This window comes from Cellulomonas sp. P4_H12 (assembly GCF_056400905.1).
Window position 1 is genome coordinate 1 of sequence record NZ_JBFUKJ010000026.1, and the last position, 57,671, is coordinate 57,671.

46 protein-coding genes, 1 tRNA gene and 2 pseudogenes (1 of these 49 running past the window's edge) are annotated in these 57,671 nt (G+C 71.4%); 13 read left to right on the forward strand and 36 right to left on the reverse strand.

The features are described from left to right. The 3 genes from AC1DQC_RS15145 to AC1DQC_RS15155 form a co-directional block, all read left to right on the forward strand. The coding region (locus AC1DQC_RS15145; protein WP_477052075.1) for a hypothetical protein at positions 1–628 on the forward strand (628 nt) is incomplete at its 5' end. Between the two features lie 6 nt (positions 629–634). Continuing rightward, a complete protein-coding gene (locus tag AC1DQC_RS15150; protein WP_477052076.1) occupies positions 635–1,996 on the forward strand; it encodes an MFS transporter in 1,362 nt (453 codons plus the stop codon). Positions 1,997–2,001: 5 nt separating this feature from the next. Further along, positions 2,002–3,018 carry a TolB-like translocation protein gene (locus AC1DQC_RS15155; protein ID WP_477052077.1) on the forward strand — a complete coding sequence of 339 codons (1,017 nt, stop codon included), beginning with the start codon at positions 2,002–2,004 and terminating at the stop codon, positions 3,016–3,018. Positions 3,019–3,096: 78 nt separating this feature from the next. On the opposite strand, the gene AC1DQC_RS15160 is transcribed toward AC1DQC_RS15155, so the two are convergent. Continuing rightward, on the reverse strand, positions 3,097–4,449 hold the full coding sequence (locus tag AC1DQC_RS15160) for a right-handed parallel beta-helix repeat-containing protein (RefSeq protein WP_477052078.1): 1,353 nt from the start codon (positions 4,447–4,449) through the stop codon (positions 3,097–3,099). A gap of 850 nt (positions 4,450–5,299) precedes the next feature. After that, positions 5,300–6,598, reverse strand: coding sequence for a glycosyltransferase family 4 protein (locus tag AC1DQC_RS15165; RefSeq protein ID WP_477052079.1), 1,299 nt, complete (start codon positions 6,596–6,598; stop codon positions 5,300–5,302). A gap of 156 nt (positions 6,599–6,754) precedes the next feature. Between AC1DQC_RS15165 and AC1DQC_RS15170 the strand changes: the two genes are divergently transcribed. Then, positions 6,755–8,809: a glycosyltransferase gene (locus AC1DQC_RS15170; protein WP_477052080.1), complete on the forward strand. Its 2,055-nt coding sequence runs from the start codon at positions 6,755–6,757 to the stop codon at positions 8,807–8,809. After that, entirely contained in the window at positions 8,809–10,671 is a 1,863-nt protein-coding gene (asnB, locus tag AC1DQC_RS15175; protein WP_477052081.1) for an asparagine synthase (glutamine-hydrolyzing), read from the forward strand. Before AC1DQC_RS15170 ends, asnB begins: the two co-directional genes overlap by 1 nt. A gap of 30 nt (positions 10,672–10,701) precedes the next feature. Here asnB and AC1DQC_RS15180 read toward each other — a convergent pair whose 3' ends face one another. The 5 genes from AC1DQC_RS15180 to AC1DQC_RS15200 form a co-directional block, all read right to left on the reverse strand. Next, a complete protein-coding gene (locus tag AC1DQC_RS15180) occupies positions 10,702–11,907 on the reverse strand; it encodes an acyltransferase family protein (protein WP_477052082.1) in 1,206 nt (401 codons plus the stop codon). Continuing rightward, entirely contained in the window at positions 11,904–13,025 is a 1,122-nt protein-coding gene (locus tag AC1DQC_RS15185) for a glycosyltransferase family 4 protein (RefSeq protein ID WP_477052083.1), read from the reverse strand. Before AC1DQC_RS15185 ends, AC1DQC_RS15180 begins: the two co-directional genes overlap by 4 nt. After that, positions 13,025–14,371: an O-antigen ligase family protein gene (locus tag AC1DQC_RS15190; RefSeq protein ID WP_477052084.1), complete on the reverse strand. Its 1,347-nt coding sequence runs from the start codon at positions 14,369–14,371 to the stop codon at positions 13,025–13,027. Before AC1DQC_RS15190 ends, AC1DQC_RS15185 begins: the two co-directional genes overlap by 1 nt. Before the next feature lie 2 nt (positions 14,372–14,373). After that, on the reverse strand, positions 14,374–15,126 hold the full coding sequence (locus AC1DQC_RS15195; RefSeq protein WP_477052085.1) for a hypothetical protein: 753 nt from the start codon (positions 15,124–15,126) through the stop codon (positions 14,374–14,376). Positions 15,127–15,568: 442 nt separating this feature from the next. Beyond that, positions 15,569–16,480, reverse strand: a complete 912-nt coding sequence (locus AC1DQC_RS15200; protein WP_477052086.1) for a hypothetical protein — start codon at positions 16,478–16,480, stop codon at positions 15,569–15,571. Positions 16,481–17,029: 549 nt separating this feature from the next. Here AC1DQC_RS15200 and AC1DQC_RS15205 point away from each other — a divergent pair. Both AC1DQC_RS15205 and AC1DQC_RS15210 read left to right on the forward strand, forming a co-directional pair. Then, positions 17,030–17,701: a polysaccharide deacetylase family protein gene (locus AC1DQC_RS15205; protein WP_477052087.1), complete on the forward strand. Its 672-nt coding sequence runs from the start codon at positions 17,030–17,032 to the stop codon at positions 17,699–17,701. Between the two features lie 7 nt (positions 17,702–17,708). Continuing rightward, entirely contained in the window at positions 17,709–19,169 is a 1,461-nt protein-coding gene (locus AC1DQC_RS15210) for a lipopolysaccharide biosynthesis protein (protein WP_477052088.1), read from the forward strand. A gap of 14 nt (positions 19,170–19,183) precedes the next feature. Here the strand turns inward: AC1DQC_RS15210 and AC1DQC_RS15215 are convergent, their stop codons facing one another. From AC1DQC_RS15215 to AC1DQC_RS15255, 9 genes and pseudogenes are all read right to left on the reverse strand, one after another. Next, on the reverse strand, positions 19,184–20,296 hold the full coding sequence (locus AC1DQC_RS15215; protein WP_477052089.1) for a DegT/DnrJ/EryC1/StrS family aminotransferase: 1,113 nt from the start codon (positions 20,294–20,296) through the stop codon (positions 19,184–19,186). After that, positions 20,293–21,168, reverse strand: coding sequence for a glycosyltransferase (locus tag AC1DQC_RS15220; RefSeq protein WP_477052119.1), 876 nt, complete (start codon positions 21,166–21,168; stop codon positions 20,293–20,295). Before AC1DQC_RS15220 ends, AC1DQC_RS15215 begins: the two co-directional genes overlap by 4 nt. A gap of 12 nt (positions 21,169–21,180) precedes the next feature. After that, positions 21,181–21,594 (reverse strand): annotated as a pseudogene (locus AC1DQC_RS15225) (glycosyltransferase); the annotation flags it as partial. Beyond that, positions 21,504–22,607 carry a glycosyltransferase gene (locus AC1DQC_RS15230; protein ID WP_477052090.1) on the reverse strand — a complete coding sequence of 368 codons (1,104 nt, stop codon included), beginning with the start codon at positions 22,605–22,607 and terminating at the stop codon, positions 21,504–21,506. The gene AC1DQC_RS15230 and the pseudogene AC1DQC_RS15225, both read right to left, overlap by 91 nt. Positions 22,608–22,696: 89 nt before the next feature. Next, the gene (locus AC1DQC_RS15235; RefSeq protein WP_477052091.1) at positions 22,697–23,380 is read right to left on the reverse strand and encodes an acetyltransferase; all 684 of its coding nucleotides are present in this window, start codon (positions 23,378–23,380) and stop codon (positions 22,697–22,699) included. Position 23,381: 1 nt separating this feature from the next. Next, positions 23,382–24,494: a DegT/DnrJ/EryC1/StrS family aminotransferase gene (locus AC1DQC_RS15240; RefSeq protein WP_477052120.1), complete on the reverse strand. Its 1,113-nt coding sequence runs from the start codon at positions 24,492–24,494 to the stop codon at positions 23,382–23,384. Between the two features lie 14 nt (positions 24,495–24,508). After that, positions 24,509–25,516, reverse strand: a complete 1,008-nt coding sequence (locus AC1DQC_RS15245) for an NAD-dependent epimerase/dehydratase family protein (RefSeq protein WP_477052092.1) — start codon at positions 25,514–25,516, stop codon at positions 24,509–24,511. Beyond that, the gene (locus tag AC1DQC_RS15250; RefSeq protein WP_477052093.1) at positions 25,513–26,583 is read right to left on the reverse strand and encodes a Gfo/Idh/MocA family protein; all 1,071 of its coding nucleotides are present in this window, start codon (positions 26,581–26,583) and stop codon (positions 25,513–25,515) included. The genes AC1DQC_RS15245 and AC1DQC_RS15250 overlap by 4 nt, the downstream gene beginning before the upstream one ends. 210 nt (positions 26,584–26,793) lie before the next feature. After that, complete coding sequence (locus tag AC1DQC_RS15255; protein WP_477052094.1) at positions 26,794–31,500, reverse strand: DUF4082 domain-containing protein; 4,707 nt, start codon at positions 31,498–31,500, stop codon at positions 26,794–26,796. 250 nt (positions 31,501–31,750) lie between these two features. On the opposite strand from AC1DQC_RS15255, the gene AC1DQC_RS15260 reads away from it, so the two are divergent. Further along, positions 31,751–32,356 (forward strand): acyltransferase, encoded by a 606-nt coding sequence (locus tag AC1DQC_RS15260; RefSeq protein WP_477052095.1) that lies wholly within the window; start codon positions 31,751–31,753, stop codon positions 32,354–32,356. Between the two features lie 4 nt (positions 32,357–32,360). Here the strand turns inward: AC1DQC_RS15260 and AC1DQC_RS15265 are convergent, their stop codons facing one another. The 7 genes from AC1DQC_RS15265 to AC1DQC_RS15295 all read right to left on the reverse strand — a co-directional run bounded on the left by AC1DQC_RS15265 (position 32,361) and on the right by AC1DQC_RS15295 (position 38,647). After that, on the reverse strand, positions 32,361–33,872 hold the full coding sequence (locus AC1DQC_RS15265) for a sugar transferase (RefSeq protein ID WP_477052096.1): 1,512 nt from the start codon (positions 33,870–33,872) through the stop codon (positions 32,361–32,363). Positions 33,873–34,053: 181 nt separating this feature from the next. Then, positions 34,054–34,680 (reverse strand): aminoacyl-tRNA hydrolase, encoded by a 627-nt coding sequence (pth, locus tag AC1DQC_RS15270; protein WP_477052097.1) that lies wholly within the window; start codon positions 34,678–34,680, stop codon positions 34,054–34,056. Positions 34,681–34,765: 85 nt separating this feature from the next. Then, positions 34,766–35,395 (reverse strand): 50S ribosomal protein L25/general stress protein Ctc, encoded by a 630-nt coding sequence (locus tag AC1DQC_RS15275; protein ID WP_477052098.1) that lies wholly within the window; start codon positions 35,393–35,395, stop codon positions 34,766–34,768. Between the two features lie 242 nt (positions 35,396–35,637). After that, entirely contained in the window at positions 35,638–36,621 is a 984-nt protein-coding gene (locus AC1DQC_RS15280) for a ribose-phosphate diphosphokinase (RefSeq protein WP_477052099.1), read from the reverse strand. Further along, positions 36,618–38,222 (reverse strand): bifunctional UDP-N-acetylglucosamine diphosphorylase/glucosamine-1-phosphate N-acetyltransferase GlmU, encoded by a 1,605-nt coding sequence (gene glmU, locus AC1DQC_RS15285; RefSeq protein ID WP_477052100.1) that lies wholly within the window; start codon positions 38,220–38,222, stop codon positions 36,618–36,620. Before glmU ends, AC1DQC_RS15280 begins: the two co-directional genes overlap by 4 nt. Positions 38,223–38,286: 64 nt before the next feature. Continuing rightward, positions 38,287–38,550, reverse strand: coding sequence for a hypothetical protein (locus tag AC1DQC_RS15290; RefSeq protein WP_477052101.1), 264 nt, complete (start codon positions 38,548–38,550; stop codon positions 38,287–38,289). 25 nt (positions 38,551–38,575) lie between these two features. Continuing rightward, positions 38,576–38,647: transfer RNA gene (locus AC1DQC_RS15295), tRNA-Gln, on the reverse strand. A gap of 105 nt (positions 38,648–38,752) precedes the next feature. On the opposite strand from AC1DQC_RS15295, the gene AC1DQC_RS15300 reads away from it, so the two are divergent. From AC1DQC_RS15300 to AC1DQC_RS15310, 3 genes are read left to right on the forward strand one after another with little or no spacing between them, the layout of a single operon-like run. Further along, complete coding sequence (locus AC1DQC_RS15300) at positions 38,753–39,352, forward strand: TetR/AcrR family transcriptional regulator (protein WP_477052121.1); 600 nt, start codon at positions 38,753–38,755, stop codon at positions 39,350–39,352. Between the two features lie 35 nt (positions 39,353–39,387). Next, entirely contained in the window at positions 39,388–39,912 is a 525-nt protein-coding gene (locus AC1DQC_RS15305; RefSeq protein WP_456823127.1) for a MarR family winged helix-turn-helix transcriptional regulator, read from the forward strand. Positions 39,913–39,916: 4 nt separating this feature from the next. Then, complete coding sequence (locus tag AC1DQC_RS15310) at positions 39,917–41,092, forward strand: MFS transporter (protein WP_477052102.1); 1,176 nt, start codon at positions 39,917–39,919, stop codon at positions 41,090–41,092. Here the strand turns inward: AC1DQC_RS15310 and AC1DQC_RS15315 are convergent. Both AC1DQC_RS15315 and AC1DQC_RS15320 read right to left on the reverse strand, forming a co-directional pair. Continuing rightward, complete coding sequence (locus tag AC1DQC_RS15315) at positions 41,089–42,291, reverse strand: ABC-F family ATP-binding cassette domain-containing protein (protein ID WP_477052122.1); 1,203 nt, start codon at positions 42,289–42,291, stop codon at positions 41,089–41,091. The two genes, AC1DQC_RS15310 and AC1DQC_RS15315, sit on opposite strands and share 4 nt — an antisense overlap. Positions 42,292–42,407: 116 nt before the next feature. Beyond that, a pseudogene (locus AC1DQC_RS15320) lies at positions 42,408–42,876 on the reverse strand (ATP-binding cassette domain-containing protein); the annotation flags it as partial. An 86-nt stretch (positions 42,877–42,962) separates the two neighbouring features. On the opposite strand from AC1DQC_RS15320, the gene AC1DQC_RS15325 reads away from it, so the two are divergent. Further along, positions 42,963–44,135: an LCP family protein gene (locus AC1DQC_RS15325; protein ID WP_477052103.1), complete on the forward strand. Its 1,173-nt coding sequence runs from the start codon at positions 42,963–42,965 to the stop codon at positions 44,133–44,135. Between the two features lie 68 nt (positions 44,136–44,203). On the opposite strand, the gene AC1DQC_RS15330 is transcribed toward AC1DQC_RS15325, so the two are convergent. From AC1DQC_RS15330 to rsmI, 11 genes are all read right to left on the reverse strand, one after another. After that, positions 44,204–44,671 (reverse strand): SRPBCC family protein, encoded by a 468-nt coding sequence (locus tag AC1DQC_RS15330; RefSeq protein WP_477052104.1) that lies wholly within the window; start codon positions 44,669–44,671, stop codon positions 44,204–44,206. Position 44,672: 1 nt separating this feature from the next. Then, positions 44,673–45,014 (reverse strand): ArsR/SmtB family transcription factor, encoded by a 342-nt coding sequence (locus tag AC1DQC_RS15335; protein WP_477052105.1) that lies wholly within the window; start codon positions 45,012–45,014, stop codon positions 44,673–44,675. Positions 45,015–45,126: 112 nt separating this feature from the next. Further along, positions 45,127–46,065 carry a 4-(cytidine 5'-diphospho)-2-C-methyl-D-erythritol kinase gene (locus tag AC1DQC_RS15340; protein ID WP_477052106.1) on the reverse strand — a complete coding sequence of 313 codons (939 nt, stop codon included), beginning with the start codon at positions 46,063–46,065 and terminating at the stop codon, positions 45,127–45,129. Next, positions 46,062–47,000 carry a 16S rRNA (adenine(1518)-N(6)/adenine(1519)-N(6))-dimethyltransferase RsmA gene (gene rsmA, locus AC1DQC_RS15345; protein WP_477052107.1) on the reverse strand — a complete coding sequence of 313 codons (939 nt, stop codon included), beginning with the start codon at positions 46,998–47,000 and terminating at the stop codon, positions 46,062–46,064. The genes AC1DQC_RS15340 and rsmA overlap by 4 nt, the downstream gene beginning before the upstream one ends. Positions 47,001–47,069: 69 nt before the next feature. After that, complete coding sequence (locus AC1DQC_RS15350; protein ID WP_477052108.1) at positions 47,070–48,179, reverse strand: ubiquitin-like domain-containing protein; 1,110 nt, start codon at positions 48,177–48,179, stop codon at positions 47,070–47,072. A gap of 525 nt (positions 48,180–48,704) precedes the next feature. Further along, the gene (locus AC1DQC_RS15355; RefSeq protein WP_477052109.1) at positions 48,705–49,904 is read right to left on the reverse strand and encodes an aggregation-promoting factor C-terminal-like domain-containing protein; all 1,200 of its coding nucleotides are present in this window, start codon (positions 49,902–49,904) and stop codon (positions 48,705–48,707) included. Between the two features lie 166 nt (positions 49,905–50,070). Beyond that, positions 50,071–50,976, reverse strand: a complete 906-nt coding sequence (locus tag AC1DQC_RS15360) for a TatD family hydrolase (RefSeq protein WP_477052110.1) — start codon at positions 50,974–50,976, stop codon at positions 50,071–50,073. Then, on the reverse strand, positions 50,977–52,770 hold the full coding sequence (metG, locus tag AC1DQC_RS15365) for a methionine--tRNA ligase (protein ID WP_477052111.1): 1,794 nt from the start codon (positions 52,768–52,770) through the stop codon (positions 50,977–50,979). A gap of 149 nt (positions 52,771–52,919) precedes the next feature. Beyond that, positions 52,920–53,780, reverse strand: coding sequence for a DUF559 domain-containing protein (locus AC1DQC_RS15370; RefSeq protein ID WP_477052112.1), 861 nt, complete (start codon positions 53,778–53,780; stop codon positions 52,920–52,922). Positions 53,781–54,050: 270 nt separating this feature from the next. Further along, complete coding sequence (locus tag AC1DQC_RS15375) at positions 54,051–55,061, reverse strand: PQQ-dependent sugar dehydrogenase (RefSeq protein WP_477052113.1); 1,011 nt, start codon at positions 55,059–55,061, stop codon at positions 54,051–54,053. A 211-nt stretch (positions 55,062–55,272) separates the two neighbouring features. Continuing rightward, complete coding sequence (gene rsmI, locus AC1DQC_RS15380) at positions 55,273–56,130, reverse strand: 16S rRNA (cytidine(1402)-2'-O)-methyltransferase (protein WP_477052114.1); 858 nt, start codon at positions 56,128–56,130, stop codon at positions 55,273–55,275. Between the two features lie 65 nt (positions 56,131–56,195). Between rsmI and AC1DQC_RS15385 the strand changes: the two genes are divergently transcribed. Beyond that, positions 56,196–57,671 carry the 5' portion of a dolichyl-phosphate-mannose--protein mannosyltransferase gene (locus tag AC1DQC_RS15385; protein WP_477052115.1) on the forward strand. It continues 273 nt past the right edge of the window, so 1,476 of the gene's 1,749 nt are visible here — the first part of the coding sequence; it begins with the start codon at positions 56,196–56,198; its stop codon lies beyond the right edge, outside the window.

Genomic DNA, 57,671 nt, shown 5'->3' on the forward strand with positions numbered 1-57,671 from the left:
GCTCGGCGCCACGGCGGCCTGCACGTCGCCCGGTCCCGCCCCGGACGCGAGCCCGTCGGCGTCGGCGTCGGCGTCGGCGTCGGCGACCCACCGGTCCCGGGCGGACGCGACTGCCGCGCCGTCCGGCTCGGCGACGGCGAGCGCCGCTCCCACCGGCTCCACGGAAGGTGGCGGCGCCGCAGGTGCCCTGGCCAGCGAGATCCTCCCGTCGCAGGCACCGGGACCGGCCGGACTCCCCGACGTCGCACCCCCGGCCGCCGGGCCGTCCCTGACGGGACCGCTGCCCGCGACCGGCGCCGCGAACGGCTCGGTGGTGAAGGGCTTCCCCAAGGACGTCGTCCCGATCGTCGACGGCCTCACCGTGGTCTCCAGCTCGGTGTCGGCCTCGGGCGACCGGCTCCAGGTCGGTCTCCAGGCCAGCAGCGACGCCGCACCGGCCGACGTCCAGGCCGCCTACGTCGCCGCCCTGGGCGGGGCCGGCTTCGCCGTCGGCGACTCGCCCGCGCTCCCCGGCACCACCGCGACCGCGTTCACGCGCGGACCCGACGGCCTCGTCCTCACGGTCCGCGACCGGATCGGCGGCGGCACCGAGCTGTCGATCGCCGGCACGCTGACGACGGCCGGGTGACGCGCGGTGTACCTGTCCCTGCGCGACCGGCCCGCCCGCGCGTCCGAGGGATCCCCCGAGGAAGCCCGCGCCGTCCGCGCGGCACGACGGACCCGCGTCTCGTCCGTCGTCGTGACCCTGGGCGTCGTCAGCATGCTCACCGACATCTCGTCGGAGTCGGTCGCCGCCGTCCTGCCGCTCTACCTGACCACGGCCCTCGGCCTCTCGACGCTCGCCTACGGCTTCGTCGACGGCCTGATGCAGGGCGCCAGCGCGCTCGTCCGGATCGCCGGCGGCTGGGCCGCGGACCGGGGCGACCACCCGAAGTGGGTCGCGGTCGTCGGGTACGGCCTGTCCGCCGTGACGCGTGGCGTGCTGCTGGTGGCCAGCAGCTTCGGCGCCGTCACGGCGATCGTCGCCCTGGACCGCGTGGGCAAGGGCATCCGCACGGCACCCCGCGACGCCATGATCACCGCGTCGTCCGACCCCCGCACCCTCGGCCGGTCGTTCGGCGTGCACCGCGCGCTGGACACCGTCGGCGCCGCCCTCGGACCGCTCATCGCGTTCGTCGTCCTGTGGGCCATCCCCGACGGCTACCAGACCGTCTTCGTCATCTCCTTCGGCTCCGCGGTGATCGGGCTCGCGGCGCTCGTCCTGCTCGTGCCCGACCTGCGCCCGCGGCGCGCGGCCTGGCTCACGCAGCACCGCAGCCGCGAGGCGCGCAAGCTGCCCAAGTGCAAGGGCTGCAGCTGCGACATCCCGGGCCTCGAGCCCGCAGGCCGCCCGTTCAGCTGGAAGTTCCTCACCGAGCCCGGCCTCCGGCGGCTCTTCGTCACCGCCGGCGTCCTCGCGCTGCTGACGGTCGGTGACGGGTTCATCTACCTGTCGCTGCAGTCCCGCGACGGCTTCGCCACCCAGTGGTTCCCGCTGCTCTACGTCGGCACCAACATCGCGTACATGTCGCTGGCGCTGCCCGTCGGCAAGCTGGCCGACCGGGTGGGACGGGCGCGGGTCTTCGTGTGGGGCCACGTCGCCCTCGTCGCCGCCTACGTGTGCGCGGGCGTCGCCACCGCCTCGACCGCCTCCACGATCGGCGCGCTCCTGCTGCTCGGCCTGTTCTACGCCGCCACCGACGGCGTGCTCGCCGCCCTCGTCGGCCGCCGCGCCGCGCCGCAGGCCCGCGCCTCGGCCATCGGCACGGCGCAGACCGTCGTCGCGGTCGCCCGCATGGCGTCGTCCGCCCTCTTCGGGCTGCTCTGGTACACCGTCGGGCGCGGTCCCGCGATCCTCTCCGTGGCCGTCCTGCTCGCCGCGGCGGTGCCGGTCGCGTGGTACGCGGTGCGCAGCCTGGACGCCCCCGTTCTCGTCGACGCCGGTGACGGGCTGTGAGGCGCGTGTCGTCCCGCGTCGTGATCCTCGTCGCCATCACCGCGGTCGTCGTGATCGGGGTCGGCGGCTACGCCGTCGCCGCCTGGCGCGGCCACCAGGCCGCCGTCGACTCCGCCCCGCCCGTCGCGTCGACCGCGCTCGACGCGGTGACCTCCGGCCCGCACATCGTGTTCCGCTCCACCCTGCCGGGCAACGAGTACGGCCTGGTCGCCGCCGTCCCGCTCGACGACCCCACCGGCCCGCGCGCGTTCACGGACGTCGCCTGCGACCGCGTCGACGTCTCCGGACCCCTCGCCTCGTGCCTGAGGACCATCGCCGGCATCGCCACCCGCTGGGAGGCCGAGCTGCTCGACACCTCCTGGAAGCCGGTCGAGACGTGGGGGCTGCCGGGCATCCCGAGCCGGACGCGCCTGTCCGACGACGGCTCGCTCGTCGCCACCACCTCGTTCGTCACCGGCCACTCCTACGCGACCGTCGGCTTCTCCACGCTCACCGAGATCCACCGCGCCGACGGCACGTCGCTGGGCAACGTCGAGGACTTCGCCCTGACCGTCGACGGCGCGCCCTTCACCGCATCAGACCGCAACATCTGGGGCGTCACGTTCGCCCCCGACGACGACACCTTCTACGCCACGGCTGCCTCCCAGTCGGCCGGCAAGACCTGGCTTGTCCGCGGCTCCCTGGCGGACCGCACGCTCACCTCGCTGCGCGAGGACGCCGAGTGCCCGTCGATCTCACCTGACGGCACACACATCGCCTACAAGAAGGTGCTCGACCACGTCGGCGGGCAGCCCGTGTGGGCGCTCGCCGTGCTCGACCTGGCCTCCAGCGACGAGACGCTGCTGCCGTCGACCAAGGGGCTCGACGACCAGGCCGCCTGGCTCGACGACGACACCCTCCTGTACGGGCTGCCGCGGGCCGACGTGCCCGGGACCACGGACGTGTGGGAGGTCGACACGACCGCCGACTCCGTGCCTGCGGTGCTCGTTCCCGGGGCGTGGTCGCCGGCGGTGGTGGGGTGACGCGCCTGCGGGGCCCGGCCGTCATCGACGGACGAGCCCCGCAGGGAGACGAGCGGTGAACACCGCACGCGTGTCGGATCAGCGCGCGACCGCGCCTCCGGTGTCTGCCCACGTGTTGTTGATCCACGTCAGCGGCACGTTGGTGTCCGTCGGTCCGTACCGGAACGTCCGGCCGAACGTGTTGTCCCGGACCGTGATGTTGTTGATGAAGTACTTACCCTCGGCACCGTCGACGACGTACAGCGTGTAGTTGCCGCCGTTCAGGTAATTGCCCTCGATCGTGAGGGGACCGTTCGTGCTCGGGCCCAGGTCAGGAGCGATGAAGAGGGCGGCGTTTCCCAGCGACCCGGTCTTGGCATTCGACGAGTCGATCGTGTTGTGACGCACGACGACGTTCACCGAGCCGTCCTGGAGCTGCCCGCCGTCGGCGTGCGCACCGGACTCGGGCGTGAGGTCGTGCACCCAGCTGTCCTGCAGCAGAGTGTTGTCGCCGAGCTTCACGCCGTCCTGCGTGACGTCGTGCAGGTCGAGACGGATCGCGGTCCAGTCGCTGTAGCCGATGCCGTTCTGGAACCCGTACATCTCGCTGTCAGTGATCGTGACGTTCCCCGACTGCACCCGGAGGCCGAACTGGTCGGCCTGCGTGCCGTGGATGCGGGAGTTCTTGATGATCACGCCGGGCGCGTCGATGATGACTGGCCCGTTGATGTCGAGACCGTCGATCACCTGGTTAGGGGTGGTGACGCGCAACGACCCCGACGACTTCAGCGAGACACCGGCCGGCACACCCGTGTTGTCCGCGCCGGGCATGCCGGTCGCGGGCGGGACGGTCGGCGTCGGCGTCGGCGTCGGGGTGGGCTTCGGCGTCGCAGTCGGTGTGGGCGTCGGCGTCGGCTTGGGCGTCACGGTCGGCGTCGGCGTCGGCGTCGGCTTGGGCGTCACGGTCGGTGTGGGCGTCGGCGTCGCAGTGGGCGTCGGCGTCGCAGTGGCCGTCGGCGTCGCGCTCGGCGTCGGCTCGGACGGCGTACCGTCCGCGGCAGTCAGGCTGATGGCGACCATGTTCCAACGGTCGTCAGTAGGCGCCTTCGTGCCCACCGTCGTCGCCGAACCTGTCGCTCGTGCACTCTGGAACCACATCGTGTCACCGGTGGGCATCAGCGACTCGGAGAGCTTGCGCTGGCCGTCGAGGACCGTCCGGGAGGTCGCGGTGTCCCAGTCGTTGCCCACGGCGAGAACCAGGGCGTCAGGTCGTGACGCCACCTCCACGGAGGCAGCACCGGCAGCGTCGGACGCATGGGCGGTGGCGAGAACATCGACGCCCTCGACGACATAGACGCCGGCCGTGCCGACGTAGTCGCCCTGGGCGAGCTTCCCGCGCGGTGCGCAGTCGGTGACGCCGGCGTCAACGGGTGCCGACCAGATCTCGGACACTCCCGCACTGCCGTTAGCACGCTCCACGAGCGACCAGGTCAAGCCGCAGCCCCGGACGCTGGAGATGGACTGGACACCGCGGCGCGGACCGTCGGCTGCGGCGAGGAAGAGGATGGTTGCACCCTCGGGGGCGGAGACAGCACCGGCTGCGACCGTCGACGTGGGGTCCGTACTCCGCACGACGGAGCTTGCGAGGATCGTCGGAGTCGTGCTGGCGGCGCCTGCCGACGACGCGGCGACGAGGGATACGCCCACCACAGCCGCGGCGGCCAGCGCAGCTGTCACGGTGACAGGCTTGCTCACTTTGATGGTCATGCGACTGCAACTCTCTGTCATGAACGACAGCCTGTGGCTGCCGCTCGCCCGCGCTCCCGACCGTCCCGGCCGCCGTGGACGGCGCCGTCAGCGTCCGATGTGTCCGATCCGGACCTACGTCCAGGTCGAGAGCCGGGCAATCGTAAATACGGCATGAGGCGATATTCCACGACTCGTCGGACCGTCGACCGCGCGCACGAAGCAGGCACAGGTGGACCACACCCGCAAGCCGGCAAAGGCCCCGTCGCCCGCTACGGTCGGAATGACGTCGTGACCTCCACCGTTGCTTCCCGCGAGATCATCGGCCAGACGACGGGTGCATCAGGCAATCGGCGTGACATAGATCACACTATTGGAATTGCGCAATCTGCGTTGTTTGTCCGCTTTGCCCACACCCTCCGCGCGCAATGTCTGAATTGCGCGGCGTGACTGCTCGCACACGACTCCCGTGACGACGACCGCGGGGGGGTGCCCTGTGGTCGCGACCTCGTTCGAGAGGGCAGCGTGCGGCTACCGCCGGGATCGGTGGCGCCGCTCAGCTCTGCGTCCCGCGAGCGCGGACGAACGACTCGAGCACCCCAGGCGCCTCGAGGTCGACGTACTCCCGACCCCATGGATCGAGAACGTCGTATGCCGGAGCGTCCTCAGGGAGCGGCGATCGGCGCTCGAGCAACGAGTCGAACACCTGCACGTACGCGATCGACTGAGGCCGCCAGTCCAGCTCTGCAACAGCTCGGTCTCGTGCGGCGAGCGAGAGTGCGGTGCGACGCTCGGGGTCGTCCAGAAGGGCCTCCACCGCGTCGGCGAATGCGGCGACGTCGCCCGTTGGCACGCTGACACCCGTCGACCCTGCCGAGGTCGCAGTCTCCGCGAGATCGAACGAGACGGGCACGACCGCGTAGGCCATGTACTCCATCGTCTTGTTCATGGTCGACATGTCATTGAGCGGGGTCTTGCGATCAGGGCCGAGCCCCACTGACGCCGCGCTCAGGTACTCGCCGATCTGCTCCAAGCCGACCCGTCCGGTGAACTCGACGACGTCATCAAGACCCAGTCGCGTGGACAGCGCACGGAGATCGGCCAGGCAGTCCCCGAAGCCGAGCAGCGCCGCATGGACGTCCTGGCGACCCCGTCGGTGCACCAGCTCGTCCATGACCTCCAAGACCACGTGAACGTCGTCCTGGGGCCCCATGATGCCGAGATAGACGAGCAGGTGGGTGCCGGGCGGAAGGCTGCGCATGGCGGCCACCGGTCGCATGCGCCGAGTGTCCGGACCACTCCGAACGACCTCGGTGTACTCGCGACGCACACCACCGCGGCCAACGGCCACACCGCGGTACGACTCATTCGTCGAAATGACCCGGTCGGCAGACCGGAACGTCATGCGCTCGAGCCACAACAGGCCCCGGAACTGCAGCCGGGCCGCGGGACCGGTGGGCTCCCCGAAGCGCGAGCGGAAGAGCTCCGGATTCAGGTCGTGGTGGTCGAACACGAATCGGACGCCGGCAAAGCGCCAGATCCGGGCGAGCAACCAGTACGTGTCCGGCGGGTTGCACGCCTGGATGACGTCGAAGCCCCGCTCTCGCCGCACCACGACTGACAGGAACGCCGTCCGCAACCACGAGTAGACGAACTCGACGATGAACCCGAGCACACCCACAGCCTCGGGGGCAGGCCGGTACTTGTAGATCGCCACCCCATCGATCATGGAGCGGGACGGATCCCCCGGGCCCTTCGGGCAGATCACGCTCACCCTGTATCCGGCCGCGGTGAGGGCCTGTGCCTCCAGCCAGACGCGACGGTCCAGCGGTACGGGAAGGTTCTGCACGATCACCAGGACACGTGGACCGCTCGATCTCGCCATGCGGCCAGCCTCTCGGCTCCAAGTCTCACCCTCAAGCATGTGGGTGGTTTTTCATACTTTCGCCCAAAGCGTCCCCTGACCGTCCCTATCCTGCTGATAGCGAATTCGACGACGGGGGGTTTCGAGGTGGAGGGAGGGCAGACGCCACTCACGGTCGTCGTGGTGACCTACAACAGCGCCTCCGTCGTCGGCAACCTCCTTGACTCGCTCGCCGACGGGCTCACCGGCGTCACCACCTGGGAGCTCGTCGTCGTCGACAACGACTCACAGGACGGTACGACCGACCGGGTGCGGGCGCTCGCCCCGACGGCCAAGGTCGTCGGGATGGGTCGCAACGCCGGCTACGCGGCTGCGATCAACGCCGGGATCCGAGCCTCCGCGCACGACGGGGACGTGCTCGTGCTGAACCCGGACGTCCGACTCCATGAGGGCAGCGTGTCGCGTCTGCTGGTCGGACTCCGCGCTGTCGGCACAGGGATCGCCGTCCCCAGGATCAACGACGACGCGGGGCACCTCGCCCCATCGCTCCGCCGGGATCCGTCTGTGGTCTCCGCGTGGGCCGAGGCCGTCCTTGGCGGCGGTCGGGCGTCGCGAGCGGACCTCGGCGAGATGATCACGAATCGTTCCGCATACTCGAGCACCCATACCGTCGACTGGGCCACCGGCGCGGTGCTCGCTATCAGCGCCAGCTGCCGGCGCGACGTCGGAGAGTGGGACGAGCGGTACTTCCTCTATTCCGAGGAGGTCGACTACTGCCAACGTGCGCGACGGCTGGGCTTCGCCGTGAGGTACGTTCCCGACGCCGTCGTCGAGCACGCGGGCGGACCGTACGGCTCGAACCCCTATCTGTGGTCGCGGCTCGTGCGCAGTCGCGTGCAGCACTTCGCCAAGAACCATGGGCCGGTGAGCACTTCACTCTTCCGGACCGGCGTGGTTGTCGGCGAGGCGCTGCGCATCCCGGTGCGACGCTCGGCACGCTCCGGACTTCGCGCGGCCCTGTCGTCGCCGGTTCGCCGCGAACCAGGCTTCGTCTGGTTCGCCGCGCAGGACTGGTGGTATCACAACCAGGCGCACTCCGACTTCCAGCTGATGCGGTGCGTAGCTCGGGACCGGCCGGTCGTCGTGGTGAACTCGCTCGGACTACGCCTTCCGAGAAAGGGCGTGAGCACACAACCCCTTCGCCGGATCGGCCGCAAGGTCCGCAGCATGGCCAAGCTCGTGCGCCGCCCGGTCGCCGGTCTGCCCCAGTTCTACGTGATGACGCCCATCTTCCTGCCCCTATACGGAGGCGGCTTCGCGGGCCGCCTCAACGCCGCTTTCGTCAGGGTGCAGGTCCGGGCAGTAGCCCGCGCAGTGGGTGCGGGACCGCGTCCCTACGTCGGTGCCACCATCCCGACCGCCTGGCCGGTGATCCGCGGCATGCGGCGGTCAAGCCTCATGTTCAACCGCTCCGACATGCACTCGGCGTTCCCGGAAGCCGATGGCGAACGGATCGCGGAGCTCGAGGGGCAGCTCCTTCGCAGCGCGGACACCGTCCTCTACGTGAGCAGGGAGCTCATGCGGCTCGACGCCGCCGCCACGGGCGATCGAGCCGTGTTCCTCGACCACGGTGTCGACCTCGAGCGGTTCAGCCGGAAGGCGGACGCAGCGGAGGCACCAGAGCTCGTGGGGATCGCACGGCCCCGGGTCGGGTTCTTCGGTGGGCTCGACGACTACGTCGTGGACATGAAGCTTCTTGCCGAGGTGGCTCGAAGCATCCCCGAGGCCCAGCTCGTCCTCGTCGGCGATGCGACCTGCTCGATGGACGAGCTGACGTCGATGTCGAACGTGCACTGGTTGGGCCACCGAGCCTACGAACGAATCCCTGCGATCGGCCGGGGGTTCGACGTGGCGATCATGCCGTGGCTCGACAACGAGTGGATCCGGTTCGCCAACCCGATCAAGCTGCGCGAGTACCTCGCGCTCGGCCTCCCGGTCGTCACCACCGAGTACCCGCAGATCGACGACTACCGCGATCGGGTGCGCGTGGCACAAGATCACGCTCAGTTCGTCGACCTCGTCCGCGAGTCGCTCGCGGAACCGGGCGATCCGTCCGCCCGACGCAGCTCGGTCCTGCACGACTCGTGGTCGACGCGTGCGTCGACACTCGTCCGTCTGGCCGCTCGGAAGGATGCCGACTGATGTGCGGGATCGCTTTGGCTCGGCGGTTCGACGGCCGCCCCGTAGAGAAGGCCGCCCTGGAGGCGATGGCCACGACCTTGCGGCATCGAGGTCCCGACGAGTCGGCCGTGTGGGTCGACGGGCCTCTCGGGCTTGCGCACACCAGGCTGTCGATCATCGACCTCGCGGCCTCTCACCAACCCATGTCGAGCCATGACGGTCGCTGGCACCTCGTGTTCAACGGCGAGATCTTCAACTTCCGTGAGCTCCGCGCCCGCTATCCCTACCCCTACTCCACCGATGGCGACACTGAAGCCTTGCTGGCGGGACTCGTCACCGAAGGTCTCGATGTCGTCGACCGACTGCGGGGTCAGTTCGCGTTCATCGCCCACGATCGGGCGACCGGGACCACGCACCTGGTTCGGGATCGGCTCGGCATTCTTCCGCTGTACTACACGGCGGACGGCTCGGAACTGCTCGCCGCGTCCGAGGTCAAGGCCATCCTCGCCGCAAGGCCAGTCCGCGCCACGGTCGACCTCCAGAGCCTCGACGCCTACCTCGGGCGCCGCGCCGTTCCGGCACCGTTCACACTGTTCGAGGGCGTTCGCAAGCTCCGCCCCGGCCAACGCATCGAGGTGTCGGCGGACGGTCGGCTTCGCGAGCTCACCTACTGGACCCCCCCACCGCCGGACGCAGCGCGCGCCTGGAGCCCAGCCGAGGCGGTCGATGCGGTGGATCAGGCCGTGCGCGACGCGGTCTCCGCAGCGCTCGTGGCGGACGTGCCTGTCGGCTCCTACCTGAGCGGTGGCGTCGACAGCAGCCTCATCGTGTCAGTCATGTCGCAGCTCCGTGGCGGCGAGGGCGTCACGACGTTCGCGGCGGGGTTCGGCGATCCCCGCTACGACGAGCTGCCCTGGGCACGTCGGGTGAGTGATCTGCTCGCCACCGAGCACCACGAGGTCATCGTCCCGGCGAGTGACTTCGAGGCGCTCTGGCCCAAGCTCACCTGGCATCGCGACGCACCGGTCTCCGAGCCCGCCGACGTGGCGGTGTTCCGGCTGGCGGAGCTGGCGCGGCAGCACGTCCGGGTGGTGCTGTCGGGCGAGGGCGGCGACGAGCTCTTCGCCGGCTACCCCAAGTACAGGTACGCGAAGGCCCTGGGGCGGACTCGAATCGTGCCTCATGGGCTGCGGGGGTTCGCGAGCGACGCGCTGGAGTCCCGCCTCGGGTCCCGCGCGGCGCGCGCCAGGATTGCCGTGCGCGCTGCTGGCGCGCCCACCGAGAGCGAGCAGTTCGCCACGTGGTTCGCGCCGTTCACCCGGGCCGAGCGCGCACGCCTCGTGGCATCTCTTCCCACCCAACGGCTAGTCCCCCCGGGGGCGCCGGGCGGTCGGGACGTGATCGGCCGCATGCTCGCGGCGGACATGGTGAGCTGGCTCCCCGACAATCTGCTCGAGCGCGGTGACCGGATGTCGATGGCCGCGTCTCTCGAGCTGCGGCCGCCGTTGCTCGATCACAAGCTCACCGAGCTGGCGTTCCGGCTCCCGTCCTCGGTCAAGGTGCGCCGCGGAACGACCAAGTGGGTCCTCAAGGAGGTCGCCCGTCGTTATCTGCCGTCGGACATCGTCGATCGCCGCAAGGTCGGTTTCCGGGTCCCCCTCGATACCTGGTTCCGGTCTGATCTCCGCGACTCGATGTGGGACAGGCTGACCGGGAGCGACTCGTTCGTGGCATCGACCCTGGACCGGGCGGCCGTAGTCGACCTGCTCACCCGACACGAGAGCGGCCGCTCGGCGGAGGAGAGCCGGATCTGGACCCTGATGAGCCTCGAGGTATGGCACGAGACCGTCATCCGGCAGCGGACACCGGCGACCACGCCGTGAGCGTCAGGCCGGGATCGCCCCCGGCCGAGATCATCCGATGAGGTCCCGGCTCCCCTCGGGAGTCGGGCTCGGATCCTTCGGCGCCTCCAGGGAGTGCGCGCGACCGACCCGCCGGCGGCGTGCGGCCCGCACCTCGTCCGTCAACGATGCCCACGACCTGGCCACCAGGAACGGTCGCTCGAAGACCAGGAAGAACCCGTAGCTGACGGCGAGCGCCAGCGGCACGGCAATGAGGAGAAGAGCGAGGAACGTCTCCCCAGGGTCGAGTCCCATCGGCTGCGTGATGTACACGACGACGACCACGATGACCGGGCTGTGGATGAGGTAGCTGCTGTAGGAGAACCGCCCGAGCCCGGCTGGCACTCGCGACGCGAGCCCACGGGCCACGGCACCGCCACGCGCGGAGAACCACCGGAACGCTGCGGCGGCGAGCCCTGCGACCAGCAGATCCACCCAGAAGTACCGGGCGACGATCCACTCAGGGCCGGCGAGAGCGGCCGCCACGACGAGGATCACGACGCCCGCCGTCGCGATCGCGAGCAGGGGCACGGACCGGCCGAGCATGCGGGGCAGCTCCGAGCGGTTGGCGGCGAGCATCCCGAAGACGAACGCCACGAGCAGCTGCGGCGTCAGGTTGTTGACTGGGTCGACCTCGGGAACCACCAGCGAGGTTACGTACAGACCGACCACGACCCCTGTGACGACGCCGACGGTCCAGATCGGGCGGAGCCGCCGCCACATCAGCAGGAGGAGCGGGAACAGGACGTAGATCTGCGCCTCGATCGCGATCGACCAGAACGTCCCGTTCGGCGGTGTGTTCCCCACGATGTCCTGCAGGAGGAGGGCGTGGATCAGCACCGACCGAAGATCGACTCCACCACCCACACGGGGGGCGATGAGCACGTTCACCAGGACGACCGAGATTGCGAGCGCGGCCCAGTACGGAGGCAGGATCCGCCATGCGCGGCGTCTCGCGAACTCCTTGGCGCCGCCCTTCAGACGGAAGCCGTTCCGCTTGGGCGCGAGCGTCAACGAGTAGCCGGACACGACGATGAACACGACGACCGCGAGATGCCCGTAGAGCAACCACCCGAGGAACCATGGGCCGGTGTCCGAGGGGAACCCGAGGAACGAGTTCAACCAGACGTGGTGGAGGAGAACATAGGTTGCCGCCAGCCCCCGCACGCCGTCGAGCCACTCGACGCGGCGGGAGACGGAGACCGGCGGCGCCGTCACGCTGCCACCGCCTGTGCCGCTACGCGGATCTCGCCCGCGGCCCGTGGCCACGCATAGTGCTCGCGACGGGCTGGCGCCGCGTCCGCGCAGGCCGTGTAAAGGTCGTCATCGTCCAACGCCGAGACGATGAGGGCAGCCAGCTCATCGCTGCTCTCCGACGTCACCAGCCGGCCTCCGGAGGACTTATCGATGATCTCGGGCATCGCGCAGTCGTCGCGGCCGATGCACGGGAGTCCCCGCACGAGCGCCTCGACGAAGGCGATCCCGAAGCCCTCGAACAACGACGGCATGACGAACAGGTCGTGGGTGTCGAGCAGCTCAGCCACACGCGTCGCGGGCACCGGGCCGAGGAAGGTGACGCCATCCGGCACCTCGCCACGGAGCGGCCAGGTAGCGGGGCCGGCGATGGTCAGGCTGATCGACGGACCCATCTCCGCTCGCAGCGTGCGGAACGCCGCCACCACCTGGGTACCACCCTTGGTGTCGAAGTCACGCCCGATCAGGAGCAATCGACGGACCGGACCACGGCGCCGTTCCGGTATCGCCCTGCCGGAGTCGAGGCGCACGTTGACGCCGGGATTGACGACGGCCAACCGCTGCGGCGCGACGCCCCCGCGTCGCAGGCTCGACGCGAGCCAGTCGCTCATGGGCAGGAGCATGGCTGCGTGCTCGTACAACGTCTCCTGACGCCTGCGGAGAGCATCGACTCGACGCCTGCCCAGCGTGCGAAAGTGCGGGACACCTTCAGGACCGAACCGTTCGGCCAGGATGGCGAAGCTGAGGTCCTGGTACACCAGGAAGGGCGTCGGCAGGACACCGAGATCCTGAATCTGCAGGACGACGTCGGGCGCCGCCCTCCGCACCCTCCGCTCGAGGTCCGCCTCGATGAGGTTCACAGCCGCGGCGGAGTGCCGCCAGTGGGACCGGACGCGTCCGTCGGAGATCCGCGCGCCCGCCAGCCTGAGGCCACGGCGCACAGGTCCCGCGATGGTCGGTGCCACGTCGACGACGTCGATCGTCGGGTCGCCGTTCAGGGCTTCCCGGAGTCGCCACGGCGTCCCCGACCAGGTGCGCTCGCGCACCGGGTCCCAGTGGCAGGCGAAACCGAGGCGAAGCATCACGCCACCGGGTTCGGCGTAGGCGTTCGGGCCCCGGCGGCAGTCACCACGGGGACCTCGAGGGGAATCTCCTCGTCGGGCACGGCGCCGTAGGCGCGTCCGCCGACCAGGCGCCACAGCGCACCTATGCAGCCGAGCAGCAGGAACAGCAGGCCGGTGACCATGGGAAAGGCCAGTCCGTCAAACGTGACGTACCCCACCATGACCACGCTGATGCACGCCGAGAGCGCGATGCCCAGGTCTCGCATCTCGCTGGTAGCACCTCGGATCTTGATCCCCCGCGCGCACCCGAAACCGATCACGAACACGAGAAGCAGGGTCACGACGCCGAGCGCCMCGGTCTCGACCATCGACCCGAGGTACTGATTGTCGAGGACGATGAAGTCCTCCGGCAGGAACGTGCCGAAGCCGCGTCCGATGAACGGGGACTGCGAAATGAAGGCTCCGACCACCGCATAGTCGTCGGTCCGCCCGGCGATGCTCGGGTCGCTTCCGAAGCCTTCGAAGAGACCGAGCAGCGTGCCGAGGAGTCCAGGGATGAGGAACCTCATCACCACGAGGATGACGGGCGTCAGCAGCAGCAGCATCGTCCGCCGCATGCCGCGCCACGAGAAGAAGAGGACCAGCAGGCCCGTCAGAAGTCCCACGATCGCCGACCGGGAGACCGACATGGGCAACGCCATGCCGATCGTCGCGACGACGCCCCAACGCTTCCACGCAGGTCGGCCTACGTCCGTGATACCGAAGTGGAGAGCGAGCGGGAAGACCATCGCCAGCACCACACCGAACTCGATGGGATGCGAAGCCGTGCCGGACACACGTCGGAACTCCGATCGCTTGCCGACGAACTCGAGCGTCTGGTTGGCGGAGAGCCCCGGGATGTGGATCATCCCGGCGAGGTCGATGCCCAGGAAGAACTGCATCATCCCGAGCACGGCCAGGACGGCCGCAGCAACGGTGATCGCGCGAAGCAGCCGGTTGACCGACGCGACGCTGGTCAACATGTCCGAAGCGACGAACGCGACCCCGACCCAGCCGATGAGGGCGATGAGGGCACGATCGGCGCCGCTCATCTGGTGTACGGGCAGGCCCGTCAGGGCTGCACCCACGTAGGACGCGACCACGGCCAGCGCGAACGCGCTGATGGCGTACCGGGTGGGTTGCCATGCCCACGCTGTGCCGGACGGGTACGCGATCCTGCCCAGCACCCACCACAGGAACGCTCCCGCTGCGATCACGCCCGCCGGCGTCCCCTGGGCACCCAGCGGTTGAATGACGAGGTTCGCGGGCACGCCGACAAGGACGATCAGGTATGTCAGCAGGAACCCGAACGCGTCCTTGCGCATGACTACCCGCGCGAGACCGTCGGGGACGGCAGGATCTCCTCCGACGAGGCGGATCCCTCCAGCCACATGTCGTCCATCAGCGCGTCATCGCCGGCGGCCTGCGGGGATCCATCGACAGCACCCGGAGCAGAACGCCGACCGGACAGCGGCACCTCGACGTTGTCGGATCCGCCGACGGGGGCATGGTCGTCTGCGTCGGCCGTCGCTCCGGCCTTACGGTCACGTCGGCGCCCGCCGCGGGCAGCTTTCCGGACGACGATGCTCTCCCGCAGGAAGGCGATCGCGATGGTCAATGCAGCACCGATGACGACGATTCCGGCTGCAGCCCGCATCAAGCTGCCGGCCTGCTTGGTGGGCTCGACCGGCGTCCGGACCGGTTCGGCCACGATCCTCAGCGAGGAGGGCGCCTTGACGCCGTCCTGGCGGGCGGCGAGGTCCGCCTCCACGTGCGCGAGGACGAGCTGGTAGGTCGACATCGCCTCAGCAGGATCCTTGCTCGTCGCCGTGATCGAGAGCATCGGTGCGTCGCCAGGCACGAGGTCGACCACGAAGTCGGCCGTGCCCCCCTGCTCGAGGATCTCGGTCGCCGCCTGCTGGCCCCCCGCGGCGCGGGCAAGCACGAACGTCACGACGTTCAGCGATCCACCGAAGCCGAGATAAGCGTTCTGAGCGACGACGGACTCGTCAAGATTCTCAGTCGGCACGAGAAGGATGATCTCGCCCTCGGTCTGATAGGTGATGGGCACGATCGTCATGGCTCCGACCAGACCGGCGAGAGTGAGCAGCGCACCCGAGACCACGATGATCCATCGTCGCCGCAATATCGCTAGCGCCGTCCACATGTCCATTGGTAACCCCCGGGAGGCCATTGTCAGATGCAGAACACTATGGCCCGGTTCAACGGGCGCCGAGGCGCCTCCACCCAACCTTCACGATTCCCTGACGCATCCGACCGGAACATATTGTCGGGGGCACAGGCCTACTGACCGAGCGTAGCCGCCAACCATTCGCCTCGGTTCCGAGAGGATCAAGTTCACCCTCTGATCGCGGGCGAAAACGACGGCGACGGCCGGGAGCCTCGCGCATCCCCCGGACGGTGCGTCGACGCACGTCCGTGCGGTCGTACGGGCCCGGCGGCTGGGCCCACCGAGCCTGCCAACGACCGGTGGTCCGAGGTGCGTCAGGCAGAGCGGCCGCCTACAGGCGCAACGCCTTTCCCGTGTCCGCCCAGATGTTGCCCGACTGCACGAACGGGACGTTCGTCGACGACGGACCATATCTCGCCGTGTGGCCGAAGGAATTGTTTGTCACCGAGATGTTTCCAATCACAAACTTGCCGTTCGCGCCGTCGACGATGTAGATAGTGTAGTTGCCACCGTTCAGGTAATTACCCGTGATCGTCAACGGACCCACCGTGCTCGGTCCGAGGTCGGGTGCGATGAACAATGCGGAGTTCCCGAATCCACCGGATGCGGAGCTCGAGTCGATGTAGTTGTGCTTCACCGCGACATTGACCGCGCCGTCCTGGAGCTGGGCGCCGTCCGAGTGTGCACCGGCCTCCGGGGTCAGGTCGTGGATCCAGCTGTCCTGTAGCAGGGTGTTGTCGCCCAGCTTGGCGCCGTCCTGCGTGGTCCCGTGGATGTTGACCCTGATCGCCGTCCAGTCGGTGAACGCGATCGCATTCGCGAAACCGAAGATCTCGCTGTCGGTCACCGTCACGCTGCCGGTGACCACGTAGACGCCGTACGCGTCGCTGGCCGTCCCGTGGATCCGACTGTTCTTGATGACGACGCCCGGCGCGTCAATGACGACCTGACCGGAGATGTCGAGCGAGTCGAGAACCTGGTTGGGCGTCGTCACTCGCATCCCGCCGACAGCCGTGAGCGCCGTGCCGACCGGCACCCCCGTGTTCTGCGGGCCCGGCCATTCACCCTTCGGCGGGGCCGGGACGGAAGGCGGCGTCGGAGTCGGGTTCGAACCGCCGGCCGCGGGCGGCGGCAGGGCGGGCGTCGAGGTCGGTCGTGGAGTAGGTGTCGCCGTGGCCGTGGGCGCCGGTGTCGGCGCCACCGTCTCGCTCGGCTCGGTGGTCGGCTGTGGCGCGGGCGTCATCTCATCGTCCGATGTCGGCGCCGGACGCGGCACCGACGTGTGTCCACTTCGGTGATGGTGGCGGCCGCCGTCCGATCGCCACCAACCAGGGTGCTGCCACGTGGGTCCGAGCCACGACGCACCGCCGTCGCCGGAGTGCGCCCCCCGCCCAGAGCTCGCGACTGCGGATTCCGGGGCCTGTGCCGCTGCACTCATGACGAACACCAGCATCACGCCCGCGAACGCGAGCGCGCTGCGCTGGAGGGTGCGGTGCTTCGACCGCTGCCGAACGCTTTTCGATGGCATGCCATGCCTCATCGGACGTCGCTTCCGTCGGGGTACTTTGCTATCGGCAGGGGGACTCGCGCACATGCTGGTCACTTGTACGATTCACCCGATTGCCGACTATAACGGGCATGCTCGTCCGCATGGACATGACGGTCTAGTACGGTCTGTTCGGCAAGCACGGACCGCGAGGGGGACGAGATGCCTCAGCCTCTTCACTCAGTCCTACGTCGCCGCCTGGGCCCGGCGGGTAAGGCCCGGATTCGCTCGATCATCGACCCGCTCATGGCGCCGCTCGTGGGCTCGATCCACCGGTCGCAGTCGGTGCGTGACGTGTCGCTGACTTTCGACGACGGACCGGATCCGCAGGTCACACCCCATCTGCTCGATCTTCTTGCCGAACGCGGGACGACAGCGACGTTCTTCGTCCTGGTCGACCAGGCGCGCCTGCATGTACCGCTCGTGCAACGGATGGTGGCCGACGGTCACGAGGTGGCACTGCATGGCGAAGACCATCGACGACTGACCGAGATGTCCTATCGGACGGCCGTCCACTATGTGACACTCGCCCGCGAGGAGCTCGAGCGGATCGCGGGTCGCCCGGTCCTTCTGTACCGGCCGCCCTACGGAGCCCAGACGCTCGCCAGCTACCTGGCGGTTCGACGATGCGGCCTGCAAGTCGTGACGTGGAGCGCCGATGCCGCGGACTGGGTGGACAGGAGCGCGTCCGAGGTCGCATCGGCGGCGCTCGCGCAGCTCACTCCGGGCGCGATCCTTCTCCTCCACGAGCGTCTCGAGCCCGACCCGCTGCGTGGAGCACCGACGACGTCGTTCGATCGAGTGGATGTGACGCGCCAGATTCTGGACGGGCTGAGCGCGCGCGGGCTCGGCGCCGACACGGTCGGGCGGCTGAAATATCGCGACGGGGTGCGACGAACAGCCTGGTTCCGACCATGATCGCTGCATGACCGAACCCGTGGAGGAAACGCTCGCACATGAGGTGCGGCGAGGCCTGCGCTGGAGCTTCGTCAGCAACGTCCTGAGCCGGCTCGGCACCTTCGTCACAGGAATCATCCTCGCCCGTCTGCTGGCGCCCACGGACTACGGGGTGTTCACCGTCGCCCTGGTGGCGATGACGGTCCTCGTGAACATCAACGACCTGGGGATGGAGCAGACGCTCGTCCGATGGCCGGGCAAGCGGATCGACGACGTGGCCGGTACGGCGACGACGATCATCTTCGGGTTCAGCGTGCTGCTGTTCGGCGTCTGCTTCGCGGGCAGCGGGGCCTTCGCTACCGCGATGGGCGCGCCGGAGGCGGCACCGATCGTCGCTGCACTCTCGTTCGGCATCCTCGTCAACGGAATCTTCGCCGTGCCCTCGGCGTCCCTGACGCGGAGCCTGCGCCAAGACCTGCGCACCTATGCCGACCTCTCGGGCTTCTTCCTCGGCACGGGTCTCACGATCATCCTGGCGTTCAACGGTGCAGGCGTCTGGTCACTCGTCTGGGGGCGCCTCGCGGGCAATCTGGCAGTCGGCACGCTGCACTTCGTGCTGGCCCCGATCCGCTACCGGCCCGGCTGGGACAGCTCGCGTGTCGGGGAGCTCCTCCGCTCGAGCCTGCCGCTGGCCGGCGCCACCGTCATCGCCGTCGTGCTGCTCAACATCGACTACGTCGTCGTCGGGAGACTGCTCGGCACGGAGGACCTGGGCTACTACACGATGGCGTTCAACCTTGCGAGCTGGCCCGTCACCTTCTTCGCCGTCGCCGTGGCCCGTGTCTCGGTTCCTGCGTTCGCGCGGCTCCAGGCGGAGCCTGCTCGGGTCCAGTCCGCATTCGAGCGTTCTATGACCCTCCTCATGGTCGTGACCGTTCCCGCCTGCCTGCTCCTCGGCGTGTTCGCCGAGCCGCTGATCCGCTTCGTCTACGGCGACAAGTGGGCGCCGGCCGCCGCAGTGCTGCAGTGGCTCGCCCTCCTGGGACTGCTGCGCGTCGTCTACCAACTGTGCGCCGACGTCCTGATCGCCGTGGGGGCGAGCAGCCGGGTGCTGCTCACCCAGGTCGTCTGGCTGGTCGCGCTCGTCGGCGGCCTCGTCCTCGGTGCGCGCTGGGGTCTGGTCGGCATCGGAATCGGCCACGTGGCCGTCGCCATCTTCGTGGTAGGCCCCACTTATGTCCTGTGCCTGCGCGGCGTCGTTCGCCTCAGACCCCTCGTGCGGCCGTCCGTACGGATTGCCGCGGCTGCCGTGCCCGCCGCCCTCGCCGGATGGGCAGTCACCGCCTCGTCACTCAGCCCGTTCTTCACGCTCGCCCTGGGCGCACCTCTGCTGCTCGTCATCTACCTACTCGGCACCCACTTGCTCATGCGGCACCACGGTGTCGATATCAGGGCAGCCATCGCGGGCGCGCGCCGCAAGTCGACGTGACGGCGCGGCAACACTCAGTGCAGCGCCGTGACGACCGCCTCGACCACGCGGTCCACCTGGCTGGTCGTCAGGCCCGGGTGCATCGGCAGCGAGACGATCTCGTCGGCGGCAGCCTCTGACTCGGGGAACGCACCGCGCCCCGTCGAGGTGCTGCCGAACGCCGGCTGCAGATGGACCGGGATCGGATAGTGGATCCCGACGCCGATCGACTCCGCGGCGAGGGCGTCCATGACGACCCGGCGCTGCCCGTCGGGAACTCGAACCACGAAGAGGTGCCAGACGTGCGAGTTGCCTTCGGCGACGACCGGCAATCCGACGCCCGACCCGGCGAAGCCCTCGAGGTACCGGTCCGCAGCCGCACGGCGACGTCTGTTCCACTCCTCCAGACGGCGAAGCTTTGCGCGCAGGACGACAGCCTGCAAGGTGTCGAGGCGCGAGTTGAAGCCCAACGACTCGTGCTCGTACTTCCGCTCGCTGCCGTGGCTTCCCAGCAGCCGGACCGCCCGAGCGAGAGCCCGGTCGTCCGTGACGACACCGCCCCCATCCCCGTAGGCCCCGAGGTTCTTTCCTGGATAGAAGCTCGTCGCGGCGATGGCCGAGCCAGCGCCGATCCCGGCCCCGTGGCGCGTGGCGCCCTGCGCCTGGGCCGCGTCCTCGACGACCGCGAGCGAGTGGCGGGCTGCGACCTTCTGGATCTCGTCCATCAGTGCCATCTGGCCGTACAGGTGCACCGGCAGGATGGCAGCGGTTCGGGGCCCTACGGCCGCCTCGACAGCGGCCACGTCGACCAACAGCGTCCCCGGGTCCACGTCAACCAGCACGGGCGTCGCGCCGGCTCGGGCGACCGCCTCCACGCTCGCCACGAACGTGTTCGCCGGAACGATCACCTCGTCGCCCGCGCCCACGCCGATGGCCCGCAGGGCGAACTCGATCGCATCCGTCCCGTTCCCGAGCCCGACGCACGCAGCGCGACCGCTGAATGCCGCGAACTCTTCCTCGAACAGCTCGACGGGCCGGCCACCCACGAATGCCCCCGTCGCCAGCACCTCGGCGAATCCGCTGTCGACCTCGTCGGCAATCTCCGCGTGCATGGCCAGCAGATCGACGAACGCGATGGGCTCGCTCATGATGTCTCCTTCTCGTTGGTAGGCGACGTCTGCGCACGCCCGCTCCGTCGTAGGCGGTCTCGAACGCCGTGCCCCACGAGGAAAGCTGCGGTCCGGCCGCCCTCGACGACGTCGCGCCCGAGGCTCTGTCGTCGCTGCACCGTCTCCGCGTACCAGGCGACGAGCCGGTCGGCGGCGCCGTCGAGGTCGAATCGCTCCTCGACGACGGCCCGTCCCCACTTGCCGAGGTCGGCGCGATCCGGGTCCTCGATCAACCGTCGGATCTGCCCCTCGAGGTCGTCGGCGCGCCCATCCCCGAGCCCGTACCAGCCCTGTCGGAGGAACAGCGGCAGGGTCGACTCGTCGAGCACGCGTGAGAACCCGCGCTCGCCGAGGACGACGAGCGGCTTCGCGAACGCGAGGCTGCGCAGCGCGGACCCGCCCATCCCTAACATGAGGTCGGCGGCGTCATACGCAGGACGGGGATCGACCAGCCCTCCGGTGAGGATCACGAGGTCCCGTCCGGAAGCGGCATTCACTTCGTCAGCACGCTCCTGAACCCGAGATCTCGCCGTACCCTCGCCGACGATCACCAGTCGGAGCCGCACGGTCGCTGCGAGCGCTTCGACCGCATCGATGGCGCGGAGCACGCCCTCCAGCTTCAACCAGTCCTCGAGCCGGGTCACCATCACGACGACGGACTCGTCGGGAAGCAATCTCCACTCGTCGCGGAAGGCAGTGCCCGCTCCAGCGCCCGGGGCGTTGTGGTCGAGGTCGACCGGAGGCTCGAGCAGTTGGACGACGCCCTGTCGTGTAGCGCGGGCGGCTTCCGCGAGCTCCTCGGTGCCGAATGTCGTCGGGAGATGCCGGGGGATGAACCTGGGCACCACCATGCTCATGACCGTGCAGAGCAGCGGGCGTCGATCCACCAGGTGGGCGACGGGGTACGCGTCGAAGCACTGCGGCCAGTCCCAGACGTGGATCAGATCGGGCTCGAGCTTCCGCGCCAGCGCACCCAGGGCAGAGACGCGTGCTCGCGAAGGGTGGCGGGCGGCGTCGGGAAGAAGGCGCAGATCGATGCCGTGCTGCCGGGCCAGCGCTTCCGAGGGCCCCCCTGCAGCGGCCAGCGTGACCTGGACTCCGTGCCGGTCTCGGACCCGCGCGGCGAGCTCGATCGCGTTCGTCTGCGTGCCGCCGAGCTCAAGCCGGTGGGCGACCACCAGGACCTTCACAGGTGCACCCGCTGCGGCCCGGCGGGCACGGTCGAGGAGCTGGTCACCTCGAGCGCCCCGAGGAGGGTTCGGGCACGCTCGTCCCACGAGTGCACGGCCGCGAATTTCTGGCGGAGGCGGATCTCGTTCTGCAGGAGCGGCGCGCGAAGGCTGCGCTCGACCTCGTCGGCGAACTCGACCTCTCCGCTCGCGATCGTCACGAGGTCCGTGTCCAGCCAGCGCACGGCCGGGAGGTCCGTGGACACGACGCGCCGACCGGCCGCCAGGTACTCCAGAACTTTGAGAGGGAAGCTCGCTCGGTTGAACTCGCTGTCCGCGTACGGCAGGACACAGGTCGTCACGGAGCCGAGCAGCGTGGGCAACCGGTCGTACGGGACTGCACCCGTCCAGGTCACATTGGGCAACCGCAACAGGTCGTCGATCCGGGCCGAGTCGAGCGTTCGCTGGCGGGGTCCGATCAACAGCAGCTCCGTGCCCGATCGAGCGAGCCGCTCGAGGAGGGCGACATCGATCCGCTCGGACAGCTGGCCGACGAATGCCACGACAGATCGGCCGTCCGGCGCCGCCGGCGGGACCGGCGTCTCGCGAAAGAACTCAACGTCGCACCCGTTCGGGACCAAGAGAGTGCGCCGAGCGGTCGCTGACAACGAGTCGACCAGCGTGGGACTGACCGCCACGACGAGATCGGCATCGCGCGGTTGTTGGCGCGCTCGGCGAGCGAGCCGCCGTCGGGCCAGCCCCATGAGCTCAGCCCCGGCGACGTAGTCGTCCTTCGCGTAGAAGACCCGCGTCCGCTCTCCGAGGGCCCCGAACAACGGGTTCAGCGACGGCACGATCACGGCGTTGACCTGAGGAGAACCGAGTGCCCGCACCGCCCTGCGCATCGACGAGCGCAGTACCCGCAACGCGATCGCCTTGCCCACGGGGCGCTCCTTGAGCGGTGGGACGCGGGACGACCACACCGCGAGCCGCGGCCCGAGCACGTGGAGTCCCGGGGCGAGCGCGCTCGTCGCTGCGTCCTCGTTGCGGAACCGAGAGAGGAACGACGTCGGAGGGTCGATATAGAGAACCGAGACGTAGCTCGCGAGGTGCTCGGCCATGTGTTGGTCGAGAAGCCGATGGCCGGACCAGAACGTGGTGCCGCAGATGACGACGAGATCGGAGCCGGCTGTGACCGGCGGGCGCTGGCTCACGGCCACGAGCCCGTCTTGACCGCCGCGGGTTCCGGCAAGAACGTCACCGCGTGGAGCGGACGGGCAGGAACACCGACCCAGGTCTCTCCCCCCGGCTGATCGACGAGCAGCGCAGCGCCCATCCCGAGCGTCGCGTGCTCACCGACCTTGACGTTCTCCCGGACGCTCGAGCTCATCCCGAGGTAGGCGCCCCGACCGACGACCACGCTGCCGCCGAGCGCCACGCCCGCGCACACCGTGCTGAAGTCCTGCAGGACGCAGTCGTGGGTGAGGGTCACGTTCGGCATGACCACCACGTGCGAGCCAACGGTGACCGCCGCGGTGAGCGCGACGCCGGCGAGCAGGATCGAGCCGATGCCCACCTCGCAGCCTGCCGGGACGTCGACGCTCGGATGCACCACGGTCGCGTAGCGGATCGGCGGCACCCCGAGGTCGTCGAGCCGCTCGACGATCCGCTCGCGGCTCACCCCGCTGCCCGCACAGACGAGCAGCTCGGGCCTCGGGTGGGCCGTGACGGCGGCGAGGCCACCCAGCACGGGGACGCCGTCCAGCGCCGTCCCGTGCCGCGCCTCGTCATCGTCGAGGAAGCCGACGACCTCGTACTCGCCGCCCGAGCGCACGAGCGCGAGCACCTCGCGCGCCAGTCCGCTCGCGGCGACCAGGATCAGGGGACGCGTCACGTCAGACACCCGCCGATCGCAACGCGTCCACGACCCGCGACTGCTCCGACTCCGACATCTGGTGGAACACCGGCAGGATGAGCGTCGAGTCGGTGAGGTGCTCGGTCACAGGCAGCGGTGCGTGCGCCACGCCCGCGTACGCCGGCTGGCGGTGCGTCGCCATGATGCCGCGACGCGCGGAGATCTCCGCTTCGGCCAGGTGGGCGAGCAGCCCGTCGCGGTCGAGCGGGAAGTCCGGCCCGACCTCGACCCAGAACGACTGGAAGTTGCACGTGCCCCACCCCGGGTCGGCGACGGCGCGCAGGCCGGGCAGCTCGGCGATCTGCTTGGAGTAGGTGGTGGCGATCTCCCGCCGGCGGGCGACGACCTCAGGCAGCTTCGCGAGCTGCACGAGCCCGACGGCGGCCTGCAAGTCCGTCATCCGGTAGTTGTAGCCGACCTCGAGGTACTCCTCCGGCGGCGCCAGGACGCTCGCGTGGCGGGCCGCCGCAGAGACGCTCATGGCGTGCTCGCGCAGGCGGCGCGCTCGCTCGGCCCACTCGGCATGGGGCGTCGTCAGCATGCCGCCCTCGCCGGTGGTGACGATCTTGCGCGGGTGGAACGACCACGCCGCGACGTCCGCGCCGGCACCGACGGGCCGGCCGCGATAGGTCGAGCCCGCACCGCAGGCCGCGTCCTCGATCACGACGATCCCGCGGGGGTCCGTCACGGCCCGGATCGCGTCGAGGTCCACCGGGACACCGCCCTGGTCCACGACGATCACCGCGCGCGTCGCGTCGCTCAGGACGGCCTCGACCGACGCGGCGGTCAGGTTGCCGGTCACGGGGTCGACGTCGGCGAACACCGGCCGCGCGCCGACGTACACAGGAGCGTTGGAGGTCGCGATGAAGGAGAAGGACGGGACCACGACGTCATCGCCGGCCTGCACGCCCGCGACGACGAGCGCGAGGTGCAAGGCGGTCGTGCACGACGACGCCGCGACGGCGTGCTCGACCTGCATCGCCTCGGCGAACGCCGCCTCGAAGGCCGCCACCCGGGGGCCCTGTGCCACCCAGCCGGACGCGATGACCTCGCTGACCGCGGCGATCTCTTCCGGCCCGAACCACGGCTGCATGACGTTGATGCGGCTCACTGGCGTGCACCCGCACCGCTGAGGGCGCGGCCCGCGGCGATCTCGCTGCGCAGCGGCCGCCACCAGGCGACGAGCTCGCGCAGGCCCTCCTCGAGGCCTATCTCCGCCTCGAACCCCAGGTCGATGCGCGCAGCGGACGTGTCGGCCAGCCGACGCGTCACGCCGTTCACCGCGCGGTCGGGACCGTGCTCGACGGACAGGTCGGAGTCCATGGCCCGCAGCAGCGCCTGCGCCAGGCCGAGCAGGCTCGTCTCCGTGCCGCTCGCGATGTTGTAGACGCCGTCCACGACGTCGCTGCTCGCCGCGAGCAGGTTGGCGCGCGCGATGTCCGTGGTGACGACGAAGTCCATGGTCTGCAGGCCGTCGCCGAAGATGAGGGGCGGCTGGCCGTCGGCGATCCGCTCCATCCAGCGCACGAGCACTTCGGTGTAGAGGCCGTGCACGTCCATGCGCGGGCCGTACACGTTGAAGTAGCGCAGCAGCACGTAGTCGAGCCCGTACATCGCCCGGAAGCTCCGAGCCATGCCCTCGTTGAACGACTTCGCGGCGCCGTAGAACGTGTCGTTGTTGTGGTGGTGGTGCCGCTCCCCCGTCGGGAACTGCTCCGCCAGCCCGTAGACCGAGGCGCTCGACGCGGCGATGACCTTGTCCACCTTGTGCTCCGCCGCGGCCTCCAGCACCGTGAACGTGCCGTCGACGAGGACCTCGAGCGCGAGACGGGGCTCCTCGGCGCACTGCGTGATCCGGATCGCGGCCTCGTGGAACACCAGGTCCTGACCCCGGGTCACGTCATGCACGAGGTCGCGGTCGCGCAGGTCGCCCTCGACGAGCTCGACCTTGCCCGAGGCCAGCGCGTCGGTGAGGTTCTCCCGGCGGCCGCGGACCAGGTTGTCGAGGACGACGACGTTGCCGACGCCGGCGTCGAGGAGCTGGTCGACGATCGTCGAGCCGATGGTGCCGGCCCCGCCCGTGACGAGGACGCGCGCCCCCTGAAGCTTGCTCATGCGACGGTCTCCAGTGCGGGTGCGACGGTGGGTGAGGCGTGCGAGGCGACGGGTGTCAGACGGCCGCCGTCCTCCAGGCTGAGGGAGGCGGACTCGAGGACGTCGAGGACGCGCAGGCCGGCGTGGCCGTCGGTCCGGGGGGCGCGGCCCTCGCGGATCGCCGACGCGAACTCCGCGACCATGACACCGAGCGCCTCCTTCTCCGGGAGCGCCGGCGCCCAGGCGTCGCCCAGGCGGTAGGAGATGTTGGCGGTGGTCTTGTCGGGGAGCGGCTGGCCGAGCTCGACGCCGCGGTCGTAGACCGTCAGCCGCTGCTGCGGCGACAGGTCGTCCCAGACGAGCGTCCGCTTGCTGCCGCCGACGACCATCTGCCGGATCTTGGTCGGGCTCAGCCAGTTGACGTGCACGTGCGCGATCGCGCCGCCCGGCAGCGGGAGCGTCAGGTACCCGACGCAGGTCTGGCCGGTGCCCAGCGGATCGGCGCCCTGCGCCGCGACACCCGACGGCACGAGGCCTCCGGGCAGGATGAAGTCGAGGATCGAGAGGTCGTGCGGCGCCAGGTCCCAGAACACGTCGACGTCGGGCTGCACGATCCCGAGGTTGATCCGCACGGAGTCCACGAAGAGGATCTCGCCGAGGTGGCCCTCCGCGATGAGCTCACGCATCTTCAGCACCGGCGAGGTGTAGCAGAACGTGTGGTCAACCATGAGCACGCGGCCCAGCTCGGCCGCCCGCGCGACCATGGTCCGGGCGCCGACTCCGCGGTCCGCGATCGGCTTCTCGACGACGACGTGCTTGCCGGCCTCCAGAGCAGCGAGCGCTATAGGCGCGTGCGTGCGCGCGGGCGTCGCGATGGCGATCGCGTCGACGTCGTCGCGGGCGAGCAGGTCGCTCACCGACGTCATGACGTCCACGGTCGAGCGCGGCCCGACGACCTTGCGTGCCCGGTCGGCGTCCAGGTCGCACACGGCGACGAGGTCCCAGTCCGGGCTGGTCCGGAAGTTGCGGGCGAGATTGGGTCCCCAGTACCCGGCCCCCACCACAGCCGCGCGCAGCTGCTCGGTCATGTCGTGCCCCTCACGTATCGGTGGGCTCCAGTGTCACGAACCCAAGGGGGCATGTCCGTAGATATCGGGCATTTTCACCCCGCGACGGCGGGGTGAACACCCGAACGGCGGCACCCGGTCGGGCCGCTCACCCGGATGCCGACAGACCCGTGGCCGCTGGGGCCGGAGGACGACATCCCGGCGGCCACCGGCCGTGCGTGGGCGGCGCGGTCAGTTGGACGGGACGAAGACCAGGTCGACTCCGTAGGCGGCGGACGAGCTTCCGGACGGGAAGCCCGTGCCGTAGACGTAGGCACCGCCCGGGACCACCGTCGAGAGCGGACCACTGGTCCGGGCGGAGGCGAGCCCGTTCGAGGTGACCGCGTACATGCCGGTCGTCGAGTGATACGCCGCCGTGTACGTCTGACCGGGCACGATCGCCACGGGCGACGGAAGCGGCACCGTCTGCCAGCCGGCGGCTGACTCCGACGTGGACGGAGCCTGCGCCAGGAGCTCGTTCGAACCCCCCCAGAGATTCACGGTGTGGACCCCCGTGTTCGCCAGACCCTTGTAGAAGCGGATCGCGGTGACGGTACCCGCGACGCTGGTGGTGAACCGCGTTCCCACCTGGACCGACGACGGGTCGTTCCACGTCGGGTTGGCGGGAACCTCGCTGTCCGCCCAGAGAGACACGATGCCGACGGGCGCCGTCGCCGTCGCGAACGTCCACTGGCCGCCGGCTAGCGAGGCGCCGTCCAGCGTCACGGTTGCCGTGATCGTCACCCCTTCGGGGAGCGCCGCCGCGGGAACGAACGTGACCGCCAGCGACGAGGCGTCGAACGCGCTCGTCCCCGCGATCGGACCGCTCGGCCCAACCAGAGCCAATGCCGGAGTCCCCGAGCCGGGGGCCTTGCTCAGCGTGGCCGAGACCGCCGAACCGACGGAGACGCCTGTGGCGTTCTGAGCTGGCGCCCGGCCGACCACGACGGGCGCACTCGGCGCAGCCTTGGCGAAGACGACATCGACGAAGTAGTTCGCGTTCTGCCAGGAGTTCGAGGGGAATCCGCCACCGTAGGCGTACCGACCGTTGCCCGAGGCCGGAGCGGAGAGTGGTCCGGTGACCCAGCCTGAGGCAAGGGCCGACGGCGTCACGGAGTAGTGGCCCTGGGGCGCGAGGTACGAGATGACATAGGTGGTTCCTGGCGTCGTCTCGTACGGTGCCGAGAAGGTCGCGGTCTGCCAACCCGTCGACGTCTCGCCGCTGAACGTCACGGTTCGCAGAAGCTGCCCTGTCGAGCTCCACAGCGAACCCGTGTGCGAACCTCCGTTGCCCGCCGCCTTGTAGAAGCGAACGCCTGTCACGAGACCGGAGACGGAAGGCGTGAAGGCGACGCCGAGCTCGACCGAGGACGCGTCGGCTGCCTCCACGACGGTCGGGACCACGCCGCCGAAGAGCGTGCACGGGCATCCGTCGGCGCTAGCGCTCGAGAACGTCCAGGTCAGGTCGGGCGAGGGAGCCGCGTCGGCCGACGTCAGGCCCGACGCCGTCGCGGTGAACGAGGTCGACACCGGCAGAGAGCTCGTCGGGACGAAGGTCAGCGTGCGCCCGTCCGCGGACCGCGAGCTGGATCCGGCTACTGCCCCGGAGCTGGTCGCCAGCGAGATCGACGCACCGGCGTTCAGGGCCGCGTTGAACGTGAGCGAGATCGGCCGGCCGGCGATGACCCCGAGCTCACCTGGAGCGGGACTCTGCGCCGTGACGACGAGCGGCGGCGCGTCCTGGGTGAAGACCACGTCGACGAGGTAGCTGGCAGAGCTGGTGGAAGCGGGCTTCGCGTCGGCGTACGAGTACGCGCCGCTCTCCGCGGCCGTCCTCAGGGGGGCGCGCTGGAGCCCACCGCTCGAGAAGGCGCCGGGCGTCACTGAGTACCTCCCCGAAGGCGTCCGGTACGCGGCGATGTACTCGACGTCCTTGGAGATGTGGACCGGCGTCGCGAACGTCACCGTCTGCCAGCCCATCGTGCTCTCGTTCGTGAAGGTCGCCTGCGCGAGGGGCTGGGCCCCTCCGACGGCCCAGAGCGTCCCGACGTGGGTGCCCGTGTTGTTCGGACCCTTGTAGAACCGGATTGCGGACACCGTCCCGGCCACAGAGCTCGCGAAGCGTATGCCCACGGTCACGGCACCGGGGTCGCCGCTGTCCAGCACCGCCGGCACCGCCGAGTCGTCGTAGAACGACAGGGTCCGAGCACCCGCCACCTGAGCCGGCGCTGCTGTCGTGAACGACCACGACGACGTTCCCGTCACACTCGCTCCGTCCGCGGTCGCCGCGATGGTGGCGGTGTACGAGGTCAGCGCCGCCATTGCGGACGTCGGCGTGAACGTCGCCGTGCGGCTCGTGGCGTCGTAGGACGTCGTCCCCGGGACGGCGGAGCCGCCGGGGCCCGCCAGCGACATGACGACCGAGCTCGCGGTGACGGGCTTCGAGAAGACGGCGGTCACGGGCGTACCGACCGGCACGCTCGTGGACCCCGAGACGGGCGCGAACGATCCGACCGTGAGCGGCGTCGTGTCCGTCGGCGAGTACACGACATCGACGTAGTACTGCGTCGACGAGTAGCTGCGGTCCGGGAACACGCTCGGGCTACCGAAGACGCCTGCGGGCGCAGCGCCGAAGCCCCCGGCGACCGACAAAGGCGGTGCGGTGCGACCGCTGGACCAGAAGGCGTCGGCCTGCACCGCGTAGTTGCCGGCGGGCGCGGTGTACGAGACGACGTACGTGGTGCCGGCGGTGACGGCGACCGCGGAGGTGAATGCGGCCGTCTGCCATCCCGTGGCGGACTCGTTAGTGAACGCCACCGTCGCCAGCTTGCTGCCCGAAGCGCTCCAGAGCGTCCCGACGTGCGCGCCCGTGTTGCCCGAGCCCTTGTAGAACCGGACACCGGTGATGAAGCCGCTGGCCGTGGGGGTGAACCGCAGACCGAGCTCGACCGCGGACGGGTCGACGACGGCAGGCGTGGCCGGAACGGTCGCGCCGTAAATCGAGCACGGGCAGGAGACGGTGACCGACCGGGTCGCCGTCGCGCCGATGTTCGCGCTGTCGTCGACCGCTCGCGCCTGGACGGGCACGGCGCCGAGGCCAGACTGGATGAAGGAGTAGCTCCACGGCGACGTTCCCGCTGCGGGGTGCCACGTGGCGCCCGCGTCGGTCGAGACCTCCACTCCGGCCACCCTTCCGCCGACGTCGGTCGCGGTGCCGCTGACGGTGATCGACGCGCCGTTCAGCACGGCGGCACCGGCCGCCGGGGCCGTGATGATGGTCGTCGGGCCCGTGTGGTCGGAAGAAGCTGTCGCGGCGACAAGACCCGACATCAATGTCGCGGGCTGCGCCCCCATGTCGGCGAGCAGGTTCACGGTGGCCTGCTGCATACGAGAGTCGGGGGCGGCTCCATCGCCGTCATGCGTCTGGTCGAGGCCCCAACCCCACTGGATGGAGCCGGCCGAGAAGACCAGCGCACCACTGCCGGCGCGATAGAGCGTCAGATGGTGAGTCGTCGTCCCTGCGGTCACGGTGTTCCCGAAGTCGCGCAGGTACTGCGGAACCGCACCGGTCGTGGTCGACAGGCGGATCAGACCCGGCGGACGCGCGCCGTTGTCGAGATCCTCGTCGGACTCATAGCCGATGGTGTGCGGAGCAAGGGCCGCAGTCGCGCCTGCCGCCATCGCGGTGAGGTTGGTGTTGCGCCACAACCGCAGCTTCCCCTCGTCGGACGAGACGGTCACCGGCAGGTCGGAAAAGTTCGACATGTAGAGCGTCCCGCTCAGGGAGTTCTCTGGCTTGCCAGCTCCCGCGCTCGTGCTCGCGAGACGCGGGTCGCGCCACGTGCCAGTCCACTCCGTCGTCGGGTCGATCTTCTCGTTGGACCAGGTCTCCTTGTACGACACGAGCGTGCGGTAGGAGGTTGCGGTGCCCGCGACGGAGTTCTCGTAGCGCGTGTGCCAGTACACCTCGTTGCCGCTCAGGAAGGCGAGGTTCACCCCTGCGTCGCGCGCGGCCTCGACGTTGGCCCGCTGGGCTGCCGACCAGTACTCGTCGTGCCCGACCGAGAGGAATGTCTTGTGGTTCTTGATCAGGGCGCCCCGGCGATCGGTGTCGACGCCGGAGGTGTAGCTGACGTCGTATCCGTTGCGCTCCAGGAAGCGAACCGTCGCGTACTCGGCGCTGAAGTAGAAGTCGCGCCCACCCTCGAGATCCCGCGTGGCGAACGGTCGGTTGTAGCTGATCTTGTACGCGCGCCCGTTGGCGGCGCCCTGGTAGAAGTCAGAACCGCCGTAGGAGTTGTACGCCTGCCACGTCGGGTCCGACGTCTGGAACAGCACAGCCGACGTGCTGGCGTCGTTGCGGACGATGAAGGTGATGTGACTCTCGTCGTCCGTGGCAGGATCGTGCAGGCGCGCGATGTACACCCCGGAGACCGCGGTCGACGGCACGGCCCAGCTCGCCGAGACGGCCCAGTTGCCGCAGTCATAGATCTCGGTCGCCGCGTCCGTCACGCACTGCGGCTGCGTCTGGGGCAGCGTGGCCGACGGGCTCACGGAGGCGATCTTGCGGGCGCCGAGACCCTGGTAGTAACCGGTCCGGTAGATGTCGATCGTGTACGCACGAGCGGCGGTCTTGATCTTGAAGCCGATCGTGCTTCCGACGTTGACCGAGATGTCGGTGGAGAATCCCTGGATGCCGTCGTCGCCGGCGCCCACGATGTCCCACTCGGATGGATCTGCGCCCGGCTTGGAGTTCTCGCACGCGACGGGGTTCCCGCCCACCCCACAGGGGTCGGCGGCCGACGCGGGGGTCGCCGCAGCTATGACGAACAACGACGCGCCCATGGCGAGGGCGGCAGCGAATGCGACCGTGCGACGGGGGGCGAGGCGGGAACTCATGAGGTGCTCCGTAAGATCGGTCGAGCTCCGGGTGGAACGCACCTACCGAGGCGCGCTCTCGCCGATGTGGGGCCACGGGGATGGCTTCCTGATACCGGACGATAAAGGACATCTCGGGCTTAATGGCCTCTTAAGTGGAGATATCACCCGGCGTGACACGGACAGTCGCCCAGATGACCTAGTGACCTCGACCTCGTCCTTCCCAACGCCCCACAACCTGCCCACCACCCGACCACCACAGGAGAGCGCCGTGCCCGACACCAACCCGACCATCGCCCCCACCGCCGACGTGGACGAGCGCGCGACCATCGGCGCCCGCACGAAGATCTGGCACCTCGCCCAGGTGCGCGAAGGCGCGCAGGTCGGCGCGGACTGCATCGTCGGCCGCGGCGCGTACATCGGCCCGGGCGTCGTCGTCGGCGACCGCTGCAAGATCCAGAACCACGCGCTCGTCTACGAGCCGGCGGTCCTGGAGGACGGTGCGTTCGTCGGACCCGCGGTGGTGTTCACCAACGACTACTACCCGCGCGCGATCACGCCGGACGGCGCCCTGAAGTCGGCCGACGACTGGCACGCGGTCGGCGTCACAGTCCGCACGGGCGCGTCGATCGGAGCCCGGTCGGTGTGCGTCGCGCCCGTCACGATCGGGCGATGGGCGCTGGTGGCCGCGGGCTCGGTCGTGACCAAGGACGTGCCCGACTTCGCGCTCGTGGCAGGCGTGCCGGCCCGACGGATCCGCTGGGTGGGTCGCGCGGGCGAGCCGCTCGACGAGCAGGGCGACGGGACCTGGACGTGCCCGGTCACCGACGAGCTCTACGTGGAGGTCGACGGGGTGCTGAACCTGGTGATCCAGTAGCGCGTCAGTACGCGCCGGAGCCGCCGAACACGGCGCGCCCCGTCTTCCACAGGATCATCAGGTCCATGGCCACGGACCAGTTGTCCACGTACCGCAGGTCCAGCCGGATCGACTCGTCCCAGGACAGGTCGGCGCGACCGCTCACCTGCCACAGGCCGGTGAGGCCCGGGCGCACGCGGAGCCGGCGATAGACGGCGTCGTGATAGGCGTCGACCTCCTGCGGGAGCGGCGGGCGCGGGCCCACCAGCGACATGTCCCCGCGGACGACGTTCCACAGCTGCGGCAGCTCGTCGATGGAGTAGCGGCGCAGGAGCTTGCCGACGCGCGTGATCCGCGGGTCGTCGTGCATCTTGAACATCAGGCCGTCGCGGTCGCTGCTGTCGAGGAGCGCCGCGCGGCGGGCCTCGGCGTCGACGTACATGCTGCGCAGCTTCCACATGGTGAACTCGCGTCCGTCGACGCCGATGCGGCGCTGGCGGAAGAACGCGGGACCGCGGCTGGTGAGTCGGACGGCGAGCGCGGCGAAGGCGATGACCGGTGCGGCCGCCAGCAGGATCACGGTGCCCAGCGAGCGGTCCAGCGTCGACTTGGCGAGCATGCGTCGCCGGGGGGACGAGGTCTCGACCTCGAGCAGCGACAGGCCGGCGGTCGGGCGCAGGTGGACACGCGGCCCGAGCACCTCGACCAGGCCCGGCGCGACGACGAGGTCGACACCCGCGCGGCCGAGCGCCCACGACAGGCGGCGCAGCGCGTCGCCCGACAGCTCGCTGCCCGAGACGATGACGACGTCGACCTGGTGGTCGTAGGCGACCTGCGGGATGTCGGCGAGCGCACCGAGGGTGGGGACGCCGTCCTGCGGGGGCCGGTCGGTGATCGCCGGCAGGCACACGCCGACCACCTGGTAGCCGTGGTAGGTGGCGCCGCGCAGGTCGTGGATGAGGTGATGCACCGAAGCGGCGTCGCCGACGACGAGGGTCCGCGACATCGCGACCCCGCGGCTGCGGCGCGCGTGCAGCGACCTGCGCAGCAGGTGCCGGCCGACCGCGGTCGAGATCGTGAGCACGACCACCGTGGCGGCGACCTGGATGCGGGGCAGCGGGATGGCGAGCGCGACGCTGCCGAGCGCCACGACCGCGGCCGACCCGACGCCGGCGCGGAGCACGGCCTGGAACTCGACCGGCCCGTCACCGAGCGACTTGCGGTCGTAGCCACGCCCGGCGGCGACCATGAGCAGGAACGCGGCAGCGGCGACGAGCGCCCACCAGCCCGACGCGGTGCCCAGAGCAGCGGCTGCAGCCACGACGAACGCGGCGATGACGAGGTCCACGACGAGCGCCTGGCGCACGTAGTGGGAGGCCACCGACCCCCAGTGCTCCGCGTCGAACGCGGGCAGCTCGGGTCGGGGGTGCGTGACGAAAGGCTCCGTCGATGCCCACGAGAGCCGCGGCCCGGTTGCGGCCCTGCGCCGGTCGAGGAGAACATCCATGTTCTCCGCCGGATCCTCGAGGATCGTCATCGTCTACCCGTTCGCCGCCCCTGTGGACCAGTTGTCCGACTCGGAGGCTATGCGGGCGAAACGTTGCGAGATAGACCCTTTTGTCCGTTTTCACCCATACTTCACCCCCTTGGGATGCTTTGGGGTGCTCGACATTCATCGGACCACGACCGGGGCCGCGGCGCCGGTGCGAGCCGACAGGTCAGGCGTCGCGCTTCGTGTGGAACTTGAGCTGCGCGGCCTCGAGGCCCTGCGTGACGACGAGCTCGACCGCGTCCGCGGCGGCGTCGATCAGCCACGGCAGGTCCTTGACCTCGGGCTTCGCGAAGTCGCGCAGCACGAAGTCCGCGGGGTCCATCCGGCCCGGGGGGCGCCCGACGCCGACGCGGACGCGCACGTACTCCTTGGTGCCCAGCGCCTTCGTCGTGTCCCGGAGCCCGTTGTGGCCACCTTCTCCCCCGCCCCACTTGAGCCGGACGTCGGCGAACGGGATGTCGAGCTCGTCGTGCACCAGGACCGTACGTTCGGCCGGCACGTCGTAGTACTTCGCCAGCGCGGCGACGGGGCCGCCGGAGACGTTCATGTACGTGGTGGGCTTGGCCAGCACGACGCGCGGTCCGGGCGCCCCGCCGGGCAGCACCCCGAGGCGCGCCTCGGCGACGGCCGCTTGAGGTCGGCGGGACAGCAGCCCCGACGCACGGGAACCGAACGTCGCGCCGGTCCGGCGCGCCAGCTCGTCGAGCACCATCTGGCCGACGTTGTGGCGGTTGCCCGCGTACTGCGGTCCGGGGTTGCCGAGGCCGACGACCAGCCAGGGTCCGTCGGTCATCGGTTCTCCTCATGCGCAGGTGCGGGGACAGCGACGCCCGGCACCGTAAGGAACGGTACCGGGCGTGCTGGAACTACAGGGTGACTCAGGCCTCGGACTCGGCAGCGGCGGCCGACGCGGCGGACTGCGACGCGGCGATCTCCGCGGCGGCCTCGTCGGCGGCGACGTCCTCGGCGGAGGCGTGCGGGACGCTGACGGACACGACCGTGAGGTCGGGGTCCGACAGCAGCAGCGAGCCCTCGGGCAGCGTGATCGCGCCGGCCGAGACGCTGGAGCCGCCCGCGAGGCCCTCGATGTCGACCTGGACCTCGGTCGGCAGGTGCGTCGCCTCGGCCTCGAGGGACAGCGTCTGCGTCTCGACGACGTGGATGGTGCCGGGGGCCGACTCGCCGACGATCGTCACGGGGACGTCGACGGAGACCTTCTCGCCCTTCTTCACGATGAGCAGGTCGACGTGCTCGATCGTGTTCTTGACGACGTCGCGCTGGACGTCCTTGGTGATCGCGAGCGTGGTCTTGCCGTCGAGCTCGATGGCGAACAGCGCGTTGGCGTGCTTCACCGCGAGCATCGTGTCGTGGCCCGGGAGGGCGACGTGCAGCGGGTCGGAGCCGTGCCCGTAGAGGACGCCGGGGATCTGGCCGGCGCGGCGCAGGCGGCGCGCGGCACCCTTGCCGAACTCGGAACGGGTGGTGGCGACGAGCTTGACCTCGGACACGTGTACTCCCCAGTGCTGGCGTCGGCGCAGCGGGCCGACGTGGTGGCTGTGTTGGTGGCGGCGCAAGACCGCGATGAAGACAGAAGTGGTGGCCTCGACGCGGGACGCAGGACGGGCACGCGGAGGCGCTCGCCCAGTCGATCACGGAGCGGAGGCAGTCCTGGAAGTCGACCGTCCTTCGTCCCTCGCCGAGGCAACCTGGAGAGACTACCCGCTGGACGGCCGGTTGCCCAACCCGCTGATCAGGCCTGGCCGTCGAACAGGGACGTCACCGAGCCGTCGTCGAAGACCTCGCGGATGGCCCGAGCGATCAGCGGCGCGATCGACAGCACCGTGAGCGTGGGGAAGCGGCGGTCGTCGGCGATGGGCAGCGTGTCGGTGATGACGACCTCGCGCGCGCCGCAGTCCTGCAGGCGGTCGACCGCCGGGTCGGACAGCACGCCGTGCGTGGCGGCGACGATGACGTCCTTGGCGCCGGCCTCGAGGAGCACGCGCACCGCACCGGCGATGGTGCCGGCGGTGTCGATGAGGTCGTCGACGAGCACGCAGCTGCGGCCCTCGACGTCGCCGACGACGCGGTTGGCGACCGTCTTGTTGGGGCTGCGGATGTCGCGCGTCTTGTGCACGAACGCCAGGGGCCCGCCACCGAGCTTGGCGGCCCACTGCTCGGCCACGCGGATGCGGCCGGCGTCCGGCGAGACGACCGTGACGTTGGTGGTGTCGACCCGGGTGCGCACGTACTCCGTGAGGATCGGCATGGCCCACAGGTGGTCGACGGGACCGTCGAAGAAGCCCTGGATCTGCGCGGCGTGCAGGTCGACGCTCATGAGCCGGTCGGCGCCGGCGGTCTTGAACAGGTCGGCCATCAGGCGCGCGGAGATCGGCTCGCGACCGCGGTGCTTCTTGTCCTGCCGGGCGTACCCGTAGAACGGCGCGACGACGGTGATGGTCTTGGCGGACGCCCGCTTGAGCGCGTCGACCATGAGCAGCTGCTCCATGATCCACGTGTTGATCGGCGACGCGTGCGACTGCAGCACGAAGGTGTCGGCGCCGCGCACGGACTCCCCGAAGCGCGTGTAGATCTCGCCGTTCGCGAACTCGTACGCCGTCGTCGGCAGGAGCTCGATGCCCAGGTGGGCCGCGACGCTGGTGGCGAGGTCGGTGTGCGCGCGCCCCGAGAGGAGAACCAGACGCTTCTCACCGTCCGAGGAGATGATCCCGGTCATCGTGCGGAGTCCTTCGTGTTCGGGTCGGTGGAGTCAGGGTGGGCGGGCGGTGGGGTGTCGGCGGACGCGGCGGAGGCGCGCTCGCGCTCGGCGCGGGCCTGCGGCGACAGCTCGTCGGCCTCGGGGCGACGCACGACCGCGGCGGCGGCAGCGGTGCCCGCGCGCGCCCGGCTGACCCAGCCCTCGATGTTGCGCTGCGCGCCCGCGCTGACGCCGAGCGCCCCGGAGGGCACGTCCCGACGGATCACGCTGCCGGCTCCCGTGTACGCCCCGTCGCCGATGGTGACCGGCGCGACGAACATGTTGTCGGCCCCGGTGCGGGCGTACGACCCGATCGTCGTGCGGTGCTTGTTCACGCCGTCGTAGTTCACGGTCACCGACGCCGCGCCGATGTTGGTGTGCTCGCCGATGGTCGCGTCGCCCACGTAGGACAGGTGCGGCACCTTGGACCCGGTGCCGATCTGCGCGTTCTTGGTCTCGACGAAGGTGCCGATCTTTCCGGCCTCACCGAGCACCGTCCCCGGGCGCAGGTAGGCGAACGGGCCGACGCTGGCGTCCGCACCGATCACCGCGAGCAGACCGTGCGTGCGCACGACGCTGGCCCGCGGCCCCACCTCGACGTCCGTCAGCGTGGTGTCGGGGCCTACCGTCGCGCCCTCGCGGACCACGGTGGCGCCGTGCAGCTGGGTACCCGGCAGCAGCGTGACGTCGCGCTCGAGCTCGACGTCGACGTCCACCCACGTGGTCGCCGGGTCGATGACCGTGACGCCCTCGCGCATCCAGTCCTCGAGGATGCGGCGGTTCAGCTCCGCGCGGAGCACCGACAGCTGGACGCGGTCGTTGACGCCCTCGACCAGCATCGGGTCGTCGGTGCGCAGCGCGCGCACGTGGCCGCCGTCGGTCCGCGCGATGGCCAGCACGTCGGTCAGGTACACCTCGCCCTGCGCGTTGTCGCGCCCCAGCCGGCCGAGCGCGCCGCGCAGGACGCCCGCGTCGAACACGTAGATGGAGGAGTTGATCTCGGTGATCGCGCGCTGGCCCTCGTCGGCGTCCTTCTCCTCGACGATGCCGAGCACGTCGCCGGTGCCGGGCTCGCGCAGGATCCGGCCGTAGCCGGTGGGCTCGGCCACCTCGGTGGTGAGCACCGTGACGGCGTTGCCGTCCGCGTGGTGCGCCTCGAGCAGCTCGTGCAGCGTGGCGGCGTCGAGCAGCGGCACGTCCCCGGCGATGACGACGACCGCGCCGACCACCTGCGCGTGCGTGGCGGAGCCGACGGTGGTGTCCTCGGCGGCGTCCGCCTGCGCGGCGGCGTCGAGGGCCGTCATGGCGACCTGGACGGCGCGCCCGGTGCCCGGGATCTCGTCCTGGTCGGCCAGCAGGGCCTGCGGGTCGAGCTCGCGGACGTGCGCGGCGACGCGCTCCCGCTCGTGGCGGACCACGACGAGGACGCGGCCGGGGTCGAGGGCGCGGGCGGTGGCCAGCGCGTGGCCGACCATGCTGCGGCCGGCGAGCGTGTGCAGGACCTTCGGAGTCGCCGAGCGCATCCGGGTTCCTTCACCTGCGGCGAGGACGACGACGGCGGCCGGGCGGGGGAACGTCACCTGGGGGTGCTCCTCGCGGATCTGCCCGGGTCTCGGGCGGCGAATCTCGTGCGCACCGTGAACTCTACCCGGGCGCGGAGGTCGCTCCCGCCGCGTCCGGATCCTCCGGTGCGGGCGTGAGCGGTCGTGGCGGCTCCGGCACCACGCGCTTGCGGCGGGCGATCCAGACGCCGGTCAGCACGGCACCGACCGCGGCGGCGATCAGCACGCCAACCCGTACACCCACCTCGGGCGCACCGACGGCGAGGTCCACCACCTGCGAGATCGCGACGAACACGAGGATGCCCAGCAGGAGGAACGGAGCACGCCTGCCGCGCGTCGTCGCCATGATTCGCACCGTACCGCCTCGACGGCTCCGCCCCCAGGATTCGAACCTGGACTGCACGGCTCCAAAGGCCGGCGTGCTGCCGTTACACCAGGGCGGACCGGCGCGCGGGGCGCCGTGGCCGCCAAGTCTGCCAGGGGCGGAGCCCCCCGAGCGGCATGATGGCCCCGTGGCCACCGACAGCAAGCGTGCACCCCGCTCCCGGATGACGGGGACGCAGCGGCGCGCCCAGCTGCTCGACGTGTCGCGCCGCCTGTTCGCCGAGAAGGGCTTCGACGGCACGAGCGTGGAGGAGATCGCCGCCCGCGCCGAGGTGTCCAAGCCGGTGGTGTACGAGCACTTCGGCGGCAAGGAGGGCATCTACGCGGTCGTCGTCGACCGCGAGATCCAGGCCCTGACGACCGCCCTCACGGGTGCGCTCGAGGTGGGCGGCCACCCCAAGGAGGTGGTCGAGAGGGCGACACTGGCCCTGCTCGGGTACATCGAGGCCTCCGAGGACGGGTTCCGCATCCTCGTGCGGGACTCGCCCGTCGCGCAGGCGACCGGCACCTTCTCGAGCCTGATCGGTGACGTGGCCACCCAGGTCGAGCACCTGCTGGCCGACCAGTTCAAGAACCAGGGCCAGGACCCCAAGACGGCGCCGATCTACGCGCAGATGCTGGTMGGCATGGTCGCGCTCACCGGGCAGTGGTGGCTCGACGCCCGCAGCCCGAGCAAGAACGTGGTCGCCGCCCACCTGGTGAACCTGGCCTGGAACGGGCTGTCGGGACTGGAGCGGCGGCCCACCCTGACCGGCAGCGTGTGACCGGGATCTCTGTCGACGTCGAGTAATCTCGCGTCATGGTGGCACGCACGTCCCCGGACGCCCCGGGGTCCCGCGACGAGGTCGATCGGATCGTCCTCGCCTGGGAGCGCGAGCGCCCGGACCTCGACGTCCGCCCGCTGACGGTCCTCTCGCGGGTCAGCCGCCTCGCGCGGCACCTGGACCTCGCCCGGCGCTCCGCGTTCGCGCGGCACGACCTGGAGACGTGGGAGTTCGACGTCCTGTCCGCGCTGCGGCGGGCCGGCGCCCCGTACCGCCTCTCCCCCGGCGCGCTGCTCACCCAGACGCTGGTCACCAGCGGCACCATGACCAACCGCATCGACCGCCTGGCGGAGCACGGCCTGGTGGAGCGGCAGCCGGCTCCCGACGACCGCCGCGGCGTGCTCGTGCAGCTCACCCCGGTCGGGCTGGCCCGGGTCGACGCGGCGTTCGCCGACCTGCTCGACGTCGAGCGCGGCCTGCTGGGCGACCTGGACGAGGCGGACCGCGACCGGCTCGCCGATCTGCTGCGCGAGGTGACCGCGCCGTTCGACGCGTCGTGAGGGCATGACGGCGGCCCGGTCCGCCGCCCGGGGACTCCTGCTCGCCGCTGTCCTGCTCTACGCGCTCAATCTGCGCGCGCCGATCACCGCTCTGGCGCCGGTGGTCGACGACGTCCGCGCCGACCTCGGCCTGAGCGCCGCGAGCGTCGGGCTGCTCACCGGCATCCCCGTGCTGTGCTTCGCGCTCGCGACGCCGCTCATGGCCGTGCTGCTCGGGCGGCTGGGCACCGGCCGGGTAGTGGCGGCGTCGCTGGTCACCGTGCTGGCCGGCACGCTGCTGCGCTCCTCCGACGGGTTCGCCACCGCCCTCGTCGGCACCGTGCTCATCGGCGTCGCCATCACCGCCGGCAACGTGGCCGTGCCCGTGGTCATCGGCCGCGACTTCCCCGGCCACGTCCCCCGCGTCACCGGCCTCTACACCGCGGCGCTCAATGGCGGCAGCGTGCTCACCACCACCCTCACCGCGCCGCTGGCCGCCCTGGTCGGCTGGCGCTGGGCGCTCGCGTCCTGGGGGCTGCTGGCCGTCGTCGCGCTGGTGGTGTGGCAGAAGGCGTACCCGATCGGCAAGGCCGAGCCCGTCGTGCTCGTCGCCTCCGCGGGGGCCCCGAACGTGTGGCGGCGGCCGGTCACCTGGCTCCTGGCGGTGGCGTTCGCCGGGCAGGCGTTCGGCTACTACGCGGTGAGCGCGTGGCTGCCGTCGGTGCTGCACGACACCCTCGGGCTGGAGCGCGCCGCGTCGGGCGGTGCCGCGGCGCTCTTCCAGCTGTTCGGCATGGTCGGCGGCATCGCCGTGCCGATCGCCCTGGGTCGGCGCGCGCCGGTCGCTGCCGTGTCCGCGGCGATCGCCGTCGGCTGGGTCGCGCTGCCGCTGGGCCTGCTGCTCGCGCCGTCCGGGTGGGCGCTGTGGTGCACGTTCGCCGGCGTGGCGCAGGGCGGGAACTTCGCCGTCATCTTCACCGTGATCGCCTCGACCGCGGGGTCGCAGGCCGCGGCGCGCCGCATGTCCGCGACCGTGCAGAGCATCGGCTACGGCTGCGCGGCCCTCGGGCCGTCCGTGCTCGGCGCGGTGCACGCGTCGAGCGGCGGCTGGACGGCGCCCCTGCTGGTCGTGCTCGGGGCGGTGCTCACCATGGGTACCGCGTCGGCCCTGGCTCTGCGCAGCATGCGCCGCGAGGCTTAGCCGACGATCTCCGCGGCCTCCATCCAGGCCGTCTCCAGCTCGTCCTTCTCTGCGGCCAGCGCGCGCAGCTCCGCATCGAGCGCGATCACCGCCTGGTGGTCCGTCGCCTGGTCCGACATGCGCTGGTGCAGGACCGCCTCCTGATCGGCGATGCGCGAGAGGCGCCGCTCGATCCGGGCGATCTCCTTGCGGGCCGTGCGCAGGTCCGCGGGTGACACTTCCGCCGGCGCCGCCGTGCTCGCGGGCCGGGCGTCCAGCGGGGAGGACGCCGTCGCCGTCGCGGTGCGCCGCAGGTCCAGGTACTGCTCGACGCCGCCGGGCAGCTGGCGCAGCAGGCCGTCGCCGAGCAGCGCCATCTGCGTGTCGCAGACCCGCTCGAGCAGGTACCGGTCGTGCGAGACGACGATCAGGGTGCCCGGCCAGCCGTCGAGGAGGTCCTCGAGCGCGGCGAGCGTGTCGGTGTCGAGGTCGTTGGTCGGCTCGTCGAGCAGCAGCACGTTGGGCTCGCCGACGAGCAGCCGCAGCAGCTGCAGCCGCCGACGTTCCCCGCCGGACAGGTCGCGCACGGGGGTCCGGGACCGCTCGCGGTCGAAGCCGAGCCGCTCGACCAGCTGCGCGGCCGTCAGTTCCTTGCCGCCGACGACGACCGAGCGCTTCTCGCTCTCGATCACCTCGATGACCCGCAGACCGGCCAGCTCGTCGAGGTCCTCGACGTCCTGGGTGAGCTCAGCCACCTGCACGGTCTTGCCGCGCTTCACCCGGCCGGTGCTCGGCTGCTGGCGCCCGGACAGGAGCCGCAGCAGGGAGGTCTTGCCGGCACCGTTGACGCCGACGAGGCCCACCCGGTCGCCCGGGCCGAGCCGCCACGTGATGTCGTGCAGCAGCACCCGGTCGCCGTAGACCACCGACGCGTCCTCGATGTCGAGGACGTCCTTGCCCAGCCGCGCGGTCGCCATGCGGGTCAGGCTCAGCTGGTCGCGCGGCGGCGGCTCGTTCTCGATGAGCGCGTTCGCCGCGTCGATCCGGAACTTCGGCTTGGAGGTCCGCGCCGGAGCACCGCGGCGCAGCCAGGCGAGCTCCTTGCGCAGCAGGTTCTGGCGCTTCTCCTCGGCGGTCGACGCGGTCCGGGCCCGCTCGGCGCGCGCGAGCACGTAGGCCGCGTACCCGCCCTCGTACTGGTCGACGGTCCCGTCGTGCACCTCCCACGTCCGGGTGCAGACGGCGTCGAGGAACCAGCGGTCGTGCGTGACGACGACGAGCGCGCCGTTCGAGCGCTGGTAGCGCTCGACCAGGTGGGCGGCCAGCCACGCGACGCCCTCGACGTCGAGGTGGTTGGTGGGCTCGTCGAGCACCAGCACCTCGTCGTCGCGCACCAGCAGGGCCGCGAGCGCGACGCGTCGCCGCTGCCCGCCCGAGAGCGTCGCGACGTCGGCGTCGAGCGCGACGTCGGCCAGCAGGCCGGTGTGGACCGCGCGGATGCGGGAGTCGGTCGCCCACTCGTGCTCGTCGGCGGACCCGTGCACGACGTCGAGGACGGTGCTGCCGGCCAGGAGGTCGTCGCGCTGCTCGAGGACGGCCACACGCACGCCGCCGGCCCGGGTCACGCGGCCGTCGTCGGGACCCTGCATGCCGGACAGCACACGCAGGAGTGTCGACTTGCCGGCGCCGTTGGGGCCCACGACGCCGATGCGCTGGCCGTCGTCGAGCCCAAGCGAGACCTCGTCGAGAAGGGTGCGGGTGCCGAGCGTGAGCGTGACGCGGTCCGCGCCGAGAAGGTGAGCCATTTCCGTGAAGGCTACCCGCAGACCCGCACAGAGCCTCCACCCGGACCGCCGATAGCCGCCCTGACCTGCGGGCTAGCGTCCGAGGCATGACGCAGCACGCGCGCGAGCACCGCCGGACGTGGCCCCGGGCGGTCGGCCTCGGAGTGGTCGGCGTCCTCGCCTTCGGCGCCGGGGGTGCGGCGGCGGTCTACCTGAGCCTGCAGTCCAACATCGACGCGGTCGACCTCACGGGCCTGGTCGGCGACGAGCGGTCGCGCCCCTCCCCCACGGCGTCGGCGCCCGGCGACTCGCGCGCCGGCTCACCGGTGAACCTGCTGATCGTCGGGTCCGACGACCGCAGCGGCGGGAACGCGGCGATCGGCGGCGAGAACGACGGGATGAGCTCGGACACCACGATCGTCGCCCACGTGGCCGCCGACCGGTCGCGGGTCGAGCTGGTCTCCATCCCGCGCGACCTGCTCGCCGACCGCCCCTCCTGCACCATGACGGACGGCTCCACGACGCCGGCCCGGTCGAACCGACAGTTCAACGAGGCGTTCGCCGTCGGCTGGAACCACGGCCACGACGTCCGATCCGCGTCCGCGTGCACGTGGAAGACCGTCGAGAGCCTCACCGGCGTCCGGCTGGACGGCCTGGTCCTGGTCGACTTCGTGGGGCTGCGGGACATGGTCGACGCCATCGGCGGGGTGCCCATGTGCCTGCCCACCGACCTCGATGACGACGTCACCGGCCTGCACGTGAAGGCGGGACCGCAGGTGTTCGACGGCCTCACGGCGACGCAGTTCGCCCGCGCGCGGCACAACATCGGCGATGGCTCGGACACCGGGCGGATCACCCGTCAGCACGACCTCATGGCCGCGATGTCGCGCTCGGTGCTCAGCCGCGACGTGCTCACCGACCCCGGCGCGATGCTCCGGTTCGCCCAGGCCGCCACCAGCTCGCTGGCGGCGAGCAGCGGCTTCCAGTCGCTCACCGACCTGGCCGGGTTCGGGCTCTCGCTGCACCACCTGCAGGCGGACCGGATCGTGTTCGTCTCGATGCCGACGGCGCAGGCGAGTGCGGACAAGGACCGCGTGGAGGCGACGCCCGCCGCCGCGGAGCTGTGGGCGCGGATCGCCGCCGACCAACCCGTGGGCGAGGCGCCGCCCGCGCCGGTCGCCACGGTCGACCCGGCGAGCCCGTCCCCGCCCGTCGAGACCCCGTGGTCCCCGCCGGGCGGCGTCGTCACGTCGGCGGACGGCGCGGCCGCGTGCGCCTGAGCCGTCGAACCCGACATGGGTGCCGTCACCGACACCCGGGGCGGCACCCATGTCGGGTTCGGCGGGCGTCAGCGCGCGAGGTAGGCCGCGAGCGTCTCGAGGATGCCGCGGAAGCCCTCCTCGCGCCCGCTGCCGTCCTCCTTGCCGTCCAGGTAGACGCCCTGCTCGGTGAACGTGACTCGGGTGCCGCCGTCGACCGCCTCGAGCTCCGTGGTGGTCAGCGACGTCGACAGGTGCTCGCCGTCGACCCACATGTCGTACGTCGACACGATGCGCTCGCGCTCGACGATGTCCGTGTACGTGGCGACGTACCGGCTGGTGGGGCCGCCGTGCCACTGGCCGTCCTGGACCGCCTGCCCGCCGACGCGGAAGTCGTCGGAGGCCTCGGTCTCGGCGAAGCCCGGGTCGCTGCCGAACCACTGGGCGTGCTGCTCCGGGACCGCGAACGCGTCCCAGACGCGGTCCAGCGGGGCGTCGAACGTGCGCTCGATGACGAAGGTCGCGTGCGCGGTGCTGCGGGTGGTCTGCGTGGTCATGTCAGTGGTCCTCTCGAGGGGGTGTCGGTGCTGCGAGGAAGTCGCCGAGGCGGTCGAGCCGACGCTCGGCGGGCAGCCGCTGCCGGCCCATCCACTCCCCGGCGCCGGTGAGGGCGTCGGCGGCGAGCTGGACCGTCCGGACGCGGCCGATCTTGTGGGAGGTGACGATGCCCGCGTCCTCCAGCACGGCGAGGTGCTGGTGGACGGCCGGCAGCGACATCGCGAACGGCTCGGCGAGCTGGCTGACGGAGACCGGGCCGCGCGCCAGCCGTTCGACCATCGCGCGCCGGCTCGCGTCGGACAGGGCCTTGAAGACCTTGTCCAGCTCGCCATTGTTAAGCATGCGCTTAAGTATTGCACCGCGCGGACGCCTGTCAAGATCGAGGAATCTGCACCGAGAGGTCTGGACGAGCCCCGATCCGCAGATTCCTGCGGCTCGGGGCGCGTGGGCGGACTCAGTCGGTCRTGCTGACCACGCGCGCGCCCGCCACGGGGCCGGCGCCGGTGAGCACACGGTCCGCGACGCCGGAGGCCGTGAACGCCGCGGCGAGCACCAGCGCGTGCTGCCGGCTGCGGCCGAGCGCGGCGACCGTGGGGCCCGAGCCGGACACGACCACGCCGAGGGCCCCCGCGTCCTGCGCGACGGCGAGCGGCTCGGCCAGGCCCGGGTCGAGCTCGAGGGCGGCCATCTGCAGGTCGTTGTGCAGGGCGGCGCCGAGCGCCCGCGGGTCGCCCGCGCGCAGCGCCTGCATGAGCGGGACGTCGTCCTCCTGGTCCGGCACGACCGCCGAGCCGTGCAGCTGGTCGAACGCGGCGTACACCGCGGCGGTCGACAGCCCGCGGTCCTGCACGGCGAACGCCCAGTGGAACTCGCCCCGGCACAGCGCGGGCGTGAGCAGATGACCGCGTCCCGACCCGACCGCGGTGTGCCCCGCCAGCGCGAACGGCACGTCGGAGCCCAGCTCGGCGGCCAGGTCCAGCAGGTCGTCGCGGCTCAGGCCGGTGCGCCAGAGCGCGTCGCACGCCACCAGCGCGGCCGCGGCGTCGGCGGAGCCGCCCGCCATGCCGCCGGCCACCGGCACGCCCTTGTTGAGGTGCAGGTGCACGCCGTCATCGACGCCCGCGCGCTCGGCGAGCAGGGTCGCCGCCCGCAGCGCCAGGTTCGTGCCGTCGGTCGGCACCAGCTCGGACTGCGGGCCGCTCACGGTGAGCTGGCGGCGGTCGGAGGGCGTCGCGACGACCTCCTCGAACACCGAGACCGCCTGGAACACCGTCGACAGGGCGTGGTACCCGTCGTCCTGGCGCGGACCCACCCGCAGCGAGAGGTTGACCTTGCCGGGCGCGCGGACCTTGACCTCGTGCTCGGGCAGCGGGGCCACGGGGGTCAGCGTCACGGCTCCACTGTGCCAGGTCGCCCCGCGACCGGCCCGAGGTGTTCCGCGATGCGCGCGAAGCCGCCGATGTCCACCCGTTCGCCGCGCGCCTGCGGGTCGACGCCGGCCGCTTCGAGCGCGGCGACCGCCGCGTCCGCCGAGCCGGCGAGGGCCGCGAGCGCCGACCGGAGCATCTTGCGGCGCTGTGCGAACGCCGCGTCGACGACCGCGAACACGGCCTCCCGGGGGGCGTCCGTCACCGGCGGCTCGCGGCGGTCGAACCGCACGAGCGCCGAGTCGACGTTGGGCGCCGGCCAGAACACCGTGCGCCCGACGGTGGCCGTCCGGCGGGCCGACGCGTACCAGGCCGCCTTCGCGGACGGCACGCCGTAGGTGCGGCTGCCCGGGGGCGCCGCGAGCCGGTCGGCCACCTCGGCCTGGACCATGACGAGCACCCGCTCGAGCGAGTCGAACCGCTCGAGGAACGTGAGCAGCACCGGCACGGAGACGTTGTAGGGCAGGTTCGCGACGAGCGCGACCGGCGGGGGTCCCGGCAGCTCGTGCACGTCGAGGGCGTCCGACAGCACGATCGTCAGGCGGTCGCGTCCCGCCTCGTCGCGGAGCACCACGGGCTCGTCGTCGGCACCCGCGACCACCGTCAGCCCGGCCACGTGCCGCGCGACCGTGCTCGGCAGCAGCCGCGCCAGGGTGGGGTCGATCTCGACGGCGACCACGTCGGCCCCGGCCTCCAGGAGGCCCAGCGTCAACGACCCGAGGCCCGGGCCGATCTCGACCACCCGGTCGCCGTCGGCGACGTCCGCCTGGCGAACGATCTTGCGCACCGTGCCGCCGTCGAGCACGAAGTTCTGGCCGAGCTGCTTGGTCGGGCGCACGCCCGCGCGCTCCGCCAGCTCGCGGATCTCCGCAGGCCCGAGCAGCGTGGTGGTGGTCGACATGCGCACGAGCCTAGGCGAGCGCGACAGAAGCCCCCGCCCGGCGATCCGGACGGGGGCTCCTGCAGGCGATCAGCTGAAGAGGTTCTTCCCGCAGACGGGCCACTGGCCGGCACCCGAGCGGTTGTAGAGCATCTTCGCGCGGGCGGTCTGCTCGTCGGGCGAGGCCTGCGACGGGAGACCGGAACCGCCGACGGCGGCCCACGTGCTCAGCGAGAACTGGTACAGCCCGTAGTACTTGCCGCTGCCGGAGACCGACGCGGGGTTGCCGCCCGACTCGCAGCGGGCCAGGGCGGCCCAGTTGAGCGAGTCGGCGTCGCCGCCGGCGGTGACCGGCGTACCGGACGACGCCGGGGCAGCCGCGCTGGCGGCCGGCTTCTTGGGCACGACGACGACCGGGCGCGCCTTGGTCCCGACGCTGAGCACCTCGTCGACGGGAGCCTGCGTGACCGCGTCGGACAGCGTGACGCGGCCCGACTCGACGCCGTCGATCGTGGTGACGCGCTCGACGATCGTGCGGACGCCGGGGACGCCCGCCGTGAGGGTGCGCTTCTGGTCGGTGTACCGCGAGGCGTCCTGCTGCGTGGTGGACGCGAAGGCGACCTCCTGCGTGGTGGTGACGTCCTGCGTCGCGATGCGGTTGACGACGACCTGGACGCGGCCCGTGTCGTTGCGCACGACCGAGACGCGGTCGAGCGGGTTCAGCGTGACGCCGAGCTCGCCGAGCACCTGGGCGACGCGCGCGTCGGCATCGACCACGGGGAGCGTCTGGCCGTCGACGAGGACGTCGGCGGGGCCGTGCACCGCGAGGTCGAGGGCCATCTCCGGACGGCCGCCGGCGGCGGACCGCGACGCGACGAGCGCGACCGACTGACCGCGCGCGGCCAGGGAGTCGAGCGCCTCGTCGGCGGACAGCGCGGTGGTCCACACGGACTGCTCCTGGCCGTCGACGGACACGGCGACCTGGTGCGCGTGGCGGACGACGATCTCGGCGCCCTCGCTCAGGGAGCCGTCCTGGCTCACGACGTCGCGGGAGCCGACGACGACGCCCTGCTTCTCCAGCAGGCCGTCGACCGAGCCGGCGAACGTGCTCAGCTGGGTGACGTCGCCGTCCACGTCGAGCGTGACGGACTTCTGCGCGTGCGCGAACGCCGCGGAGCCGCCCGCGAGGACGAGTGCCACGGCGGCGGCGGTGATGGGGAGGATGCGTGCCCGACCGGACCGACGGTCCTTCGTGACGGGCTGGTCCGGGCTGTCGGGCTCGGACGTGGCGCGGGATCGCGCGGAAGGACCAGGGGTGAGGTTCGGGAACTGCACGGGGCTCCAGCCGTCGAGGTGCCCGGGCACGGGGGGCGGAGCGCGCCGCGTGCGCGGCGCCCGGCGGTGGGCCTCTCGTCGGAGGTCCGGCAGACACCCGGAGGGGGGCGTCACCCGTCGGTCCCGGATCCCCGATCCGGCCGTCACGGCGGCCCACTCGGAGCGGGCGCCGATGCCCAGCGGGACCGGTGGTCGGCGGTGATGGGCCGATGTCCAGATCGCGGAGCGCACCGACCGTAACCGGATCGTGACCCGATTGCCAAGCGCGCCTGCGCCGATTTGCGCTATATCCGTGCTGGTTTCACCCCGCCCGAGGGCGTCGTCGCACGTCAGCGGGCGTGAGTGCCGTCACAGCAGCAATCCGCCCTCACCCGGGTGAACCGGACGGGATCAGTACCAGCCCGCGGACTCGTGGTGCGCCCAGGCGCCGCACGGGCTGCCGTAGCGGCCGCCGATGTAGTTGAGGCCCCAGGTGATCTGCGTGGCGGGGTTCGTCTGCCAGTCCGCGCCGACCGTCGCCATCTTCGAGCCCGGCAGCGCCTGCGGGATGCCGTACGCGCCGGAGGACCTGTTGGCCGCGTTGACGCGCCAGCCGCTCTCCTGGTTCCAGAGCGAGAGCAGGCACGCGAACTGGTCGTCGCCCCAGCCCCGGGCGGCCGCCATCTCCTTGCCGAGCGCCTGCGCGGTGCCCGGCTCCACGGCGACGACGGTCGGGTCCGGGAGCTCGCGGGTGCCGACCTTGGTGACCTGCGCGACCGGCGGGACGGTGACCACCGAGGCGATCGGCGTGCGGCCGACGACGACGCCGCCGACGACCTCGAGCTGGTACGTCGTGGTGCGCACGCCGGCCTTGCCCTTGGTCGCGATGACGGTGTTGCCCTTGACCATCCCGGGGTCCTCGACCTCCTGGGACTCGAACGGCATGGCCTCGGTCACCGTCTCGCCGGTGGTGCTCGCCCGGGTCACCAGGACCACCAGGCCGTCCACCGCGGTCGCGTCGAGCGGCACCGAGACCTGGTCGCCGTCCTGCAGGACGAGCCCGATGTCGCGCAGCGAGTCGCGCACGGTGGCCGCGCTGCTCACGCCGTCGATGACCTGGCCGTCGACCACGAGATGGATCGTCTTGAGCGTCGAGACCCGCAGCACATCACGCCCGAGCTCCGCGGACCGGGAGGCGGACAGCCGGACCTCGTCGTCACGCAGCCCCAGGCCGTCCACGGCCTCACCGACGGTGAGCGCGGTGGTCCACACGGCGCGCTCCGTGCCATCGACCTCCACGTCCATCTCTCGCCCGTGCCGCACGACGATCTGGCCCGCGCGGGAGATCGGCTGGTCGATCGCGGGCGCCACCAGGTCACGGTCGCCGACGGTGATGCCGCCGCTCGCGAGCATGTCCCCGACGGTCCGCCCGAACGCCTCGACCTGCACCGAGCTGCCGTCGACGTCCACCGTCACGGTCTTGTGCAGCACCGCGAACGCGCTCGTCGCGCCGGCCACGACAGCGAGCACGGCGGCCTGGGCCACCACCCGCACGGCACGTCGACCACGGAGTCCGCGACGCTGCGTCGCACGCTCCGGGTCGGGGCTCACGCGGTGGTTCCTCTCGGCCGATGCCCGGACCGCCGCCCGGACAGGTGTCCAGGTGCGCGTCGAGCAGCACCGACCGTAACCGATCCGTGACCGAGGCGGGTAGTCGAGATCCGCCCTGCGGGACCACGGTCACCCGTGTGTCCGGCGACAGAACGGGACATACCTCTCACCAGGTCCCGTACACAGCCTCGGACGTCGCCGACAGCGCGCGGCAGACGTCCTCCAGCGGTCGCTCGGTGACCTCCGCGACCGTGCGGACCGTGCCCGGCAGCAGGTACGGGGCGTTGGGCCGGCCGCGGAACGGGTGCACGGTCAGGTACGGCGCGTCGGTCTCGACCAGCAGCAGGCTCGGCGGGACCTCGCGCAGCGCGGCACGCAGCTCGTCGTTGGCCTTGAACGAGATCGGGCCGGCGAAGGAGAGGTACCAGCCGTGCGCGACGGCCAGGCGGGCGAGCTCCGCGTCCCCGGAGAAGCAGTGGAAGACCGTGCGGTCCGGCGCCCCGTCGGCGAGCAGCACCTCGACCACCTCGTCGTGCGCGTCGCGGTCGTGGATCTGCAGCGCGAGGCCGAGCTCCTTGGCCAGCGCAACGTGCGCGCGGAACGCCTCGCGCTGCACCGCGCGGCCGCGCGGACCCGCGCGGAAGTGGTCGAGGCCGGTCTCGCCGATCGCGCGGACGCGGTCGTTGGCCCGCGCCACCCGCGCGACCTCCGCGATCGCGTCGTCCAGCGACACCTCGTGGGGCGGCTCCGGCTCGAGACCGTCGGGCGCCCCCTCCACGATCCCGGCGTGCCGGACCGCCTCGTTCGGGTGGATCGCGACGGCACCGAGCAGCTGCTGGTTCTCGCGCACGGCCGCGTCCGTCCACGCGATCGCGGGCAGGTCGCAGCCCACCTGCACCATGCGGGTCACCCCGACGGATGCGGCGCGCTCGAGGTGGTCGGCGAGCGTCGGGTCCCAGCCGTCGGCCCGCCACGGCAGCACCGTGTCGAAGTGCGTGTGGTTGTCGACGACCGCGACCGGCAGCGGCTCGGGCGCTGCCGGCCAGCTGCGGTCGGTCGGTCGCTTCGCCACTCAGGCCTGCCGGAGCCGCTCGAGCTCCTCCTCGACGATCGAGTCGTCGAGCTTGGTGAACACCGGCACCGGCTTGGCGATGGGCGTCCCGGGCACGATCGGGTTCGACTGCCACGGCGCGACCGTCCGGCCGAGCGCGTAGTCGCCCGTGATGATCGGGTAGTGCCGCGAGTCGTCGTCGAGGTCGGTGACCTCGTCGATCCGGGGCAGCGGCGAGAACGTCCCCGTGCCGCCGAGCGTCTCGTGCACCTTCTGCGCGGAGTGCGGCAGGAACGGCGCGAGCAGCGTGTTCGCGTCGCTGACCGCCTGCGCGGCCGTGTGCAAGACCGTGCCCAGACGGTCGCGGTCGCCCGTGAGCTTCCACGGCTCCGTCTCGGAGATGTACCGGTTGGCCTCCTGGACCACCCGCATCGCCTCGCCGATCGCCGCCTTGTTGCGGTGCCCGCCGAGCAGCTCGCCGACCTTGCCGAACCCCGCCGCGGTCGTCGCGAGCAAGCCCTGGTCCACGGGCAACAGCTCTCCGGGCGTCGGCACCTCGCCGAAGTTCTTGTGGATCAGGCTCGCCGTGCGGTTGACCAGGTTGCCCCACCCCGCGACGAGCTCGGAGTTGGTGCGCGTCTTGAAGTCCGCCCACGTGAAGTCGGAGTCCTGGTTCTCCGGGCCGGCGACCGACAGGAAGTACCGCAGAGCGTCCGGCTGGTAGCGGGACAGTAGGTCACGGACGTAGATGACGACGCCGCGCGACGAGCTGAACTGCTTGCCCTCCATGGTGAGGAACTCGCTGGACACCACTTCGGTGGGCAGGTTGAGCGTGCCGAACTCGCCCGGTGCGCCGCCCTTGGTCCCGCGACCGTCGTAGGCCAGCAGCTCGGCCGGCCAGATCTGCGAGTGGAACGTGATGTTGTCCTTGCCCATGAAGTAGTAGCTCAGGGCCTCGGGGTCGTTCCAGAACGGTCGCCACGCGTCCGGGTCGCCGCTGCGCCGCGCCCACTCGATCGACGCGGACAGGTACCCGATGACGGCGTCGAACCAGACGTAGAGCCGCTTGTTCGGGTTGTCCTCCCAGCCGGGGAGCGGGACCGGGATGCCCCAGTCGATGTCCCGCGTCATGGCCCGCGGGCGCAGGTCGTCGATGAGGTTGAGCGAGAAGTTCAGGACGTTCGGCCGCCAGCCCTCGCGGGTCCGCAGCCACGCCTCGAGCGCGCTGGCGAACGCCGGCAGGTCGAGGAAGAAGTGGTTGGACTCGACGAACTTGGGCGTCTCGCCGTTGATCCGGCTGTGCGGGTTGATCAGGTCGATGGCGTCCAGCTGGTTGCCGCAGTTGTCGCACTGGTCGCCCCGCGCGCCGTCGTACCCGCAGATCGGGCAGGTGCCCTCCACGTACCGGTCGGGCAGCGTGCGCCCGGTGCTCGGCGAGATGGCGCCCATGGTCGACTGCTCGATCATGTAGCCGTTCTTGTGCACCGTCCGGAACATCTCCTGCACGACCGCGTAGTGGTTGCGCGTGGTCGTGCGGGTGAACAGGTCGTACGACAGGCCCAGGTTGGTCAGGTCCTCGACGATCACGCGGTTGTACCGGTCCGCCAGCTCCTGCGGGCTCACGCCCTCCTGCTCGGCCAGCACGAGGATCGGCGTCCCGTGCTCGTCGGTGCCCGACACCATGAGCACCTCGTTGCCCGCCATCCGCATGTAGCGGCTGAAGATGTCCGACGGGACACCGAAGCCGGCGACGTGACCGATGTGGCGGGGGCCGTTCGCGTAGGGCCACGCGACGGCCGAGAGGATGCGAGACATGCCGCCGATCCTAGGTGAGCGCGCCGAGGCGTCGTCGTGGCGTCCGTCGAACCCTGCCGCACTTGTGACGGGTGGGCGAGGTGGTGCGGGCGCGACGCCCCTCCTGCCACAGGCGTCACAAGTGCGGCAGGGTTGACCGGCTCGGACGTTCAGCGCCGAGCAGCGCCGACGGCAGCCGCGACCACCGCCACCAGCCGCGGGATGTCCCGCAGCACGTCCTCGGCGGTGAATCGCAGGACGACGTACCCCTGGAGCGCGAGCTCCCGGTCGCGACGCCGGTCCTCGCGGAACTCACGCCGGCCGGAGTGGAAGGCGTACCCGTCGAGCTCGACGACAACGCGGCCGCCGACGACCAGGTCGACCTCCCCCACCATCGGGATGACGACCCCGACCTCGACCGCCAACCCGGCCGCCCGTAGAGCGAGCCGCGCAACGGACTCGATCGGCGACCTGCTCCGGCCGTCCGCCCTGTCCAGGGCGACGCGTGCCGCGACGGGCGCCGTCAGGCCCAGCGAGCTCTCGATCGCCGCCCTCGTCGTGAGCCGTCGGTTCAGGGCGCTGTCGATGGCGACGACGGCATCCTCCGGGGGGCAGCAGAGCAGCATGCGCGCGAGTGCTGTCGCCACCGGGACGGCGATGCGTCCCGGTGTCCGCCGCACGCCAGCCGCGCCCTCACGATGGATCACGCACGGGGTCGTGTCGCGGACCGCGGACCGCAGCGCCCCGCGGTTCCGAGGCACCGCGACGTGCGGACGGTCCGGCTCACGGAGGAGGGCAACGCCGGCCAGCTCGGCGGGGGAGATGCAGGCCACGAGCGCACCGTGCGTCGCCGCGGCCACGACTGCGCTCGGTGCGCCGGGCAGCCGGTACACGCCCCGCCCGACGCGGAGAACCGACCCGTCGGCGACCGCCCGTCCCAGCGCGTCGTCGTCGGCACGTCGTCGCACGAGGTCGCTGCGCCGCCCGGCACCGCCGAGCGCCGTCAGTTGCTGCGAGATGGGAGACGGCACCTGCGGATCCGACCGCAGCTGCGTGGCGCGCAGATCCGCATGGGTCAGTTCTGTGGATGCGCGGTCGGGTGGCGGTTGCTGTGGGCGGGTGGCCGACGGGCGTGGTCGTCGTCGGAGGCTGCCGCACTTGGTGCGTGTGAGCACGAACGGGCGCCTTCAACCGCCCCACCAGCACCACGGGTCACAAGCGCGGCAGGGTCGAGCGGCCTCCGCGCGGCCGGCGTCGAGCGGCAGCCGATGTCGAGCGGCAGCCCGCGGGTGCGGGTCGAGTCAGCCGACGACCACGCGCAGGATGCGGTCGTCGCCGGGCCGCGGGTCGCCGCGGCCGTCGGTGTTGTTCGTCATGACCCACAGCGCGCCGTCCGGAGCCACCGCGACCGCGCGCAGGCGTCCGTACTGGCCGTCGAGGAGAGCCTGCGGGGTGCCGACGCCGTCCGCCGTCAGCGGGACGCGCCACAGCCGCTCGCCGCGCAGCGCCGCGAGGTAGACGCCCTCGTCGGTGACCGCGAGGCCGCTCGGCGAGGCCTGGTCGGTCGCCCAGGTCGCCACTGGGGCGACGAACGCCGGGTCGTCCGACGAGCCCTCGACCTCCGGCCACCCGTAGTTGCCGCCCGGCTCGATCACGTTGAGCTCGTCCCACGTGTCCTGCCCGAACTCGGAGGCGAACATGCGCCCGTCCGGCGACCAGCCGAGGCCCTGCACGTTGCGGTGGCCCAGGCTCCAGACCGGCGAGCCGTCCACGGGGTTGCCGGGCGCGGGGTCGCCGTCCGACGTCACGCGCAGGATCTTCCCGTTCAGGCTGTCGGGGTCCTGGGCGGAGGGCCGGTCGCCGGCGTCCCCCGTGGTCACGTACAGGTAGCCGTCCGGACCGACCGCGAGCCGCCCGCCGTCGTGGTTGCCGGCCTTGTGGATGCCGGTGACGATCGGCCGCAGCTCCCCCAGCGTCGAGCCGTCGAGCGTGCCGCGCAGGACGCGGTTGTCGTCGGCGGTCGTCGCGTAGAGGGCCAGGTCCACGGAGCTTCCCGACGAGCCGAGCACGGCCACCCCGAGCAGGCCGCCCTCGCCGGCGGGCACGACGAGGTCCGTCAGCTGGTCGGCGCCCGGCCCGGTCACGGTGGTCGCCGCCCCGTCGGCCCCCACGAGGATCAGGCGCGCGGCGTCCCGCAGCGTCACCGCCGCCTCGCCGTCGGGGAGGAACGCGAGCCCCCACGGGACGTCGAGGTCGCCCAGGATCTCGTCGACCGACGTCACCTCGACGGTCGCCGGAGCCGGATCCTGCACGGAGACGGAGGGAGTCGGAGACGAGGTCGGCGAGGAGGCCGCCGCCGACGGGCTGGGCGTGCTCCCGCCGGGCGAACAGGCCGCGAGCGCGACCACGCACGCGGACGCCGCGACCGTCCGACCCAGCCAGCTCATACCCCAGCCCAGCACGGCGCCGCCGCCCCCGCACGCCGGGACGCAGGCCCACGCGGTCGGACGGGGCTCGGGAGGGTCAGCGCGACTTGGCCGCCAGCGCCGCCGCGTACAGGTCGCGCTTCGGCACGCCGGCCGCCGCGGCGACCTCCACGACCGCGTCCTTCAGGCGCTCGCCGCCGTCCGCGCGCGACAGCACCTCGGCCACCAGGTCGGCGGTCGAGAGCGCGACGGCCTTCACGGCCCCGCCGACCACCACGACGATCTCGCCGCGGACCTGGTCGGCCGACGCCCACGCCACCAGCTCGCTCAGCGGTCCCCGGACGATCTCCTCGTACGTCTTGGTCAGCTCGCGGCAGACGGCGGCTGGCCGGTCGGGTCCGAACGCCTCGGCCATCGCGCCCAGGGTGTCGTCCAGCCGGTGCGGCGCCTCGAAGAACACCATGGTGCGGCGCTCGTCGGCCAGCAGCTCGAACGCCCGGGCGCGCTCCCCGGGCTTGCGGGGCGGGAAGCCCTCGAAGCAGAAGCGGTCGGTCGGCAGGCCCGACAGCGCGAGCGCCGTGAGGACCGCGCTCGGACCGGGCGCCGCCGTGACGGGCAGGCCGGCGGCGACGGCGGCACCCACCACGCGGAAGCCGGGATCGGAGACGGCGGGCATCCCGGCATCCGTCACGACGACGACCGTGCCGCCGCCCGCGACGACCGCGAGCACCTCCGCCGAGCGCTCGACCTCGTTGTGCTCGTGGAAGCTGACCACCCGGCCCCCGATCTCGACCCCCAGCCGGGCGGCGAGCGAGCGCAGCCGCCGCGTGTCCTCGGCGGCGACCACGTCGGCCTCGGCGAGCAGCCGCCGCAGGTGCGCCGACGCGTCCTCGGAGTTGCCGATGGGCGTCGCGGCCAGCACCAGGCGGCCGGGGGTCTGCTCGGTGGGGCTCACGGCAGCCAGCCTGCCACCTCCACGAACCCCTCCCGCAGCACAGCCACCGCCCCTACGATGACCCGGTGCCGCCCACCGGAGACGACGACGCCTCGACCCTGACCGAACGTCAGGGACGCGCCGCCCCCTCCCCCGAGGACGTCGAGCTGGCCGTGCTCGCGCCGGCGGACGTCCCGCTGGAGGCCGTGCCCGACGGTGAGCCGCGCGACGTCGAGGGTCCGCAGGAGTCGTACCGCGGCCGGTTCCTGCGCCGGCTGCTCGGCGACGACAGCCTCGCGCTCGACCGCACCCCGCGCGCACGGCTCACCGGCTGGGCGTGGGCGCTCGCCGTGACGCTGCTGGGCGGGCTCCTGCGGTTCTGGGACCTCGGCCGGCCGCACAAGCTGGTGTTCGACGAGACGTACTACGTCAAGGACGCGTACTCGCTGCTGGTCCAGGGCTTCGAGGGCCAGTGGGGCGACAACCCGAACCCCGCCTTCGAGGCCGGCGACACCAGCGGGCTGACGAACGTCGGCGAGTACGTGGTGCACCCGCAGGTGGGCAAGTGGCTGATCGCGCTGGGCATCCACCTCGGGGGCGGGGTCGGCAGCTCGGCGGCGTGGCGGCTGTCGGCGGCGGTCTGCGGCACCCTCGCGGTGCTCATGGTCGCGCGCATCGGCCGGCGGCTGTTCGCGTCGACGGCCCTCGGCACGACCGCCGGACTGCTCATGGCGGTCGACGGCGAGGCGATCGTCATGTCGCGGATCAGCCTGCTCGACCCCTTCCTCATGTTCTTCCTGCTCGCCGCGTTCGGCGCGCTGCTGCTGGACCGCGACCAGGCCCGGCGACGGCTGGCGGACCGGGCCGCGGCGCAGCTCGACGCGGGCGAGGAGCTCCGCGACGGTCCCCGCCTCGGGGTCCGCTGGTGGCGGCTCGCGGCCGCCGTGCTGCTGGGTCTGGCGCTGGGCACCAAGTGGTCGGCCATGTACTTCCTCGCGGTGTTCGGGCTGCTCAGCGTCGGCTGGGACCTCACCGCCCGGCGCTCGATCGGCGTCCGGCACTGGGCGCGGGCCGGCGTCGTCAAGGACGGGATCGTCGCCGGGATCGCGATGGTCGGCATCGCCGTCGCCGTCTACCTCGGCTCGTGGTGGTCGTGGTTCACGCACCGCGAGTCCTACGGGCGCCTGTGGGCCGAGCAGAACCCCGATCAGGGCGTGCAGTGGCTGCCGCCCGCGCTGAGGTCGTTCTGGAAGTACCACCAGGACATGTGGGCGTTCCACAACGGGCTCGAGACGCCACACTCGTACGCGGCGCACCCGATCGGCTGGATCGTGCAGTGGCGGCCGACGTCGTTCTTCTACCCCACCGAGATCTCCGGGCTCACCGGGCAGGCGGCCCAGGACGCGTGCGGCGCTCCCAACTGCTCGCAGGCCATCGTCGCGCTCGGCAACCCGGTGCTCTGGTGGTGCGCGGCGGCGGCGATCATCGTCGCGGTCGTCTGGCTGTTCCGGTACCGGGACTGGCGGGCCGGTGCGGTGCTGTCCGGCATCGTCGCGGGCTGG

Excerpts from the sequence above, each read along its gene's own strand:
- asnB (WP_477052081.1), top strand. The coding sequence starts at position 8,809 with ATGTGCGGGATCGCTTTGGCTCGGCGGTTCGACGGCCGCCCCGTAGAG.
- AC1DQC_RS15185 (WP_477052083.1), bottom strand. The coding sequence starts at position 13,025 with ATGCTTCGCCTCGGTTTCGCCTGCCACTGGGACCCGGTGCGCGAGCGC.
- AC1DQC_RS15195 (WP_477052085.1), bottom strand. The coding sequence starts at position 15,126 with ATGACGATCGTGCCCATCACCTATCAGACCGAGGGCGAGATCATCCTT.
- AC1DQC_RS15200 (WP_477052086.1), bottom strand. The coding sequence starts at position 16,480 with ATGACGCCCGCGCCACAGCCGACCACCGAGCCGAGCGAGACGGTGGCG.
- AC1DQC_RS15205 (WP_477052087.1), top strand. The coding sequence starts at position 17,030 with ATGGCGCCGCTCGTGGGCTCGATCCACCGGTCGCAGTCGGTGCGTGAC.
- AC1DQC_RS15210 (WP_477052088.1), top strand. The coding sequence starts at position 17,709 with ATGACCGAACCCGTGGAGGAAACGCTCGCACATGAGGTGCGGCGAGGC.
- AC1DQC_RS15215 (WP_477052089.1), bottom strand. The coding sequence starts at position 20,296 with ATGAGCGAGCCCATCGCGTTCGTCGATCTGCTGGCCATGCACGCGGAG.
- AC1DQC_RS15220 (WP_477052119.1), bottom strand. The coding sequence starts at position 21,168 with ATGGTGGTGCCCAGGTTCATCCCCCGGCATCTCCCGACGACATTCGGC.
- AC1DQC_RS15230 (WP_477052090.1), bottom strand. The coding sequence starts at position 22,607 with ATGGCCGAGCACCTCGCGAGCTACGTCTCGGTTCTCTATATCGACCCT.
- AC1DQC_RS15240 (WP_477052120.1), bottom strand. The coding sequence starts at position 24,494 with ATGCAGCCGTGGTTCGGGCCGGAAGAGATCGCCGCGGTCAGCGAGGTC.
- AC1DQC_RS15245 (WP_477052092.1), bottom strand. The coding sequence starts at position 25,516 with ATGAGCAAGCTTCAGGGGGCGCGCGTCCTCGTCACGGGCGGGGCCGGC.
- AC1DQC_RS15250 (WP_477052093.1), bottom strand. The coding sequence starts at position 26,583 with ATGACCGAGCAGCTGCGCGCGGCTGTGGTGGGGGCCGGGTACTGGGGA.
- AC1DQC_RS15255 (WP_477052094.1), bottom strand. The coding sequence starts at position 31,500 with ATGAGTTCCCGCCTCGCCCCCCGTCGCACGGTCGCATTCGCTGCCGCC.
- AC1DQC_RS15265 (WP_477052096.1), bottom strand. The coding sequence starts at position 33,872 with ATGACGATCCTCGAGGATCCGGCGGAGAACATGGATGTTCTCCTCGAC.
- pth (WP_477052097.1), bottom strand. The coding sequence starts at position 34,680 with ATGACCGACGGACCCTGGCTGGTCGTCGGCCTCGGCAACCCCGGACCG.
- AC1DQC_RS15280 (WP_477052099.1), bottom strand. The coding sequence starts at position 36,621 with ATGACCGGGATCATCTCCTCGGACGGTGAGAAGCGTCTGGTTCTCCTC.
- AC1DQC_RS15290 (WP_477052101.1), bottom strand. The coding sequence starts at position 38,550 with ATGGCGACGACGCGCGGCAGGCGTGCTCCGTTCCTCCTGCTGGGCATC.
- AC1DQC_RS15305 (WP_456823127.1), top strand. The coding sequence starts at position 39,388 with ATGGTGGCACGCACGTCCCCGGACGCCCCGGGGTCCCGCGACGAGGTC.
- AC1DQC_RS15310 (WP_477052102.1), top strand. The coding sequence starts at position 39,917 with ATGACGGCGGCCCGGTCCGCCGCCCGGGGACTCCTGCTCGCCGCTGTC.
- AC1DQC_RS15325 (WP_477052103.1), top strand. The coding sequence starts at position 42,963 with ATGACGCAGCACGCGCGCGAGCACCGCCGGACGTGGCCCCGGGCGGTC.
- AC1DQC_RS15330 (WP_477052104.1), bottom strand. The coding sequence starts at position 44,671 with ATGACCACGCAGACCACCCGCAGCACCGCGCACGCGACCTTCGTCATC.
- AC1DQC_RS15335 (WP_477052105.1), bottom strand. The coding sequence starts at position 45,014 with ATGCTTAACAATGGCGAGCTGGACAAGGTCTTCAAGGCCCTGTCCGAC.
- rsmA (WP_477052107.1), bottom strand. The coding sequence starts at position 47,000 with ATGTCGACCACCACCACGCTGCTCGGGCCTGCGGAGATCCGCGAGCTG.
- metG (WP_477052111.1), bottom strand. The coding sequence starts at position 52,770 with ATGTCTCGCATCCTCTCGGCCGTCGCGTGGCCCTACGCGAACGGCCCC.